The organism is Chloroflexota bacterium, from assembly GCA_014360805.1.
GTDB lineage: Bacteria > Chloroflexota > Anaerolineae > DTLA01 > DTLA01 > DTLA01.
In genome coordinates this window covers 1-57671 of the sequence record JACIWU010000011.1, presented here as the reverse complement: position 1 = coordinate 57671, position 57671 = coordinate 1, and the positions used below count along the sequence as shown (strand labels likewise).

Genomic DNA, 57671 nt, shown 5'->3' with positions numbered 1-57671 from the left:
CGGCGATGTGGTTGTCTTTGATGAGGACCATGTCGTACAGGCCGGTGCGGTGATTCTGCGCGCCGCCTAGCCGCACGGCCCATTTGTCCAGCAGGCGCAGGCCCGGACAGGTCTTGCGGGTATCCAGGATAACGGCACGGGTGCCGCTGACGGCATCCACGAATCGGCGGGTGTCGGTGGCAATGCCCGACATGCGCTGCAGGAAGTTGAGGGCGGTGCGCTCGGCGGTGAGGATGCTGCGGGCCGGGCCGGAAACCCGGGCGACGACCGTGCCCCGCGTTACGCGGTCGCCGTCGTTGGACAGGGGCGTGAACTGGATGGCGGGGTCAACAGTGGCGAAGACCAGCGAGGCGACCTCCAGGCCGGCGATGACGCCAACTTGTTTGACGAGGAGGTCACCCTGCAGATGCAGGTCCGCGGGAATAGTCCACTCGCTGGTGATGTCGCCGGAGCCGATGTCTTCGGCCAAGGCACGCGAGACGATTTCCAACACCTGAAGTCGCGTTGCAGTGTCCATAGGACTCCTTGTACGGTATGCCTCCGCTATTATATCACAGGGCGCGCCAGGCGGCGAAAGGGCCGCGTTGCGGGATTAGGTTCCGTCCTGTATTGGCGACCGAGGTGCGTCGCACCTGTGCCCCTGGCGCGACCAACAAACTTTGGGACCGAGACCATCGCGGGGCGCGACGCGCCTAGTCGGTTGCCGCGTGTGCCCGCGCGGGGGTACCCCTCACATCCCTGCGGGGATACCCCTCACATCCCTGGCATTGGACGAGCAAAGCCCCTTCGGGGCTGACGCGCAGGCCACAGGGCTTCGCCTTTCAGCCGATGCTTCAGGGTCGCGCGGTTACTTGCGGTACGCCTGCGGCACGTACTCGGGCAGGCGCTTGGGCGCCATGACGCGGCGGATTCGGGCGAACCGCTGGATGCCGCCGACCAGCGGAACCGTCGGCCAGTCCTCGCCGATGAGCGGGCGGGCGTAGCGCACGAAGTCGTCGGTAACGTCCACCTTGCTGGGCGCAAGCCAGGCCGCGGGGAACTTGCGCTCCGAATTGGCGACCAGGTCCAGCGGCACCTTGTCGTAGTACACGCTGTACACAGGGCCAGGCCTGCGCAGGATAGTGGCCATGTATCCCGTGCCCTCTTGGGCCGCCACGAGCACGGCATGGCGCCCCACGCCGTAGGCTTCGTCCAGGTCCACTACCGACGCATAGACCATGTTGTGGCGCTGGTCTGTGCCGGGGACGTTGCCGCGGGCCGCGCCGCGCGCCCGCAGGCCGACCTTGTTCAGGTAGTTGACCACGATCTGCTCCACCGACATCTCAGACGATGAGAAACTGATGTGGCCGAACGAATCTTTCACGGCTCCGATGTCGCCCACGTCCAAACCCTCGCTGACGACCACCAGCGCCCGCCCACGCTCGCGCAGGAGGTCATTGACGCGGTCCGCCAATTCCTCCAGGGTCAGCCCTGCCTCGGGCATGTAGATTTGGAGCGGCATTTCCCTATCGGGGTCGGCGAGGCGGGCGGCGGCAGAGATAAACCCGATCTTGCGCCCCATGGCCTGGAGCACGAGGACCGGGTCGGATGGAGACGAGCCCTCGTTCTCTTCGTTGGCGCACTGCACCATGAGCGCCCAGTAACGCGCCACGCTGCCGTAGCCCGGCGTGTGGTCTATGAGTTTGAACTCGCTGTCGCCAACGTCGTTGTCAATGGTCTTGGGGACGCCCGTCGCCACGAGTTCCAGGCCACGCTGGGCGGCGAGTTGCGAGACCTTGTGGGCGGTGTCCATGGAGTCGTTGCCGCCGATGTAGAAGAAGTAGCCCACGTCATGTGCGCGGAACACGTCTATGATGCGCGCGTAGTCTTCGGTCTGCGAGGCTTTGAGTTTGTAGCGGCACGTGCCGATGGCGCCGGCAGCAGGGGTCGTGCGGAGCAGGGCGATTTCCTCGCGGGGCTGGGCGGTGAGGTCTATGAGTTCTTCCTTCAGGACGCCCTCAATGCCGTGCAGCGCCGCGTACACGGTGCCAAAGGTATCCGGCATCTCCATGCAGGTTTCCACAATGCCGCGCAGGGAATTGTTGATAACGGGCGATGGCCCGCCCGACTGGGCAACGACGACATTTCGCGGTTTGCGCATAGGACGCCCCCTCCGTGTCGTTACGGCTCCAGCCACTCGGTGTGGAAGATGCCAGGCTTGTCAATCCGCTTGTACGTGTGGGCGCCGAAGTAGTCGCGCTGCGCCTGTAGGAGGTTCGCCGGCAGGCGCTCGCTGCGGTAGGCGTCAAAGTAGGCCAGCGAGACGCTCATGGCGGCGCAGGGGATGCCCATCTCCACCGCCGTCTGGATCACGCGGCGCCATGACTCCTGGCGGCTTTCCACCGCGTCCTTGAACTCGGCGTCCAGCAGAAGGTTGGGCAGGTCGGGGTCGCGGGTGAAGGCCTCGCGGATGCGCCCCAGCAGTTTGGCGCGGATGATGCAGCCGCCACGCCAAATGCGCGCCAGTTCTGCCAGGCGCAGATTGTACCCGTATTCCCGCGATGCCGCGCGGAGCAAGGCCATGCCCTGAGCATAGGCGCATATCTTAGAGGCGTACAGGGCGCGGCGCACGTCCTGGACAAACGCGGCCCGGTCGCCGCGGAACGCAGGCCGTGGGCCCGACAGTACCCTAGAAGCGACGACGCGCTCGCTCTTGTAGGCGGACAGCAAACGGCCCTCCACCGCGCTGTTGATGGTGGGGGTAGGGACACCCAAATCCAGGGCGTTCTGGGATGTCCATTTGCCGGTGCCCTTCTGCTCGGCCTCGTCCAGGATGACTTCTACCAGCGGCTTGCCGGTTTCCGGGTCCACCTTGCCGAAGATGTTAGCGGTGATTTCAATCAAGTAGGATGAGAGTTCCTCCTTGTTCCACTCGGCGAAGATGTCGCGGAGTTCGGCCGCCGAAAGGCCCAGGCCGCGATGGAGAATGTCGTAGGCTTCGCTGATGAGTTGCATGTCGGCGTATTCAATGCCGTTGTGCACCATTTTGACGTAGTGGCCGGCGCCGCGCGGGCCGATGTAGGAGACGCATGGGTCGCCGTCCACCTTGGCGGCGATGGACTGGAACATTGCCTCTACCAGGGCGTAGGCTTCGGGCTGGCCGCCGGGCATGATGCTGGGGCCTTTCAGCGCGCCTTCTTCGCCGCCGGAGATGCCCGTGCCGATGTACAGCAGGCCCGCCTCCGCCATCTGGGCAGAGCGGCGCTCGGTGTCCTGGAAGAACGAGTTGCCGCCGTCTATCAGCAGGTCGCCCTTATTCAGAAGCGGAGCGACTTGCTGGATGATTTCGTCCACAGGCTTGCCGGCCTTGACCATGAGCAGGATTCGCCGCGGGCGCTCCAGGGCCTGCACGAATTCCTTCAGGGTGTACGTGGGCACGATGCGCTTGCCGGCGGCGCGGGCCTCGGCGAATTCGCGCGTGCGCTCGGCCGTGCGGTTGTACACCGCAACGGAGTAGCCGTGGCTTTCCATGTTCAGCGCGAGGTTCTGGCCCATGACGGCCAGTCCGATTACTCCAAATTGACACTTGGATTCCGACATCGTTCCCTCCTCACTTGCGCTTGGTCTCGTGTTTCAGGCGGTACAGGGTCTCGCCTGCCTTGTGCACGACGAGGATGCCTTCGTCTTCCCGCCCTTCCCATTCGGGTATGTGGATGCTGGCGGGGTCCATGTAGCCGAGGTTGACTTTGCGGCACCGTTCTTCGGGGATGCCAGTGGCCAGCGTTACCTGGATTCGCGGGCGCTCCACGCCGTTCTCGTAGGTGCCAATGCCTCGGAGGTGGGTGGAATGGGCCAGGACGCCCCATGGATAGCCCTTGAACCGATCCCACTGCTTGGTGAAGTAGTCCCGCACGTGGTAGCCGATTTCGTCCAGGATTCTGCCGTGGGTGTAGGAGATTTCGCGGATGTGGGGTGCGTAGATGATGACCTCGCCGTCGTCGGCGATGATGGGCTCGGTCTTGTACATCCCCTTGGCCGCGGTCCAGAGGTCGTCGTACATGGGCGGGATGATGGAGAGGACGCGCCTGTAGGGCCGGTCCGCGTAGGTTATGTGCAGTTGGGCGGAGAGTTCGGCGGCGGCCCGCTGGGACTCTTCGGGCGCACCGAAAGACACGCCTGCGACATCGCTGCCATGTACCACGATGCTGAAGCAGAACTTGGGGATGGGGATCATAGACGCGGCACGGTCAATGACCCTGCGCACGGGGGTATCTTCCCGCCCGATGATCTCCATGCTGGTAATCAGCGCGCCAAGCCAGTGGGAGAAATTGATGACGCTGGGGCCGCCGATGCCTGGGAAGAAGTACTTGTTCCCGCCGGAGAAGCCGACGACCTCGTGCGGGAAGACCGGCCCGCAGATGATAAGGACGTCGTAGTTGAAGATTATCTTATTCAGCGCGACGTCCACATCCTGTACCAACATGCCTTCGGTGATGGCGGCGATTTCCGATGCCGGTATCACCCCTAGCGTGGCGAAGGTGCCCGGCAGATCCCAACGGTGGTTGTAAATGTTCACGTTCGGGAACTGCCGGACGCGCTCTTTGGTGGACACGCCGACGAGTTGGGCGATGCCGGCGTCGGAGAGCGGCTGGTGGGTGCCCAGGGCGACGAGGTAGTCCAGTTGCCGCACGCGGCTTCCGATGGCGTCGTAGATGAGGCGGAAAAACAGCGGGATGGGCGCGGTGCGGGTGGTATCGGGGATGATGACCAGGACGCGCCGGCCATCTACTGGGTTTTGCGCGAACGCCTCGGCGATGAGGTCTCGTATCTCCGCGTCGGTCAGCGGGCGATCCAGGGAGTGCCTTGCAATCATACGGGCCTCCGTTTACGGCACATGATGACGCACACGTTTGCATTATGCACCGCATTGGCGCGGTTGTCAAGAAGAGGGTGTGGGATTTGGAGCACGAAATGCGCGAAAGGGGTCGGAGCACGAAATGCGCGAAAGGGCACGAAAGGCGCGAAGGGGCGGCGACACGCGCGCCCGCCCGACGCTGAAGCATCGGCCTGAAGGGGCGAAGCCCTGCGGGCTGGGGTACCCTCGCGCGGGCGGCCTCCCTCACCCTAGCCCTCTCCCGGCGGGAGAGGGAGTGACGCGCGGCGAGGGCCAGCCTACGTGTCGGGGTTGGTGTACGAGCGACGGATGAGGTCCTGCACGTCCTGGATCGTGCGATCAAAGGCACCTTCTTTTTCCAATTTCAGGCTCGTTACGGCGGCGGCCCAGATGAGGGCGTCGCGCGGCGAGGCCGAGAGGCGGCGGCTCAGGTAGGCCCCGGTGCAGGTGTCGCCGCGCCCGCTCCGGCCCCGCACGGTCGCAGTAACGAAGGGCGCTTCGTGGAGTTCGCCCTCTGCGAACAGAACGATGCCGCCGCCGTGGGTGATGGTGACCTCGCGCGGCCCCCAAGAGGCCAGGATGAGCGCGGCCTGCCGTGGGTCTGCCTCCCCGGTCAGCCTTTCGGCCTCAACGGAATCGGCTTTCAGAAAATCCACCAGGGGCAGGATTCCCTCCTTGCCGGGCCAGTTGTCGTAAACGAGTACGCCGTTCTGGTTCACGCGCACGTAGCCTTGCGCGTCCAGTGAAATCTTGCTGCCCTTGCGTTGGAGGGCCTGGATGACCTCCACGGGGACTTCGCCGCGCATGGATGCCCCGACGTGGAAGATGCGTGCGTCCACGCTCGCTGTATCTTCAGGAGCGAAGGGACCGGCGGAACTCGTGGTGTAGATTGTGCGAGTGTCCAGGTCGCCGGTCGGGTAAACCAGGCTCAGGCAGGTGGACCGGGGCGTGAAGATGGGAATGACGGTTACGCCCAGGCGCGTCAGGGGCGCGTAGGAATCGCTGTCGTGCTCCGCCAGGCGGGTGATGACCGCGACCCGCAGGCCCATCCTCGCGGCCACGCTTGCGCCGAAGAAGTACGCGCCGCCGTGTTGGGTATGCTGCCGGTCCGGGTACACGATGGTGTCTTTGGTGTAGTGGCCGATAAAGGCGATGTCAAAGGTGTTGCCGGACATGACCGCGTTTCCTTACGTGCGCTCGCGGTCTGCGTTGAGGGCGGCCAGGGCGGATTGCCGCAAGGTTCGGCTGGCTTGGGCCAGGTCGCCGCTCATGTGAATGTGGATGACGTGCCTGCACGCATTGCGAAGGGCCTCCCTGTCCCCCAGCGCCTGGGCGTTCTTGAGCACAGCGAAGGAGTAGGGTTCGCCGGGCACGGAGATATCCTCCGCGTCGTCGGCGGTGAGGATGACATAGTGCCCGGTTGGCGGCCCGCCCTTGTGCAGTTGCCCTGTGGAGTGCAGGTAGCGTGGCCCGTAGCCCCAGGTAACGGCGACGCGCAACTTCAAGGCGAGTTGCTCCTGGAGTTCCGCGAAGAAGGCGTCCCACGCGTCGGTGGGCGGGAGGTAGGCCAGGAAGGCGCAGTAGTGGCGCAGCCCAACGTGGGCGAAGAACTGCCGCAGGGCGGCGGCAAGCGCAGGCCCATCGGCTTCCCCCTTGAGGGCGAACGTGTCGCCCGATGCACGGCCCAGGCCAGGCACCTCCAGCGTCCCCTGGCGCTCGTACAGGGCCAACATGTCGGCGGTGTTGCGTTTGGCCTCGGCGACGTTGGGCTGGTCAAAGGGGTTGACCCGCAGGATGTGTCCGGCGACCGCCGCGGCCATCTCCCAGCAGAAGAACTCCGCGCCAAGGTCGTAGGGCTCTGCGATTTCGCGCGCGAGGGTATGGTCGCGCAGGGTCATGGCCTGAGCGGGCGCGCCCGAGTCGGCACGCGCTGCGATGGTGATGAGCACATGGTCGGGAAGGCGCTGCGCTTCGGCGGCCAATCTGCCCGATGGCGGAACCAAGACCGGCAGGATGCCCGCGCCCTGTTTGCCGGTGCTCTCGGCGAGCAGTTGCTCAATCCAGAGTCCCAGGTCGGCCATCTGCGGCGCGATTTGGAGCGCGACCTTATCCCTGCCTTGGCGCGCCATCGCGCCGAGGAACGCGCCCAGGACTGCGCCCGGGTTGTCGCATGCGGGCATGGCCGGGCTGCACTGCGCGGCCATGCGCCCCGCGGATTGGAGCAGGCGGTTGACATCCACCCCGGCGAGCGCCGCAGGCACCAGGCCGAAAAGCGACAGCGCGGAGTAGCGGCCGCCGATGTCGGTGGGGTTGAGAAAGACGGCACGGAACGCGTGCTCGCGCGCGATGCGCTCAAGGCCGGAGCCCGGGTCGGTAATCGCCACAAACGCGCTGCCCGGTGCAGGGGTCAGCGACTTGACGCGATCCCAGAAGTACTTGAACAGGGAGAGCATTTCTACCGTGCTCCCCGATTTGCTGGCCACGATGAACAGGGTATGGGCGAGGTCTATGGCCCGCTCGCATTGAAGGACGGCGGCGGGTACGGTGCTGTCCAGCATGTGGAATCGGGGGTAGTCCCCTTGCGGGCCGAGAGTCTCCGCCAAGACGTGGGGCGCGAGGCTGCTGCCGCCCATGCCCAAGAGGACAACGTCGGTGAAACCGGCTTGCCATACTTCCTGCGCGAACGCCTGGATTTCGTCCAGGCGGGGTGCCATGGTGTCCACGACGGTGAGCCAGCCCAGGCGGTCCACGATCTCACGTCCGTCGTGGCCTGCCCACACCGACGGATCCCGCTCCCAAATGCGAGGGATGACGCGATCTTGTTCCAACTGCGCGATGGTTTCGTCCACCGGGTGGGGTTGCACGTGGCGACCTCCTTTCCATAAGTTGCGTATGTGGCGACGGAGTGCCTCGCCGCTGCCGTGTGCGGCGTGCTTGCCGCCGAGGATGTAGTTTACCACGGGGCATGGAACGCGGCAAGCGGCGGGTGGGGCCCCACGTTACGGGCCCTTTATCTCCCCGACGGACGGAATACGCTGCCGGGGGGCGGGGGCGCCTGACGCTGAAGCATCGGGCTGAAGGGTAGGGGTACCCTCGCGCGGGCGGCGTCCCTCACCCTAGCCCTCTCCTGGTGGGAGAGGGGGCGGCGCGCGTGCCTCGGTCGTCTTCCCGCGAACGGGGCTGGGCTAGGGGATTACATTCGCTGTCGGGCGGCGTAGAGTTGTGGTATAATCACGCGGCACAACGTTGCGAGCATGGGTCAGAGGTGAAGCCATTGGGCGAAGAGTTCTTTCCCGCGGAGCCGCGCTCTCTGGAAGAGACAGGGCTAGGGCTGCTGGCACTTGCCGACCTGGCGTTGAAAATCCTCTACGTTACCGGGCAGATGTCGGGGTTTGAGTTGGCGCAGGCGATGGGGCTGCCGTTTCAGGCTGTCGTCAGTCGCGTGCTAGATTTCATGAAGCGCGAGCGCTACTGTGAGACGCGCGGGGCGGCTGGTTTGGGCGAAGGGGCCTACCAGTATTCCGTAACCGAGAAGGGCGGCGTCAAGGCGCGCGAGGTCCTTTGGCGGAACCAGTACACGGGCCCGGCGCCCGTTCCGCTGGCCGACTACCACAGGGCGGTGCGCGCGCAAGGGCTACCGCAGGCTCCAACACACCGTGCGGCGCTGGAAGCCGCGCTGGGCGATCTGGTGCTCAACGGCAACGTGGTGGAACAGTTGGGGCCGGCGGTGGTGGGCAGGCACTCGCTGCTGTTGCAGGGGGCTTCGGGCAACGGCAAGACCGCGGTCGCCCGCGCTGTCGCGAACTTGCTGGCCGAGGGCGAGGTGTACGTGCCGCACGCCATTGACGCCCAGGGGGAGATCGTTGTGGTGTACGACAGCGCGCTGCATGGCGCTCCGTTGCCGGCGGATGCGACGCCCGCAAATCACGCGCGTGGGCGGGCGGACGGGCGATGGGTGAGGGTGCGGCGGCCCGCGGTGTTTTTGGGGGCCGAATTGCGCCTGGACGCGTTGGAGCCGATGCTGGATGAGACGGCACGGTGCTACAGCGCGCCGCCACAGGTCAAGGCCAACAATGGGGTGCTGGTGTTGGATGACCTGGGCAGGCAGACATCGCCTGCCGTGGGGTTTCTGGCCCGACTGATCCATCTGCTGGAGACCCGTTCTGACCGATTGGCCTTCAGAAGCGGCCAGCACGTGGATGTGCCCTTTGAGGGCGTGGTTATCGTGGCAACGCATCTGGATCTCTCGCAACTGGCGGACGCCGCGCTGCTCCGGCGGATTCGCCATAGGGTCAATCTTTCGGCGCCAACATTTGACGAGTACCGCGAGATATTCCGCAGGGCTTGTGCCAAGCGCGGATTGGCCTACGAGGAGAACGCGTTGGCCTACCTTCTCCAAAGATACTACGTGCAGCCGAAGTTGCCTCTCCGCGCGGCCGACCCGGACGAGATTCTAGACCGCCTGCTGGACGTGGCGGCGTTCCGGCAGGTGCGGCCATCACTGTCTGTGGAACTCCTGGACTCGGCCTGCCGCGCCTATTTTGGCGGCAGAGTGGGCGAGAGCAGCCGCGCATCTTGATGGACTTGGTGCAGGCGGTACGACCCGGTACGCGGGCCTTCTGCGCGCGGGGCGAGAAGATGAGGAACGAGCGGGGCGGCGGTCGTTTGCGCTTGGGGCCGGCCTGTGTTATGATTATCCGCAATCGGCAACCCGCGAGGAGCGGAAAAGACCATGGTGGAGTCTCGGCAGGTTCCATCCACGCCCGGAAGGCAGGCGCCGCTCCGGGACTTGGATTCGGACGGGTACACGCTGCTGCGTGAGACCAGCCGCTTGATCAGTTCTGTCCCCGATATCTCCGTGCTGCTGGAACTGCTCTACGAGGAGATACGAAAACTCATTGCGGCTGATACGTATTACGTTACCCTTTATGACCCACGCACAGACGAGGTCAGCATTGAGATTTTGATAGACGAAGGGCAGCGATTCCCACGAGCGCGACAGAGGGTCACGACGGGGCTTACGCGATGGATCATAGACCATCGCAAGCCGCTGCTGGTGCGCGACATGGAGCAAGACACACTCCCATGCGCGCCGATCTTCATGGGCAAGCCGCGGATGTCGCGCTCGTGGCTGGGAGTGCCGATGCTCCTGGGCGACCGCGTGGTGGGCGTGCTGGTAACCGCCAGTTATGAGCCGGGGGCTTACGGCGAAGGGGATCAAGAAGTCTTGGTGCACGTGGCCAGCCAGGCGGCAGTGGCCGTTGAAAACGCGCGACTGTACCAGGAATCGCAGCGCCGAGTCCGTGAGTTGGACGCGCTCCAGAGGGTTAGCCTGGAACTGGTCTCCTCACTGGATCTGTCGGCGGTGCTCAAGTTGGTGGTGCAGACGGCGCTAGAACTCACGGATGCCAACGACGCGCATGTGTTCCTGTACGACGAAAGCACGGGGCGGCTGTCATTTGGCGCGGCGCTGTGGGCGACGGGAGAGAGCGACCTGCGGCCAGAGACCACGCCGCGACCAGACGGCATTACCATGACCTGCGTCCGTTCGGGCGAGCCTGTCGTGATCCCCGACTGCTGTTCGCATCCTCTGTTCGCCGACCCCGCGCACAGGGCCGGCGGGTTGGAGTCCATCGCCAGCCTGCCGCTCCGGCGCGCCCAACACGTGCTCGGCGCGCTGAACATCGCGTTTGTGCGGCCCCACGTGTTCGGCGAGGACGAGTTGCGCCTGCTGGGGCTACTGGCCGACCAGGCTGCGATTGCCATTGACAACGCGCGATTGTTTCAGGCCGCGCAGAATCGGGCCGAGCGCCTGGCCGCCGTCGGCGAGATCGCCAAGGCCATCACGGCGACGTTTGATCTCAAGGAGATCGTGGCCGCCGTCTCGCGGTCGCTGATGCCGCTGCTCCCCCACTCGCACATGTGCTTGTGGCAGCGTAACGCCCTTGACGGCGCTTGGTCAGCCATCAGTGCGACTGAGGGGGACGTGTCGGCTCTGCGCGCGTTAGTGGAATCCGTCGGCCGCTCGGATATGCCGGAAATCCTGATCGCGCAAACGGCGAGCGACTTCGCGGAGCGTGGGGACGTAGGGCAGGCGCTGGCTTCTGTGGGGCTGGTGGCGCTGGTCGTGGTGCCGGTGATGGGGGACGGGAAGTGCCTTGGGCAGTGGACGGTTGGCGCTGGGGACGATGGTGCTTTCTCTTCCGATGACGTGGATTTGCTGCGGCAGGTGTCGGGGCATCTGGCCATTGCTATCCAGAACGCGCGGTTGTATTCGGAGATGGAGGATGCCCTGGAACGACTGCGTGAGAGTCAGACCCATCTGGTGCGTTCGGAGCGCATGAGGGCGCTGGCCGAACTGTCGGCGGGCGTGGCGCACGACTTCAACAACGTCCTGACGAGCATCCTGGGGCGCGTGCAGTTGATGCTGACCCACGTGCAAGATCCCGCGACGCGCGAGTCGTTGCAGGTGATTGAGCGGGCGGCGCGCAATGGCGCGCAGACGGTGCGCCGCATTATGGGATTCGCACGCCACCGCGAGGGCGAGGACTTCGCGCCGCTGGACGTGAATCGCCTGGTGGAGGACGCGATTCTGTTGACCGAGCCACGCTGGCGCGATCCGGTGTCGGATCGCCCGCCGATAGAGGTGAAGTTCCGAAGGGGCAAGCCGATGTCGGTTGTGGGCTCGGCTGCCGAACTGAGCGAAGTCCTCACAAATCTGATTTTCAACGCGGTGGACGCGATGCCCGAAGGCGGGCGGCTTGTGTTGGAAACGCGGCGCGAGGGAAATCAGGCGGTCATCAAAGTGCAGGATACGGGTGTGGGGATTCCGCCCGAAATCATGGCGCGGCTGTTCACGCCTTTTCTCACGACGAAGGGTAGCGGCAATGCCGGAATGGGGCTTTGCGTGGCCCGCGAGATCGTTGCCCGTCATGGGGGTACCATCCGGGTGGAGAGCGAGGTGGGCAAGGGCAGCACATTTGCCGTGCTCCTGCCGTTGGTGCACCATGTCCGGCCACACGAATCCAAGGAAGAGTTGTCTATGACACAGTCAACGCAAGACCAGAAGAGCCTCAATATTTTGGTGGTTGAAGATGAGGAGAGCATCCGCAGGCTGCTGGCGAGCATCCTGGGGCTGGAGGGGCACGAGGTGCGCACCTTCCGCACGGCGTCGGAGGGAATCGCCTCGTTTGCCGAGAGGCGGGCCGACCTGGTGATCACCGATTTGGGCCTTCCGGATCAATCGGGCTGGGAGGTGGCGCGCCAGGTCAAGGCGGCCTCTCCGAAGACGCCGGTCATCCTCATCACGGGTTGGGGCGTGAGCGCGGAAGTTACGGAGGCGAGGCGTAGGGGAGTGGACTATATCCTGCCCAAGCCTTTTGAGTTTGAAGAGTTGAGCGAGTTGATCGCCAAGGCCCTGGCGGACCTGGGCCAGCAATAGGAGGATTGTTCATGGGCGCTGACCTTGAGAAGGAGATTCGCGAGAACCTTCGGGATGGGAAACTCCCCTGCGCTGTGGCGTGGAGGATCGCCGAGCGTGCCGGCGTGGAGTGTCGAGCGGTGGGCGAAATGGCCGACCGACTGGACATCCGCATCAGCCATTGCCAGTTGGGCCTGTTCGGGTATGGCGAGAAGCGGCTGGGAGAGCACAAGATCGTCAAGCAGCCAGCGAGCCTGGATTCGGCGTTGACGGATGCGATTCGGGCGGCCGCACGGGACGGAAGGGTAACGTGCGCGCAGTTGTTTGAGATCGCGGGGAGACTTGGCCGCCCGCCGATGGATGCGAGCGCCCATGCCGAGGCGCTGGGCGTCAAGGTCGCACAGTGCCAGTTGGGGTGTTTTTGATGGGCCAGGGCAAGACGCTGTCGCACCTGGACAGTTCGGGCAAGGCGCGGATGGTGGACGTGGGCGCGAAGAGCGATTCGGAGCGCGTGGCTGTTGCCCGCGGGGTCGTTCGCATGAGCGCCGAGACGCTGAACCTGATTCGGCAGGGGGACATCGCCAAAGGCGACGTGCGCGCGGCGGCGGAACTGGCGGGCGTGATGGGTGCCAAGCGGACATCGGAGCTGATTCCGCTGTGCCATCCCCTAGCGCTGACGCAGGTGGTCGTGTCGGTGGACATTGACGGGGCGACAGCGAACGCGGACGGTACCGCCGAAGTCGTCATCACGGCGACGGCTAAGACCGTGGGGAAGACGGGCGTGGAGATGGAGGCGCTGACGGGGGTATGCGTAGCCGCTCTCACGATGTACGACATGTGCAAGGCAGTGGATCGGGGCATGCGCATTGCCGATGTGCGGCTGATTCGCAAGAGCGGCGGACGCAGTGGTACGTGGGAGGCTCGCGACATCTAGTGAGGGCATTCGCGCCCTGGGCAGAGTCGCCACTTTGATTGTGAGCCACGCGAGGTGGATATGCAAGGACGTATCGTCGCAGTCTGCACCAGTACGAAAAAAGGCGTCGCGAAGAAGAACGTGGGCCAGGCCGAGGCCCGCGTGAACTGGGGCCTGGTGGGCGACGCCCATGCCGCGGATTGGCATCGGCAGGTGAGCCTGTTGGCCATTGAGAGTATTGACAAGATGCGCGCCCTCGGACTCAAGGTGCGGCCAGGGAGTTTCGCCGAGAACCTGACGACGCAGGGGATTGACCTGCTGGCGTTGCCCATCGGCAGCCGCGTGCGCGTCGGCGATGGGGTGGTGCTGGAAATCACGCAGCACGGGAAAATCTGCCACGAGAAGTGTGCCATCTATCGTGCGGCGGGCGATTGCGTGATGCCGCGCGAGGGGATTTTCGCGCGGGTGATTGTCGGGGGGATGATTCGCGAGGGCGACGCCATTGTAACCATCGGCGAAGAAGGATAGCGGCCATGGCCTGCCTGGACTCCTTCAACCGCTCCATCAGTTACCTGCGCGTGTCGGTAACGGACCGCTGCAACCTGCGGTGCGTGTATTGCATGCCGCCCGAGGGGGTGCCGTGGGTTCCTCATGAGAACATTCTTCGGTACGAGGAGATCGTGCGGGTGGTGCGCATCGGGACGGAGATGGGCATCACGAAGGTGCGCCTGACGGGCGGGGAGCCGCTGGTGCGGGCGGGGATCGTGTCGCTGGTGGCGATGATTGCGGCCATTCCGGGCGTGGACGATTTGGCGATGACGACGAACGGGGTGCTGCTGGCCCACTATGCGGAAGACCTGGCGAAGGCAGGCCTGGACCGCGTGAACGTGAGCCTGGACACCTTGCGCCCCGAACGTTTCCGCGCCATTACGCGGTTGGGGGACCTGGCCGATGTGGAGCGCGGGCTTGCGGCGGCTCGGGCCGCGGGGTTGGAACCCGTCAAGGTGAACACGGTCTTGCTGCGCGGTGTGAACGACGACGAGATCGTGGATTTTGCGCGGAGGACGCTGCGCGAGCCTTTCCACGTGCGTTTCATTGAGGCGATGCCGGTGGGCCCGGCGGCCCAGGCGCGGTTTCTGCCGGTGGTCGAGGCGCGAGAGCGGATAGAGGCCGCGTTCGGCCCGTTGGAGGTGGCGCACCAGCGCGCGGGCAACGGCCCCGCGTCGTACTACCGCATCCCAGGCGCGTGCGGCACCGTCGGGTTCATCAGCGCCATCAGCGAGCATTTCTGCCATCAGTGCAATCGGCTCCGCTTGACGGCGGACGGCAGGCTAAGGCCGTGCCTTCTGTCGGACGCGGAGGTACCCCTGCGCGAGGCATTGCGGAGCGGGGTCAGCGACGCAGAACTGAAACAGATTCTGCTGACGGCGGTAGCGGCGAAACCCGAAGGGCATCACCTGAACGAGGGGGTTGCCGTTTCGGGGCGCGGGATGTCGCAGATCGGCGGATGATGGCATCGCGACCCTTGCCGCCGAGCGTGAGGTTGTCGTGCGGGAGATGTGGTCTTCGGGAGCAGAGCAGCCATAGCGACGGACTATGACACACGCGGCGATTGCAGGCAGAAGTTTGACGCTACGGCGAAAACTGATTCGGGGGTTCACCCGCCCTCTCATGAGTCTGCTGTTCAGGGCGCAGGTGTACGGCAAGGAGCATTTCCCCAGCGGCGGGCCTTTGCTGGTGGTGTGCAACCATTTCCACTGGGCGGAGCCGCCCTTATTGGCGTTGTCCAGCCCGTGGGACATAGAGTTCCTTGGGGCGCGGGCGGCGATGATGCACAAGTGGGTGGGGTGGTTCATCCGCCTTTACCGCGCGATACCCGTGGAGAAGATGGGAATCAACGTGGATGCTATCCGTGAAGCCGTGGAGATGCTACGCGCCGGCAAGGTGGTGGGGATATTCCCCGAAGGGCGCACCCACCTGAACCATTTGAGCAGCGCGTGGCCAGGAGCCGCGTTTATCGCGCTCAAAGCGAGGGTGCCGGTGTTGCCGGTGGGGATTGCCGGCACGTTTGAGGCCCCGCAATGTTGGCGCTCGTTACAGCGCGCGCCTGTGGAAATTCGCATCGGTGAGGTCTTCGGGCCACTGGACCCGCCGCGCTCCGTGGATCGGAAGGCGGCCCTGGAATGGGCCAGCCGTGAGATTATGCGTCGCATTGCATCGCTGCTGCCCGAGCGGATGCGCGGCTCCTATGCTGCGTCGCCCGAACAGGGCGATGGTCGCCCGTAGCCCGGTGGACACCGAGTATGGGGTGCGGGGAGGTTAGGTTGCGGATGCGGATTCGCCCCGCGGCGGTCGCGGGACTGGTGGTATTGTGGGTGGCAGCCCTGGCGCTATGGGCGCAGGCGGCGCTGGCGCAGGCGCCAGCCGAAACCTGTCGGGCGTGCCACTCGCGGGAGTACGACACGTGGGCGATGTCGGCACACGCACGCGCCGCCGAATCTGCTGCGTTTCGGGCGCTCGCGGGCACGGCGACGCAGGGGTGGGGCGCCGACGGGTGCACTCGTTGCCATGCGCCCCGAACGTCAGACGATGCCTCCACTGCCGACGGGGTGTCGTGCCAGGCCTGCCACCTGATACAGCGGGTGGATGGCGTGGGCAACGGGGCGTTTCGCCTGGCCGTGGACGGCGTCATGCGGAGCGCGAGGGCAGGCCAGGCTCCTCACCCTACGTCGGCGAGTCCCCTTTTCTCCGATTCGTTGTTTTGCGCGGCGTGCCATGAGCAGTACCATCCCACCACTGGCGTGGCGCTCCAGAGCACGTACACGGAATGGCTCAACAGCGCGGATGCTCACGGCGGGAAAACGTGCCAGGTGTGCCACATGGCGGGCACATTGTCGGATCATGCCTTCGGCGCGGGCGCGGTGGACGCCGCCGCCAAGGGCGATGCCCTTGGCCGTGCGATTGACCTTCAAGTCCGATGGCCAAAGGCGGCGCGGGCGGGCAGTCCTCTCATTATTGACGTGCGACTGGAGAACACGGGCGCGGGCCATGCGCTTCCGACGGGCAAACCCGAAGGATACGAAATGTGGCTGGAAATGACCGCGACGGCCGGCGGCGAGGCGCTGTTCACGGAGGCGCTGCCCTATGGCGTCGTGTATGCGGACAGCAAGGGCAACAACCAACCGCGCGTGTCCTCGTTGGACGCGGCGAGCCTCTTCGTGGATCATCGCCTGTTCCCCGACCGCCCGGTGCAGGAGCGGTTCGTGTTCGTCGTGCCGACAGATGTGCGCGGGCGCGTGGAGATTGAGGTGAGGCTGATGTACCGGCGCACCCCGCTGTGGCTTTCGGAGCAGGCGGGCCTTCCCACGGCAGAGGCGGTCGTGGTGCGACGCGCGTCCGCGTCGCTGGGTGTGCTGGAACCCCTTCCGACGCCGACCTATGTGGCGCCCACTCCACCCGCGACTTTGAGGCCAACACCCACGCCTGCAGTGGGGACAGTCGGGGTGCTGGAAGAACGCGGATGGCTGGGTCCGTTCCTCCTGGTGGGCGGGCTGGTGCTCATTGGGGTTGCGGCCTGGGCGCTGAAGGCGCGCGCGGTCTAGCCCACGGCTGTTGCCCATTCGCTTGACGAGGTATCACGCGGGGCTGAACCCCAATCCGTAGGTCAAGTTCCCATACCTGCCTGGCTCCCCTGGCGGCTAGGGGTAGCCGCGCTGCTGAATCCCTACATACCCCGGGTGGCGGTCAGGGTCGCGGCCTGGCGACTGAGGAGTTCGCCGTACAGGGCCACGATTTGGTCGGCGATGTTGGGCCATGCGAAGCGTTGCGCCCACTGGCGCGCGTTTTCTCCCATTTTGTCGCGCAGTTCGGGCTCGTCTAGCAGCATGCAGAGTTTCTCGGCGAGAGCGGCTGGCGAGTTGGACGGGAACAGGAGTCCGGTGAGGCCGTCCTGGATGGTGTACATGAGGCCGCCGGCTTTGGACGCGATCACCGGCACGCCGCACGCCATGGCTTCCACTGCCACCATGCCAAAGGACTCGTAGTAAGAAGGCACGACGACAACGTAGGCGGCCGAATAGTAGTAGGGCAACGCATCCTGGTCCTTTGACCCAAGGAAGGTAACCAGGTCCCGCAGTTCCAGTTGCTCGCGCAACTCGCGGAGGCGTTCCTCTTCCGCCGAGCGGGTGGCCTCGGTGCCTTCGCCCTCGCCGCCGATGATGGAGACGCAGATGTTCTCGCAGAAGCAGGGCGTTTCCTTCGCCAGGATGGCAATCGCGCGGAACAGGGTTTCTATGCCCTTGAGCGGCTCAATGCGCCCCACGAACAGGATGAGTTTCCGCTCTTGCGGGATACCGATGTGGGCCTTGGCGACTTCCACGGGAATCGGGTGGAATCGTTCGGTGTCCACGCCCGCAGGGATGACGCGAATCTTGGCGGGGGCTGCGCCGTAGAGCCAGGCCATTTGCGCCTTCTCCAGCGGGCTGGCGGCCACCAGACAGTCGGCCCAGTGCATGATCTGGCCCTCCGTCTGGATGCGCAGGTCGGTTTCCATCTCCTCGGGTGCGGCCGCGACGGCGTTCTTCATGTGCCCCAGCGTGTGGAACATGTGGACGAGGGGAATGGGCCACTGCCGCCGAAGTTCATGCGCCACCCATCCCGAAAGCCAGTAGTGGCTGTGTAGGAGACTGTAGGAGATTCGTTCTTGTTCCGCAAAGCGGGCCAGGGCCTGGGTGAACTCGGGCAGGTGCTGGAAGAGTTTGTGCTTGTCGTAAGGGGCCGGGGGGCCGGCGGGGAGGTGGATGACGCGAGCGTTGGGCGCGAACTCGCGCACCCTGGAGACGTCCGGCGATTGCTGGCGGGTGAACACGTCCACGGCCATCCCGCGCAGGGCGAGTTCGCGCGACAGGTCGCGCACGTACACGTTCATGCCCCCAGCTTCCTTCCCGCCGAGGGTGGCCAGCGGGGAGGTGTGGACGCTGATCATGGCGACGCGGAGGGACATGGCGGGCGACTCCTCGCTACGGCTCCAGGGGTTCTGGGCTGATGAGCACGTTATGGATGGTGGTGCGTATGGCCCCGAAGCGGAACTTGTACTCTTCGTCGCCGCGGAGGAAGTCAAACTGCTCTTTGTGGGTCTCAATGGCGTGGCGGATGCAGTAGGCGAGCAGGACGATGCCTGGGCTGAACGCCGCATATTGTTCGGGGTCGTAGCCAGAGTTGTACACCAAGATTCGGTTGTCGTAGTCAAAGTTCAACATGCTGGCAGCGCGATTGCCGTTGACCGAGATGAACGCCAGGCTGAGCCAACCGCAACGGAAAAAGACGCGGCACACGTCTCGGAAGAATGCCACCATTGACTGGTCCATGAAGGCATCTTTCTCGGGGTTGCTCTTGCGATGGAGGCGGATGAATTCGTCAACGTCGTCGTCCAGCGTGGCCGGGTCATCGGCAATGTGCCAGCGGGTCTCGGCGGCGGATTCAATGCGGCGGATTTTGCGGCGAATCTCGTGGCGCTGCTTTTTGTCAAGGGTGTTCAGGTAGTCTTCCCAAGTGGCGGGCAAGGGAATCACCGGACAGATTTCCTGCACGCTGGTGCGGGCGTAGAGGCCGCGTTCCCGGGCCAGGCGGGCGATGGATTCGTAGGTGGGAGATGCCTCTCGGATGTTGCAGAGGTCTACATAATGCCAGGCCGGGGCGCCGGTTCCGGTCAGGTAGTCCAGGATAGCGGCGTATAGGGCTGTCTCGTGTCCGGGCGCGACGATCACGTCCAGGTAGTCGGAGACGTCCACGCAACCCACCCACCGAAAGGTGTGCCGTCCGGTTTGGCTGGTTACCCGACAGAGGGGCGCGATGCCGACCAGGGCGCCGTCGTCTGTTCGCAGGGTGAGGAGGTGAAGTTCGCCTTCTCCCAGGTGCTTCCACCACGTAGCCTGCCATTCCCAGGTGAGAAACGCCGTGCGCAGAGGACTGCGCTGTAGGAGAGCGTTCCACTCCGGCTGCAGTTGCTCAAAACTGTTGGCCTCATGCAAGACTTGTACGTTCATCGCGGCAGCACGTCCGTCATTTTTGCGAGGATTAGGAATCTCCCACCGAAACTCTCAAGCGGTGAGGACTTTCACAAGGGGATTATACACGACGAGAGGGCAGACAACAAACCGCGCGAGCAGCCCGAAGGCTAGGCGGTTTGCAGCACAGGGCGGCCTTGGAATGTGCGGACGGCGGGCGATGTGCGCGCAGGCGGCCTCCGAGGAACCGCGCCGCGCCGTCAGGCGGAGGCCTGTCGCCGCTGCGAGTCGGGCACGGGGCAGAGCAGTTCGCATTGGGAAACGATCTGCGCGGCCTCTTCGGGCGCGAACAGTTCGCTCACCGTGAGACCCTCGTCGCAGCAGGTGATTTCGCGCGCCAGTTGGCACACCAGGGCGTCGGGCTTGCCCCTTTCGTGCAGGAGTTTGCGGATGCGATTGCGGGCCAGCATCAAGCCGTCGGTTCCCTTCGTGATCATGGCTAGACCTCCCGATGGTTGCACTGAGCGGTGCAGTGTAGGATGTGTACGTTAGTCGTCCGTGATTATATCACAATATTATTGAAATGTCAAGATGTGATAAAGATAACTTATAATTGTGGCGCCTTTCACAGGGTCGTGGGAAAATGCACAGGATTCTGTTCCGTAGGCCTGGGGTGAATTTGCTTTTCGGGGCGGTTGGTGGTAACATGGACTCCCATGAGCGAGGCGAAAAACGTTCATGGGCAGTGTGGCCCGCAGCCTTTGGTTGGCGGGTTTTTGTTTGTCCCGAAGGCTGTTCGCCCAATCCCAAAAAGGAGGTGGGGAGATGACGGACACTGGGAAACCCAGGATGAATCAGCCTACACGCGAGGAGGTGCTCCAGCAAGCAGAAGAGGCCCACGTGCGGTTCGTGCATCTGCAATTCACCGATGTGGTGGGCATCGTCAAAGGCGTTACGATACCCGTGGATCAGTTAGAGGGGGCGATGGCCCATGGGATCTGGTTTGATGGGTCATCCATTGCCGGTTTCGCCCGCATCGCCGAGAGCGACATGTACCTGGTGCCTGACCCTTCCACCTTCGCCCTGGTGCCGTGGGAAAGTGGCGATGAGGTGCGGACGGCGCGGCTGCTGTGCGATGTGTTCACGCCCCACGGCGAGCCGTTTGCCGGCGATCCCCGCCAGGTGCTTCGCCGCATGATGAACGAGGCCGCTCGGATGGGGTTTGTGTACAACACGGGGCCAGAACTGGAGTTCTTCCTGTTCCACAAGGATCAGAACGGATACGGGACGCCATCGCTGCACGATCAGGGCGGCTACTTTGACCAGTCCACGGACAGGGCTGTGGAAGTGCGCAAATATATGGTGAACGCGCTGAACGCCTTCGGAATCCGCGTGGAGACGAGCCATCACGAGTGCGCGCCTGGCCAGCACGAGATTGACTTTGAATACACCGACGCGCTCCATGCTGCCGACAACGCGGTAACGTTCAAGTACGCGCTCAAAGCGGTCGCGGGGGCTTTTGGCCTGCACGCCACGTTCATGCCCAAGCCCATCGCCGGCATCAACGGTTCGGGGATGCACGTGCACCAGAGCCTGGCCTACCTGGATTCCGGCAGGAATGCGTTTGCCGACCCGAGCGACCGCTACGGGCTGTCGGCTATTGCGCGGCACTTCATCGCGGGGCAGATGGCGCACGCCCGGGGCATGAGCGCGGTGCTTTCGCCGCTGGTCAATTCGTACAAGCGGCTTGTTCCCGGGTACGAAGCCCCCGTCTATATCAGTTGGGCGCGCATCAACCGCTCGGCGCTTCTGCGCGTGCCGCAGGTGAGCCCGGCCAAGGTAGAACAGACGCGAGTGGAACTGCGCTGCCCCGACCCGTCCTGCAATCCCTATCTGGCGTTTGCGGTGATGCTGGCGGCGGGGCTGGATGGCATTCGGCGCAAGTTGGAACCGCCCGATCCGGCAGAGGAAGACCTGTACCATTTGCCCGCCGAGAAGCGACAGAAGCACAAGACCCTGCCCGGCTCATTGTGGGAGGCTCTGCAGGAACTCCAGCGCGATGAGATTGTCCGGAGCGCGCTGGGCACGCATGTGTATGAGAAGTTCGTGGAGGCCAAGACGCAAGAATGGGATGAGTACCGCACGTGCGTTCATCCGTGGGAATTGGAGCGGTACCTGAATATCTACTAGGGCTTTACGACGTCGGTATGGGCTTTCTCGGCGCTTGCCCGATCGCCGCACACCTCTGCCCTGAGCGAGGTTCAGGTTTGACAAGCGTGGGTGTTGCTGCTACGCTACCGCCGGAGTTGCGGAAAGGCCGTGTAGTGTATTGTGAACAAGGAGGTACAACGGTGCAAGACAGGGGTTTCGCGCTAATTCTCAAGGCCATTGACGTTTCTCTGGACGTGCGAAAACTGGGGGTCGCAGTTGTGGGGCTGGCGGCGACGCTGGGGGTGGCTGCATTTCTGTCCTTCCTGGGGAGCCGCACTGGGGATGCAGGGCTGGTGCTCTTTACCCTATTGGCGGCCCTTGTGATGTGGGTCGGGATATCCCTGGTGTACGGCGCGGTTACCCGCTTGAGTTACCTTCACCTCACGCAAGGTAACCCCGGGTCGTGGCGGGATGCGCTCGGTTACGCGCTGGGCCATCTGGTGAGCCTGATGTTCACAGGCCTGGTGCTCGCCTTCGCGGTGCTGGGGGTTTTCCTCGTGGAGGTCATTGTACTGCTGTTGGGGCGTATTCCGTACCTGGGGGAACTCATCGCCTCGGCGGCATTCCTACCCCTGACCGTTCTCAATGCGTTTGTCCTGCTGGTGATCACCGTCGGGTCGTGGCTCATCTATCCCACCATCGCGGCCGAGGGAACCGGCGTTGTCGGCACAATCCAGCGGGTGGTGGGCCTGGTTAGGCGGTCGCCTGGGCAGGTGGCGGCGTACATTGCGATTGCGATTATCGCCGTCGGGTTTGCGTCGTGGATCATCTTCGGGCTGGGCTATGGCGGGGCGGCCCTCACGGCAGTGGCCACGATGATCGGGGCGGGCTCGCGAATCGGACGGCTCTTTGGCATCTGGCCAAGAATGGGCGGCTACATGTCGCCCTACGGCATGGGCTGGACGCCGTACCGTGCCGCCAGCCTGCCCTTCACCATGTACCTTGCCCAACTCATTTACGCGATTGGTATCGCGGGGCTGGTGGCGATTGTGGCAGCGTTCCCGGTGGTATTCCTCATGTCTGCGGCGACGGCCACGTATCTGAATGTCGCAGAGCCCAAGCCGCCTGTAGCCACTCAGGGCAATGAGGCCGAAGTGCGGTGCCCACAGTGCGGGAGTCCGGCTCAGAAAGGGCAGAAGTTCTGCTCCAATTGCGGCGCAGCGCTGTAGCGGGAGCCGCGCCGCTAGCCTGATGGGCGGCAGACTCGGTTGCATGGGATCGGGCAACCGAGGCCGTTCGGCGGGTCAATTTGACAGAAAGGGGCCTTCCCCATAGAATGGCCATGTGTGGCGCATTCGTCTAGTGGCCTAGGACACCTCCCTCTCAAGGAGGAGATCGGGGGTTCGAATCCCCCATGCGCTACCAGAAAGCCCCGCACAGTCGGGGCTTTTGCTTATGTCCACGCCCGATGAATGTGGGGGACGGATGATGCGACCCAAGTTGCGTCCTATCCAACCGCAGTGGGCGCAGCAGGACGGGCGGCCGGTGCTTGTGCTGCGCGACCCGCTCGCGCTGAGCGGCAAGGTGCTGGCGGTCCCGCAGCCTCTCGCGCCGCTGTTGGCGCTGTGCGACGGCACGAGGGACGAAAGCGCGTTGCGCGCGGCGCTGGAGATTCGCGCGGGGGTGCGCTTGTCGCCCGAGGTCCTAGCGGGCATCTTGCGGCAACTGGATGAGGCCCTGCTCCTGGAGAACGAACGCTCGGCGGAGGCGCTGGCGGCCGCCGTGCGCGAGTTCCGCTCGGCGCCGTTCCGGGCGCTGGCGTCAGCGGGGAGCGGGTACCCGGGCGATCCGGGGCTGCTCGCGAAGACCCTGCAGGGCTATCTGGACGGCGCGGGCGATGTGCCTCGGTTTCCGAGCGCCCGTGGGCTTGTGTCGCCGCACATAGACTACATGCGCGGGGGCGGAGTGTACGGCAGGGTTTGGGCTGCAGCGGCAGAGGCCGTGCGCCAGGCCGACGTGGCCGTGATCTTCGGCACCGACCACATGGGGGATTTCTCGCCACTTACGTTGACAAGACAGAACTACGCGACGCCGTTTGGCATCCTGCCAACCGACAAAGACGTCGTAGAGGCGGTGGCTGCTGCCATCGGGGAGGATGCGGCTTTTCGGGATGAGATTCACCACCGCAATGAGCACTCGGTGGAACTGGCTGCGATTTGGTTGCATTATGTCCGAGGTGGGACGCCGTGCGCTCTCGTGCCTGTTCTGAGTGGCTCCTTTGAGCGGTTTGTAACCGGGCATGAGATGGCGCGGGACGATGAAATCATTGCGAAGGGAATAGCGGCGCTCCGCAGCGCCCTTGTGGGTCGGCGAAGCGTGGTCATTGCGGCTGCTGATTTGGCCCATACAGGGCCGGCCTTCGGAGATACGCTGCCCGCGGGCTTTGTGGACCGGGCGATGGGCAAGAAAGCCGACCGGTTGTTGATGGAGCGAGTGTGCGCGGGCGATGCCGATGGTTTTCTGTCGCTGATCCGCGAGGAAGGGGATCGGCGGCACATCTGCGGTCTGCCGCCCATTTACTTGGCGACACGCCTACTGGAGCCTGTTACCGGTTATGCCGTCGCCTACGACCAGGCGCCCGCGGATCCGCAGGGCGCATCGTTCGTCTCGTTCTGCGGCATTGTGTGGGAGTAGGGCGTGGGTCGCATGAGCCTGTGGCCGACGCCTGAAGAACTGCGCCGCGCGTTGCGAGGGCCGTTGCCGGGTCGCCCCGCGCAATTGTGGATGGCACCCCAGCCGCGCCCGATGGATGCCGATCATCGCCCGCAACTCGCTGCGGTGTTGTTGCTGCTGTACCCGTGCGAGTCGGGGTGGTGCTTCCCGCTGACGTTGCGCACCAACGCGGTCGCGACGCACCAGGGGCAGGTGTCGCTGCCGGGCGGGGCACGGCATGGCCGGGAGAGCCTGGCGTGCACCGCGCTGCGGGAGACTGCCGAAGAACTGGGCATTATCGCCGATGAGGTGCGCATGTTGGGCCGGCTTACGCCCGTCTATGTGGCGGTGAGCGATTTTCAGGTGTTCCCCTTTGTGGGATACCTGCCCGCGCGGCCCGAATTCCACCCAAGCCCGGAGGAAGTTGCCGAAGTCGTGGAGACGCCGCTGAAAACTCTATTGGATGAGCAGGCGCGCTTTGAGGAGGACTGGGATCTGCCGGACGGTCGGCATCTTCACGTACCCTACTTTCGGATCCACGGGCACAAGGTCTGGGGCGCCACGGCGGTGATCCTGGGCGAGTTCGTGTGGCTGCTGCGAGGAATGGCGGCTGCAAGAAAATGACCCGGCGCTGATGCCGGGCCCGGTGGTACTCCGAGATCGTCGTGTTGTAGGGTTATTTGCCGCCCTTGATGGGCTTGCCGAACAAGGGGGCCAGCAGGCACAGGTTCAGCGCCCCAACCACGATGAACAGGATGCCCAGCAGCAGGAGGATGACCTCCAGCGCCGTGCTCCAGTTGGGGCCGAAGAGCGCCAACACGACAAGAATTGCGCCCACTACGATCCGCAATGCGCGTCCTGCAGTGCTGCTCATGAAGCCTACGAAGTCCATTGCCATTCCTCCCCATCTGATTTGGATTTCTATTTTTTCACAACACGGGTCATTCTCCGAAGTTGCGCGCCTTGCAAAAAGAAAAGCCGAGGACGGTAATCCTCGGCTTCGTGGTTTGGGATGTGCCGTTATGCTTCGGAAATGGCCTCCTGCGGGCACTCATCCACGCACGTGCCGCAGTCTGCGCACTTCTCGGGGTCAATCACGTAGGATTCGTCGCCTTCGGTGATGGCCTCTTCGGGGCAAACCGCGGCGCATGCGCCACAAGAGATACACAGTTCGGGGTCAATTTTGTGAGCCATGTGAACACTCCTTGTTTTTGTTGGATTTCGGCCTTCCGCAATCGTGCAATTCGGCACTACTATATGCGATTCGTGAAATTCGTCAAAAACTCGTTGGAAGTTGATAAGCCGCTTCCATGACCCAGGTCATAGCGCGAGATGCTCGGCTGTGCTAGGATATGTCCAGATCCGTTTGTGAGGAGGGAGATTCTATGGAGGAACGCTACGGAGTTGTGAAGGCTGGAGGGCAGCCGCTGACGTTGGTCGGCTCGCCAGTGGTGGTGGGCCAGAAGGCTCCTGACTTCCGACTGCTGGACAACGATGGGCATCCGGTTACCCTGGCGGATACGGCGGGCAAGGTGCGGCTTATCAGCGTGGTGCCGTCGCTGGACACGCGGGTGTGCGACTTGCAGACCCGCCGATTCAACGCCGAGGCCGACAAACTCGGCGACAAGGTGCGGATTCTGACGGTGAGCGTGGACTTGCCGTTCGCGCAGAAGCGGTGGTGCGGGGCGGCCGGCGTGGACAGGCTGCAGACGCTTTCCGATCACTACGATACCAACTTCGGCTTGGCGTATGGCGTGCTCATCAAGGAGAAGAGGCTCCTCGCGCGGAGCATCTTCATCGTGGACGAGCAGGATATCGTGCGATACGTGCAGATTATGCCGGACTTGGGGCAGGAACCCGACTACGAGGCGGCGCTGGACGCGCTGAAGAGAATCCTGTAGAATAGCGGTAGTCTGTTCTCCGCAGGGATGCACATGCCTTTGCGAATCAGCCCGGAAACCTTTGATGAACTGGTGGTGCAGGCGCTGGAGTCGCTGCCCGACGAAATCCGCGATAAATTGGACAACGTGGCCGTGATGGTGGAAGACTATCCGACGCGGGCGCAACTTCGCGCGGGTGGAGTTAGGCGCGGCATGCTTCTTTTCGGACTTTACGAGGGCGTTCCACTGACGGGCAGGACTTCGGGGTACAATATGGTCATGCCCGACCGCATCACGCTGTTCCGGGAACCCATCCTTATGGCATGCCGCACTACGGAGGAAGTCCGCAAAACCATAGCGCATACCGTTCTGCACGAGATTGCCCATCATTTCGGCATCTCGGACGAGCGGCTGCGGGAGATTGGGGCGTACTGAATCAGCGCACCGTCAGGATGATGTTGCCCACGAAGATGTGCTCGCCGCCCTGCGCCGCCCAGACGCGCACATGGTACAGCCCCGGCTTGTCCGTCTCGGCGATGCGGATGGTCGCCGAGAAGCGGTCTCCCTGAACGCGGGGCGCCATCGCTTGGAACACCTCGGCACGGGACGTGTAGGTGGAAGTCTGGTTTAGGTCCGCGACGCTCATCGGCGTGGGAAATGGCTCGTAGGCGAGATTGATAAGCGGGGACGAGACGCCGGGGAGTATTCTGCCCGAAACTTGTACGCTCTCGCCGCGGTTTACGGACTCGGGCGCCGGGTCCAGAACCACGTAGCGGTCCACGAATTCCTGGACAATTCTTATCTCCCCTTGCGCGGGGTTGTACCCAATGCCGATTCCGACATGGGTGTGCGAGGATTGCAGGATGTTGTCGCGGTGGCCTGGGCTCTCCATCAGCGCCTGCTCGGCTTGCTCCACGATGGCCTTCCAGTCCTGGATGGGGATTCCTGCACCGGTGGAGTATCGCTGATAGTAACTGTACACGTTTTCGCGGACGGCGTCTCGCCCGCCCGCGAAGGAATAGCGGTGCTCGGGGCCGTGTCCTGCCAGATTCCAATGGCTCAGGTACCCATAGGTGGCCATTTCTTCGGCGTGGGCTTGGGCGGCGCGTGCGGCGGTTTCGTCCCATTGGACGGACGAAAGGCCCGCGGCCTGGCGGTCTCGGTTGACCAGTTCCATCATGTAGCGGGCCGCGGCCGACAAGTCGGGTTTCGGCGTGGGCGTGCGCGTGGGTTGCGGCGTCAACGTGGGCACGAGCATGTTTGTAGGCCGCGGAGTGCGGGATGCCGGCGCAGTGCTGGTTCGGGCGGCTCGCGTGATTGAGGGGCCGGGGGCGGCCATTGTAGGCGCGGCTGGCCGTGGAGTGCGCGGGGCGCAGGCCGACAGCAGGATGAGCATTGCCGCACCGGCTATGAGGACTGCGCGTGCGGTATGGAATCTCATGAAGGTACTCCTCGCTTGAGCGCGATGGTTTCGCGGTAAGCCTCGGCAGTTTGCCACGCTACGGCGGTCCAGTCCATGCTCTGCTCTACGGCGCGGCGAGCCGCAGCGCCCAGCCGTTGTCGCAGCGCCTCGTCGCTGATGAGGAGCGCCAGATGTCTCTCCAGGTCTTCGGTGGAGTCTGCGACAAGCGCCGTCTCGCCGGGGCGCACAATGTCCTGCGTGCCTGTCCGGTCCGTGGTTACCGCAGGCAAGCCACAAGCCATGGCTTCCAGCAACGCCATGCCAAACCCCTCGCTTTGGCTTGGGAAGGCGAAGATGTCCATGGCGTTGAGGTAGGCGGGAGTCTGCGCCCAGGCCTGGAAGCCAACGAAATGGAAGCGGTCTGCCAGGCCGTTTTTCAAGACTTCCTGCTCGGCACGTTCCTTCAGAGGGCCGCCGCCGACGAGGAGGAAGCGAAGAAGGGGATCTTGTTCCGCCAGATGCTCGCCGACTCGCACGAGTTCCAAGATGCCCTTGCTCGGCACAAATCGCGACAGAAACCCGATGACGATGTGCTGGTCGCTGAAGCCGAGGGATGCGCGCGCCGTTGCCCGAAGGGCCGCGTCAGGCCGGAACAGATTCATGTCAATGGCATTGTGGATGACGAAGGCCTTGCTCTTGCTCTTCCTCAACTCCTGTGCCGCAGGCTCGCTGACCGCGATGTAGGCTGTGAACTGGTTGACGATGGCGGTCATCCAGGCTCGCATAATGCCCCCGACAAGGGGTGGTCGCTTGGGCCTCTCCACCATGGAGTGCTTGGTGATGATGGTAGGGAAGCCCATGCGGGCCGCCTTGCGCATCAGCGCGAGAACGAAGGGGCTTTCCACCGTGTGGCCGTGAACGATGTCAAACTCGCGCTCGGCCAGAAGGCGTCCCAACTGGGCAATCATGGAAGGGTCCAGGGCGGGGTCGGAGCCGTCCGGGAGGCGCAGCGTCAGCCCGCGAAGGCGGATGACTTCCACGTCCGTTGGGATGACAACTGGCGCCGCACGGCCCTTGCGGGGATAGACCTCCCTGTGCGTAACCACGGTTACCCGATGGCCTAGCCGGGCCAGTTCACGCGACAGGGCGTACACGTGATTCTCAATGCCGCCGATGCTGGGCGGGTAGCAGTCGGTGATCATGCAGATGCGCAGAGGGGCATCGGGTGTTTTCGGCATAGCGTCTATCTTCGTGCTCCTTGCCATTGGGTGCGGTCCACGGCGACGTAGGGGGCGGCCATGCCATCCGTGAGGAAGGCGCGGGCCATGCGTTTGGTGTTGTAGTCAAAGCCGACGCGGCCCAGGTGATCCAGGATGATCAGTCCGGCGGAGCCGCCTACGCGAGTGGCCAGCATTTGGATGGCGCGCTCGGCGGCTTGTTGGGGCGCCAGGCCCGCTTGGAGCAGATGGATAGCCCGCTGGGCCAGTGCCATGCGGGCGATGGCCTCGCCCAAGCCGGTGCAGGCTACGCCGCCGACGGCGTTGTCGGCGTAGAAACCGCAGCCTATTTGCGGGACATCGCCCACGCGGCCGGGCAGTTTGTTGGGCGTGCCGCCGGTGGAGAGTCCGGCGGCGATGTTCCCTGAAGCATCCAGTGCCACCGCGCCGACCGTGTCGTGGCGCGCTTCAAAGACATCGCCCAGGCGCGTGTGCCCTTGTCGCCGGAATTCCTCCCAGATGGCCCGCTCGCGGTCCACGATGAGATCTTCGGTTGCACACAGCGCCATGCCGTGTTGTTCGGCGAAGCGTTCGGCGCCCTCGCCGACGAGCAGCACGTGGGGGCTTCCCATGACCAGGCGCGCCAGGTGAATCGGTTGGGCGATGTGCTTCACACAGGCTACCGCGCCGACGTTCAGCGTCTCGCCGTCCATGAGGCTGGCGTCCAGTTCCACCTCGCCGTCCTGTGTCAGGCACGAGCCTTTGCCGGCGTCAAAGATGGGATCATCTTCCATGATGCGAATGGCGGCCTCTACGGCGTCCAGCGCCGAGCCGCCCTCGCGTAAAATGGCCCAGCCGGTGCGCAGGGCGGCCAGGCAGCCACGCGCATGGGCGTCCACCTGATCGTCGGGGATGGCCCACGCTCCGCCGTGTACGATTATCGCCAGGGTCATGTCGCGCTTCTCCCGATGCGGAATCTTGCGGGGCTATTCTACCCTCATCGTGGGTGAAAGGCAAGGTCAGTCGGATGGCAATCTTCACTCGCATTTCTGCCCGTGCGCGCGAGGCGAGAGGGGCGAAACGAGAAGAAAGGGGGCGGCGACCTATCCGAGGCTCGCCCCCATGCCAACGGCGAGGCGGGAGTGGATGGGAGTCGAACCCACCTGGGACACCTCTGCAGCGCCCCACAGACGGTTTTGAAGACCGCGGAGCCCACCGGGACTCAACCACCCCCACGGGTAAGTCTATATGAAGATGGCTGCGCCGTCAACTTTGAGCGGAGATGCGATTTGACCTGCGTCTCGGTTCCAAAGTTTGCTGGCCGCGCCATGGGCATAGGTGCGGCGCATCTTGGTCGCCAACACAAGGCGGAACAATTTGACGACTTACGGGGGGCTTGACATGCGCCGAAATATACGCTATGCTGTGCATGACATAACGGTTGCAGCCGAGCCCTGGTCGCGTTTGTGAGCATTGCGGGAGGTTACCATGGTGCGCACTCGTTGGGTCTGGTTGGGACTTTTGGCTTTGGCGCTTGTACTCGCACCGCTGCTCTACCGGGCACCCGCGAGTGCAGATCCCTCGCTGAGCGTCTGCGCGTGGGCGCGAGACGAATCGGGCACGGGCATCCCCGGCGCGCTGATGACGCTCTGGGGCAAGAGCGGGACCACGTGGTACACTCTGGTCAGCGGCTACACCGATTCCACGGGGAACCGCCTCCTGATCTACACCGGCCCCGACTATGAGCGGTATGCGGTTACCGAGAACAATCCTCCAGGCTACGTGTCGGTCTCGGCTTCGGGTTTGGGCTGGACGACGATCAACGCAGACCGCGTAGAGGCTACGTCGCCGCCGCCCAGTTGCGCCACGTTTGTGGACCGCCTCGTGCAGGCCACATCCACGCCGACACCTACGCGCACTCGGACGAATACGCCTGGCCCCACGAACACGCCGACCAGAACGCCGTCGGTCGTTACGCTGTACCGTATCCAAGGGCGTGTGGAAGATACGGTCGGCACGGGTTTGGCGGGCTGGACGGTGCGGGCAGACCTGTGGACGGGCTCGTCCTGGCAGATTTCTGCGGATATCACCAGCACCGAGTGGGACGGGAGTTTCACACTGGAAGTGAACACGCAGGGGCTGTCCGGCTACTTCCGCATTGTCCAATGGCAGATGCGAGACGGTTACACCGCGGTGAGCGCATCTAGCACCCTGCCGGGTTCTGTCATCGTGGATGCCACGACCATCTTGGCGACGTTGCCTTCCCCGGGCACGTGGGGCACGGCGGTTTTCGTGCGCCGGGCGCCCACCCCGACCCCGACCGCGACGGCGGTGGATAGCCGTATCGTGGGATATGTGCTGCAGGACCTGTTGGAGCCTATCGCCATCCCAGGGGTTACCGTAACGCTTTATCAAAAACTACCGGATGACTCACTGGTGCTGCTCGCGGAGGACGTAACGAACGAATTCGGGTTCTTTGAGTTCGTGGGCAAGTGGCCGTACATCACGCTGCTGGTGGTGGAAACGGATCCGGTGGGGTTCTACTCCACGCGGGCGGTGGGCAACAGCATGTGGCATCCGATTACCCCGAACGAGATTCTCGGTGATCCGGCGCCCACGCACTCGGATTGTCTGTACTTCTTTGACCTGCCGTTGCCTACGGAAACGCCCACGCCGACGACGACGCTCACCCCATCGCCCACCCCTACGGACACGAATACGCCGACGCACACGCCAACATTCACGCCAAGCGCGACCGTCACCGAGACGCCGACCGCTTCCGCGACGCCGACGGCCTCGCCCACGCCCAGCGCAACGCAAACGCCTACGGCGACCGCCACACCTACAGCGACGCGGACGGGAACGCCGACGTTTACCGCCACGCCGTCGCATACTCCTACGCCTACGCCCACACCGACGGCGACCGCGACCTCCACGCCCACGAACACGCCGACGTCAACGCCCACGTTTACGCCTACGCCGACACCGACGGCCACGCCAACGCCCACAAGCACGCCCACGGCGACGCCGACGTTCACGCCCACGCCGACACCGACGGCTACGCCTACCTTTACGCCAACGGCGACGTATACGCCTACGCATACGTTCACGGCGACGTTCACGTACACATCTTCGCCGACGGCGACGCCGACATTCACGCCGACGCAGACGCCCACGGCAACGGCGACCTACACCAGTACCAATACGCGGACCCCGACGGCGACGCGGACGGCCACGGCGACCCGCACGGCGACGCGCACGCGAACCCCAACGGCGACGCCCACGTTCACCCCCACGAACACGGCGACGCCCACGCCGACCCGCACGCCGACGCGCACGCGGATACCGCCGCCGGTTTGTGAGGAAAATGTGTGCGCCTGGAAATACTTTGCCATCGCGGAGGACGTGGACGACAACGGCTTGCCATCGCCCGGCGATGTCATTGAGTACACCATCATCATTCACACGAACCTGCCAATTCCGGCGGTGATGACGTTCACGGACCAGGTGCCGCCGGGCACTGCCCTTGTCCCCGGCAGTTTGTCCATTACCCCGGTCGGGCACGTGGTGAGCGAGATTCCCATCATCTGCACGGCGCCAGTGGAGCCGGGCCAGTCGTTCGTCGTAACATTCCGGGTTGTGGTGTTGGCCGGGGTGACTCGCATCTGCAATCAGGGACTTGTGTCCACGCGCTGCGAGGTGGAGCAGTGCGTCTGCGACGAACTGACCGATGACCCGGACACGCCCTACGATGACGACCCCACCTGCTTTGACGTGATTACGCCGACGGCGACGCCGACCACCACGGCCACCGCCACGGCGACCGCAACGCCTACACGCGAACCGCCACCCGGCTGCACGGATGATGTGTGCGCATGGAAGACGGATTCGCTCGTGATAGATGCGGATGGAAGCGGCGTGCCGTCTCCGGGCGACACGATTGAGTACGAGATTGTGGTGCAGAACAACCTGTCGCTGCCGTCGGTGATGACGTTCACCGATCAAGTTCCCGATGGCACGCTGCTGGTGCCCGGAAGCCTGTCCATTGAGCCAGTGGGGGAAGTGGTGAGCGAGATACCGCTCATTTGCCGCGCCGACTTGGCGCCGTACCAGGGGGTAACGATTCGGTTCCGCGTGGTTATCCTGGAAGGCGTGGACCGGATTTGCAATAGGGGACTGGTTGCGATTCGCTGCCAGGAGGAGCAGTGCGTCTGCGATGAACTGACCGATGACCCCGACACGCCTTTGGATGATCCGACGTGCACGGATGTCTATCCGACGCCGCCGCCCTCGCCGACGCCGACAGCCACCCGGACACACACGCCCACGCCGACCCTTACGCCGACACCCACTTTTACGCCCACGCCTGGCGTTGGGTGGCAGGGGCTGTTCTGGAAGCAGGCCGCGCTGGTGAATGACGCGGATTCCAACGGCATGGCCTCGCCGGGGGACACGCTGCGATATACGCTGACGATTGTCAACAACCTGCCGACGACAGCCTATGGCCTGCTGATCGTGGACAACCTCCCGGCCCAGGTGGAGTATGTGGCTGGGAGCCTTTCGCCGTCGCACGGGATTGTGCTGACCTACAGCCCGCTGCAGGTGTACATAGACACACTGAACTCGGGAGAGACGGCCACCATCGTGTTGGATGTGCGCGTGCGGCCGGTGGGGCAGGGGAATGCGGTGAATCAGGCGATCCTGTACGTCGGGACGCTGGTGAGTTACAGCGACGACCCCGATACCCCTGCGCCAGGGGACGCAACCGTTACGGTCATCTACTGGCCTGGGCCGACACCGACGCCGACACTCACGCGAACATCAACGCCTGTCCCGACGGTTACGGGGTTGCCGACGAGCACCCCGACGGCGACGCGAACGGCCACGCGCACGAACACGCCAACGGCCACTCTGGCCGCCACCGCGACTCCCACGCGAACGCCTTCGGCTACGGCGACGCGGACGCCAACCTCCACGCCGCGGCCCCTGGTGCGCAGGGCATTCCTGCCGTTCGTGTCCAGAGGGCTATGGTGGGACGCAGCGGCCGGCGATCGCGCCATCCCGCCGCGAGGCTGGTAGGCCGGCGGCATAGCGCGGACGAGGGCCTAAGCCCCCGCGACCTCCTGCGGGGCTTGCCATTTTGCGCTCTATTTGGTGCGGCCTCGCAGCGTGAGAAGACCCTCTGCCTGGGTAAACTCTGTGATCACGAAGTCGCCCGGGCCGACGGTGCTCGGGCGCGCCGGGTCCACGTACCACAGGGCGTTGTTGACCATGCCCTCGGCCATTGCGTACCAGTTGGCGCCCCCGCCGATCTGAGCCAGCGCGCTGGGGTCAAGGAGATCGCGCGGGGATTCGCCTGCCGTCGTGGGTGCCGGCGTGATGCGAAGCCGCGGCTCTCCGTTCACGACCTCAAAGCAGAAATAGCAGAGAATCCACGTTTTCATGTCGCTCAATTGGAAGCGGGGAATACCGGCCTTGAGGACGATGTTGCCGTGGATCTCTGCGTCAATGACCAGCGCTCGACCGGTGGCGACCAGGCGCGCGCTCACGACAATCTCGTCCGGGTGGATATGGGCCTCGGGCCAGTAGATTTCGGGATCCACGGAATCCTTTGTCGCGAGGGCAATGAGTTGACTCAAGTCCTCATCGGTCAGCGCGAGACTGAATTCCTGGTTCTTGCCGGTCGGCAGCCGCTCCACAAGGGAAAGCACCGGCGTGCTTGTGGCCGTAGGAGCCGGCGTGAACGTTGGGGTGGGGGGCGGCGGCGTTGGGCAGGGCGCAGGCGTGTGCGTGGGGGCTGGTGTTGGCGGGGGGCGGGTGGTCGCCGCGGGGGGCGGGGCGGCGGCCGTGGGCGCAACTGTCGGGGCAGGGGCATGGCCGCAAGCGCCCAGCGCAAGGCCCAAGGCCAGGAGCAAAAGCGCCGCGGCTAGAAGGCGCGGTCTGGTGTCCATCTCTTTTCTCCCTACGTTCGGTTCGCTTTATGGGGTAGGCTTGGTTCAGGGTGCGTCGTGAATATGCGCACAATGTTGACAAATTGGAAAAACCATGGTAAAATACGACTAGAGAAGTCGGATTTTGACAACTTCTCACCTAGCCCTCCTCAGGCAGAAGCGGCGGCCTGGTTCCCCCGACCAGGTCGCCGCTTCACTTTTGGGGCTACTGCTTGGCTTTGGCCATTTTAGCGCGCTCTTCCTCCACGAGGACGCGGCGCAGGATTTTGCCCACCATGGTCTTGGGGAGGTCCTTGCGGAACTCCACAACGCGAGGGACTTTGTACTTGGCGAGGCTTTGGCGGCAAAACTCAATGATTTCCTGCTCGGTAGCGGTTTCCCCCTCTTTGAGCACGACATACGCCTTGACGACTTCTCCCAGGTACTCGTCGGGGACGCCTGCGACCACCGCCTCTTTGATTTTGGGATGTTGGTAGAGGATTTCCTCCACATCGCGGGGGTAGATGTTGAATCCACCTGCGATGATCATGTCCTTCTTGCGGTCCACGATTTGGAAGTAGCCATCGGCATCGCGGCGGGCGATGTCGCCGGTGTAGAGCCAACCCTCTCGCAAGACGAGGGCTGTCTCGTCAGGGCGGTTCCAGTATCCCTTCATGACCTGCGGGCCTCTGATGATCAGTTCGCCGGTCTCGCCAGGGGGCAACTCCCGTGCGCCGGTTTCCAGGTCAACGATCTTGGCGTCTGTGTCGGGGAAGGGCACGCCGATGGTGCCGATTCGGCAATCGCCGAAGACCGGGTTGCCGTGCGTAACGGGCGATGCCTCGCTCAACCCGTAGCCTTCCACCAGGCGGCCGCCGGTCAGTTCCTGGAACTTCTGCTGTACCTCCACCGGCAGGCCCGCGGCGCCGCTGATGCATGCGCGGATGGAGCGCAGATTGTAGTCCTTGATATCGGGGTAATTGTTGATGGCCACGTACATCGTGGGCACGCCCGGGAAGATAGTAGGCTGGTGTTTGTTGATGGCTTCCAGTACATCCTTGAGTTTGAACTGCGGAAGGAGAATGACGGGAGATGCCAGGTAGATGCCCGCGTTCATGCAGGTGGTCATTCCGTAACTGTGGAAGAGGGGCAGGGCGGCGAGAAAACGTTCCTGTCCCCTTTTGCCGGAGCACCAGACACAGCACTGAATAGCGTTGGCGACGAGATTCCGGTGGCTCAGTTCCGCGGCCTTGGGGACACCTGTGGTTCCGCCGGTGTAGAGCAGGCATGCGGTGTCCTGGGGTTGCACGGGCACAGGCTGGGGTTTTGGCGGCGCCGTGCGGAGGAAATCCTGAAACCAGATGGTGTTCGGCGCGTTGGAGATGTCCACCACGTGCCCTTCCTTCTTCTCCTTGAGGAGTGTGAACAGCAGGCGTAAGATGGGTGGGAAGTATTCCTTGATGCTGGTTACGATGACCCGTTTGAGGTGCGTGCGGTCTTGGATGGCCCTGACAACCGGGTACAACTTACTGAGCGCCACGATGGTCTCGGAGCCGGAGTCGTTGAGTTGATGTTCCAACTCGCGCGCCACGTAGAGGGGGTTGCACGGGACCGTGATGGCGCCGGCCCGCAGAGCGCCGTAGTAGGCGATGATGAACTGCGGGCAGTTGGGCATGTAGATGGCGACGCGGTCGCCCTTTTTGACGCCCGCCTGTTGAAGCCCTGCGGCAAAGCGATCGGCCAAAGCGTCCAGTTGCTGGTAGGTGAGCGTTGCGTCAAAGAAGATCGTCGCGGGGCTGTGTGGGTAATCTCTGGCGGCGTCGGCGAGATTCTGATGTAGGGGGATGTCCGGGTAAGGGATGCTTGCAGGTACGCCGGGTTCGTAGAACTTCAGCCAGGGTCGTTCCATTCGGTCTCCTCCTCAAATCTTGGGTGGCCGATTGTCGGCGCACGGCGGATAGGGACTGGTCTGCCGCGATCCGGCGGCAGAGGTGCCGATTCCTACAACGAGACCTGGGGCATGTTTCTACGACGAGGGCTGCTGCTATGGATAGTATAGCGTGCAAACTGGTGAAATGTCAAGGGACAGAAAGTTTGATTTGGTTCTGTCTCGTGTTGGCGACCACGGTGCGACGCGCTTCCGAGAGTGCGTCGCGTCCGTGTCTATGGCGCGACGAACAAACTTTCCACCTGTGCAGTTGGCTTCCAACTTCACAGCAGAGGCAGGATTTCCGGGTCGGTTCCTGATGGGGCTGTGATAACGGGCGCAGTCGCGGTCCGAGGCACTGTGTTACGGATGCTCGGCCTGTAAGCGTTGGAGGGCGGCGGCGGCGGCTTGCTGGGCAGCGGCCTGTTTGCTTGCTCCGGTACCGATGCCCAGGACGCGGTTGTTCACCAGCACCTGAACAGTGAAGGTCTTGGCGTGGTCGGGGCCTTCCTCGGAGATCGTTTCGTAGGCTGGGGTAACGTGATAGCGTCCCTGCACCCATTCCTGGAGGAGGCTCTTGGGATCGCGCGCGGACTCATCGTGCAGTGCCTGGTCCAGTTCGGTCTGGAGGAGGGGCTTGAATACCATGCGGACGACATCCAGGCCCGCGTCCAGGTACACGGCGCCGACAAGGGCCTCAAACGCCGCGCAGAGGTTGTGCGGGCGGGCGCGCCCTCCGCTTTCGGCCTCGCCTTTGCCGAGCAAAAGGTGTTCGCCCAGGTGGATGCGTTGAGCAACCCGGGCCAGGGTATCTTCGCGTACCAGGCGGGCACGCAGGTTCGTCATCTGGCCTTCTGTGAGGTCGGGATACTGCTTGAACAGCCATTCCGCCACCATGAAGTCCAGCACTGCATCGCCCAGATATTCCAGGCGTTCGTTGTCGGCGAGGACTGAATCACGATTCTCGTTGACATAAGATGAATGCGTGAGCGCCTGTTGAAGCAGCGCGGGGTCGCGGAATGCATGGCGCAGCACCTGTTCAATGGGGTGGGTGAAGACAACTCCCATGGCACAACCTCTAGCGTAGGCTTGTATCGGAATCTGCCTCGGAGTATAGCACGGCGGTGAATGAGGGGCAAGAATTGGCCTCGTATGTGCTCGGCGGCCGCTTTGCCAGCGACGGGTTCCTGGGATATACTAGCACCGTCTGAGTGTCTGTCGTCCAAACCTGAAAGGGAGGGAGACTTCATGAGCACTTCAGAGGCTTGCACGGTGGTATCTCCTGCGCAGATTTGGTCCGCTGCCGACACGCTGTCCCCCCGCATCAGGCGCCTCCGAGATGAGTACTGGTCATTCTACACCCGCGATTTCACCAATGAGGTGCGGGCTTACACAACAGGAACGCCGTGGGACACGGTGTACTCCATTTGGAACTGGACGAATGTCCCCGAGGTCGCCATGTTTCAGCGCGGTTACCGCAGTTACCTCTTGGCGGCGGCTACACCCGTGAGACTCCCCGCCGGATTCTGGGACGAGCCTTTGGTCGTGCGGCGCGCTCTGTTCTTCCGCGAGGTGCTACGGGGCTATCTGCCCACGCAGATACGGGAAGGAGAACTGATCGTAGGGTCTCACTTCAACGCGGCTCTGTCGCGATGCCTGACGCGAGAGGAGGCGACGCGGCGCGACCGCGAAGAGGAAGCGTTCTTCAAAGAATGGGACAAACTGAACAGCGTAGGCGTGGGCAACTGCGGGGCGGTGCCCGGGCATCTGATCCCGAACTATCCGAAAGTCCTGCGTGTGGGTTGGAAGGGCATTCGCGACGAGGCGCTGGCTATCGCCGACGACTCGAACAGCACGCGCGAGCAGCGGGACTTGGCGCGTGCTGTGGTGATCTGTGCGGAGGCAGTGCCAGAGTTCATGGCGAGGTACGCGGCAGAGGCCGAGCGACAAGCCAGCGAAGCGACCGACCCCGCACGTCGCGCTGAACTGCTGGAAATCTCCCGCATCTGCCGCAAGGTGCCGTGGTTGCCGCCCGAGACGTTCCCCGAGGCCCTTCAGGCGCTCTGGACGACGCACATGCTGCTCATGGCCGCCGAGAGTTATCCGGGCCCCGGAGTGTCGCCCGGGAGGGTGGATCAGTACTTGTATCCGTACTACGAGGCGGATCTCCAATCCGGGCGGTTGACCCGCGAGCAGGCAAAGGAGTGGTTGGAATGCTGGTGGATCAAGCACAATTACGCGTACGACTACCAGGGCGTGCCCACGATGTACGTGGCCATCAACAATTACCCCGATATCAAGGACAATTACGCGTACGACTACCAGGGCTGGGTGGGGACGAACCAGGGCATCAACTCGTCGTTCGGGCAGTTGATCACCCTCGCAGGGATGAAGGCCGATGGAAGCGATGCTTCCAATGAGTTGACGTACCTGATGCTGGACGTCATAGAGGAGATCAACCTGCTGGAGCCGAAGCCCAACGTTCGCATCCACGCGCGTACGCCCGACAGGCTCCTGGAGCGCCTTGTGAGCATGTTGTCCAAGACGCAGGGGTCGGCATTCCTCATCAACTTTGACGAGAACTCTATGGCTGGGCTGCGCTGGCAAGGGTTGCCTGAGGATCGCCTGTGGGACTACGCGCCTGTGGGGTGCTTGGAAAACACCTTGCAGGGGTGCGACCGCTCGGGGACGGTGGATGTGAATCTGAACCTGGCGAAGGCCGTGGAGTTAGCCCTGAACGATGGCCGCGACATGGCCACGGGCAAGCAGATTGGCCCGAAGACGGGAGACCCGCGCGGTTTTCAATCCTTTGACCAGTTCTTTGCAGCGTTCAAGGCGCAGTTGAAGCACCTGCTGGAGTGGATTATCCGCGTGAACGACATGGCCGACGTAGGGCGGGCGCGCTGGGAGCCGGTGCCGTATATGAGCGCATTGGTGGATGGCTGCTTGCAGAGTGGCAAGGACAGCAACGCCGGTGGCGCGGAATTCAACTTCCTCACGGTGGAGGGAATCGCCCTGGCGACGGCGGCGGACAGCCTGGCCGCGGTGAAGAAACTGGTGTTTGATGACAAGCAGATTGCGATGGATGACCTGCTGACAGCCATCAAAGCGAACTTTGAGGGGCACGAGCCCCTGCGGCAGACGCTCATCAACAAGGCGCCGAAGTACGGCAACGACGACCCCTACGTGGACGATATCGCCAGGGAAGCGAGCCGCTTCTGGACGGAAGAAGCGTTCCGTCATGTGTCTCCAACGGGAAAACGGTACCGAGGCGGCTACCTGTCGTGGAACTACTGGATTGCGTATGCGCCGACCACAGCGGCCACGCCGGATGGCCGCAAGCGGGGGCAGTACCTGTCCAATGCTGTCTGCCCGGTGAACGGGGCGGACCGCAAGGGGCCGACGGCGGTGATCAAGAGCGTGGGGCGTTTGGGGTTGGAGACCGCCCCCAATGGCGCGAGCCATACGATGAGTTTCAGCCCTACGCTGCTGCGGAGCGCCGAGCAGCGGCAGAAACTCGCTGCGCTCCTGCGCGCATACGGCAGGGTAGGGGGCACGTGCTTACAGATCAACGTGATCAGTCCCGAAACCCTGCGCGAGGCCCAGAAGCATCCGGACGAATACCGCAATCTCCTGGTGCGGGTTACCGGGTACAATGCGTACTTCGTGGGGTTGGGCAAGGAGATTCAGGATGAGATCATCACCCGCGAAAGCCACGCACTGTGAGCGGGCGGAGATAGAATCGGCTTTGGGGGAGTTGCTTGGCGACTACAGGCGTTACATTCAACGTTCAGCAGTTCAGCACTGAAGATGGCCCGGGCATCCGCACCACGGTGTTCATGAAGGGTTGCCCGCTGCGGTGCGCTTGGTGCCATAACCCGGAGGGGCTGCGGAGCCAGCCGGACCTGGTCTGGCATGACACGCGGTGCATCGCGGCCCGCGATTGTCTTCGCGTCTGCCCCGAGGGCGCTCTGCAATTGACGCCCAGCGGCATGAGGATTGACAGGGAACAGTGCACGGTGTGCGGGCTATGTGTGCAGGCGTGCCCGGCAGCGGCGCTTGAGGCCATCGGGCGTCGGTGGACGGTTGAGGAACTGGTTGCCGAGATTCTCAAGGACCGGGTGTTCTACGAGACCTCGGGGGGCGGCGTAACGTTTAGCGGCGGGGAGCCAATGTTGCAGGTTGACTTCCTCGCGGAGATAACGAAACGCTGCAAAGATGAGGGGATTCACGTCGCTCTGGATACAAGCGGCGTGCTGCCCTGGGAGGCGTATGAGCGCGTGCTGCTCTATGTAGACTTGGTGTTGCTTGACCTGAAGATTCTGGATCCAATGCGCCACAAGGCCGCAACAGGCATGGACAATGCCAACGTTCTCGTCAATGCGCAGCGCCTTGCTGCGCTGGGGAAGCCCGCATGGATCCGAACGCCAGTCATCCCGGGGTACACCGACGATCTGGAGAACATCAAGGCTATCGGGCGGTTCATACGCGAGTGCCTGCCGAATGTGGAGCGGTGGGACCTGCTGGCGTACACCAACTTGGGGAAGCCGAAGTATCACAGGCTGGATCTGAACTACGCGCTGGACGCTGTGCCTCTTCTCACTCGCCAGGAGATGGAGACGGTCTGGCGTACCGCAGTGGAGTGCGTGCAGGTCGCCCAATGGTCGGGCGCAACCCGTGATTGAAGGAGAGAGAAATGTCCATCCTAGACAGCGAGCCGGGACTGCTAGACGCTTTACGGGGCGAGATGACGCCGAAGTTCCTCGCGACGCGGAACGCCGCTGGTGTTCCCAATGTGGTGCCGGTTGTATCCATTCTGCCCTCGGATAACGAACCGGACACACTGTTTTTCGGCAACTTTCTTTTGCGCAAAAGCATCCAGAATCTACAGGAAGATGCGCGACTCTGCGTGCTGGTCATCACGCCGCAACTGGAGGGCTGGGTGCTGCTGGGCGACTTCGTGGAGTTCCAGCGGACCGGCCCCTATGTGGAACGGCAGATGAACAGTTCTTTGTTGCGCTACAATGCTTATACGGGGGTGCGAAACGCGGGCATTCTGCGCGTGAACTCGCTGCTGGGCGCCTTCAAGATAGGGCGACTCAACGTGGCGCTGGATTACCTGCGGACGAAAATGGCCGCCGCAGGAATCCGTAACGCTCAAGGTAGCGGGGTTCATGTACCCCAACCGGTGCGCGCTGAATTCGCCAAGATGGCGGCTGTGAAGGTTCTGGCGTGGCTCGGCGCGGATGGTTATCCCCGTATTGTGCCGGTTCTGTCGTTGCAGCCGGCTGGTGTGGATACGATGGTGCATCGGGTGGGGCGCGATGCGTTCGGGTGGCCCTCCGACGGGGACTTGGTTGCGTGTAACATCCTAACGTTTGAGGCGGTGTCGTATCAACTCAAAGGGCGTTGGGCAAGGTGTGGGAAGAGCGGCGCCGTTACCGTGCATGAAGTGTACGCGGGCGGGCCGCCGCTTCCTGGCGGGCGCATTGCTTGATGCTGTTTCCTGGAGGATGGGAATGACGGTTCGCATTCTTGTGTTGAGCGGGGTGAATCTGAACCTGTTGGGCACGCGGCAGCCAGAAATCTACGGGCGCGACACGCTGGAGGAAATGCAGAGGCGCCTTGAGCAGCATTTTGCGGGTAGGGACGTGGAGTTGCGGTTTCACCAGTCCAACCATGAGGGCGAGATCGTGGAACAAATCCACAAGGCGCGTGAATGGGCCAATGGGATTGTCCTCAACCCCGGCGCCTATTCCCACTACAGCCTTGCCATCCGCGATGCGATCTCCAGCGTGAACCTGCCGGTGGTGGAAGTCCATCTCTCTAACATTCACGCCCGCGAGAGTTTTCGCCATAATCTGGTGATTGCGCCGGTCTGTGTGGGGAGTGTCGTGGGCTTCGGGTGGCGCAGTTACCTTTGGGGCGTGGAGGCGCTGCTGGCTCATCTTTCGCGCTGATGCAGGTTGAGGCGGGAGCAGAGGGGATATGGCCGAGATTCCTGAAGGCGATGTGCCGATGCTTGTCCTGCTGGGCTCACCAGGAGCACGATACTTGTTGACTGCACCGCGGGCGCGCATTGGCCGAGATCCGGGGAATGACATCGTGATCCCGGACAGGCGGGTGTCCAGATACCATGCCGAGATCGTCCGGGAAGGCTCTGAATTCATGCTGCGCGATTGTGGAAGCAAGAATGGCACCTTTGTCAACGGTGAGCGCATCGTACAAGAGAGGCGTTTGCAGGATGGGGATGAGATTCAAGTCGCTTTGTGTTGCGAACTCGTGTTTGTAGGGCCTGGGGCGACGGCTCCGCTGGTAGTAGGCGAGACGGCGCGAGAGCCACGGAAGCCGGGTCTCTCTCTGGATTTGGCGGCGCGACGGGCGTGGGTTGGGAGTGTGGAGGTAGATCCACCCCTGTCACCGGCGCAGTTCCGACTGCTGTACTTGCTGTGGGATGCTCGTGGGCGCGTGGTGAGTCGGGAGGAGATTGTGGCGGCAGTGTGGCCCGAAGAAAGCGCCGAGGGAATTAGCGAGCAGGCGATTGATGCCTTGGTGCGGCGGCTGAAGGAGAGGCTGGCCCCTCTCGGAGCGGACGACTATATCGTTACGGTTCGTGGGCATGGGTTCCGGCTACAGGAGCGGGCGGACGCATGAATGATGAGGGGGCTTGGGTTGGGCTTGACATCGGCTCGCTCACGGTGAAGATCGTTGCCCTGAACCGCGAAGGGCGCCGCATTTTCGCCAAGGTTGTGCCGTCGGGGCGATCGGGGGTACAGGTGGCGAAGGCGCTGCTTGGGGAGGTTCCCACGCAGGCGCGGTTTGTGGTGGTAACGGGTTACGGGCGGGTTTGTATGGAGGACGCTGACCTGGAAGTCTCGGAGATCACCTGCCACGCACGCGGCGCTAAGCATCTGTTTGACGATGTGGGCACCGTCATAGACGTTGGCGGCCAGGACAGCAAGGTTCTTCGCATAGGCACAGGGGGCCGGGTGGTCCAGTTCGCGATGAACGATCGCTGCGCAGCCGGCACAGGGCGATTTCTTGAGGTCATGGCGCGCGCTCTGGATGTAAGCGTTGGCGATTTGGACGACTTGGCGGCGAGGGCCTCTTCGCCGGTAGCCATCAGTAGCACTTGTACAGTATTCGCCGAGTCGGAAGTTGTGGGGCACCTGGCGTCGGGGCGGCGCGTAGAGGACATTGTTGCCGGCCTGCTGGATGGAATTGCGGCGCGGGTTGCCGGGCTGGCGCGGCAGGTTGGGGTGCAGCCTCGTGTCGTCATGACCGGCGGGGTGGCGCTGAACAAGGGGATCGTGAGCCGGCTAGAGGCGTTGTTGGGGATGCCGGTAGTAGCACCGGCAGAATGCCAGATTGTGGGGGCCCTGGGCGCCGCGCTGATCGGCCTGGAGAAGGGGCGCTGACTCCGGGCGGCCGAGTCGGGCGTCGTTTGGGTGATGTTCGGCGCGGCGTTTCACTTCGCATAGTCAAAGCAGCCGAGAATTCAACATGGCAAAATTGTCTGAAAAGGAGACCATGCTATGCGAAGTCTAGTGACATGCGATAGCCAGCGGTTTGCACTCTGGTGGGAGACAAAAGCAGAGAAAGGTGTTACGTCTGGCGGCCGAGAAGAGACTCGGCTAGTGTCCGCAACGCCTCTCGGGATTGAGGCGTAAGCCCCGGGGCAGAGAGCGCAGCCAGGGCTTGTTGTGTATATTCGGCGCTGAGTTGCGCGCAATACTCCTTCGCGCCGACTTCTTCTAGAGCAGCAATCGCGTGGTGCAAATCCTCATCGGATGTGACACCTCGCTGGTATGCCTGTTGAATAATCTCGGCGGCATGCCGCATGTGGGGCGGAGCGCCCAGCTGCAGACCGCTTTCCAGTACATACACTACGGGTAGGCTCTTCTTCCGATTCAGAAGATCATCGCCCGCGGGTTTGCCTGTTACCTCCGGGCGCCCCCAAATGCCCAGAATATCGTCATCTATCTGAAAAGCCATGCCGAGGTTGTAGCCAAAATCGTGGAGGGCCTTGATGATACCAGTGTCATCCGTGGCAACCATCGCACCCATCTCGCAGGCACACGCGATAAGTGAGGCGGTCTTGCCACGAATCATCCAGAAGTAGTCATCCAGGGAGACAGACTCAGCCGTCTCAAACCGCATATCCAGGAATTGGCCTTCCGTGAGGGCGATGCAGGCGGCATCCAGCACATGGAATATGCTTGCAACCCTCATGGCCGGCACGCCCACGTCCAGCAGTCGTCCGAGTTCTAGCCGCGCAAGGGCGAAGAGGCCATCGCCTACATTGATGGCGTGCGCTTCGCCCCACACGCGCCACACCGATTCGCGATGCCGCCTGAACTCGCTGCGGTCTTCTATGTCGTCATGAACCAGGGAGAAGTTGTGTACCAGTTCCACGGCGACGGCGGCTGGCAGGGCCTGGCGCACATCGCCCCCGGCGGCCTCGCACGAAAGCAGTGTAAGAAGCGGACGCAGCCGCTTGCCACCCTTGTACGAAGGCACTTCGGCCAGATTCTGATCCAGCCAGCCGAGGTGATATTGCATCATCCCGTAGAAGGGCTGCAAGAGTGGGTGGGGCACCGCGAGCGCCCTACGGAGCGCGGATTCCACCATGTCTAGCAATCGCGTGTAGGTCGTGTTATCGCCCAACTCCATGTTCCTCGGGTGGAACGCTTTGAAGCCGATCTGTCGCGCGAAGAGCCGAGATGCTTTCTGCACCGATGCAGAACATAGCCAAGCGGAGACCGCGCAGCACCCTTGTTACCTCGTCGCGCAGGGCAGCCTCCGAAACGGCTGCGGCCCGCAGGAAGGGAAGCGCGATTCCCCCAATGTCGGCGCCGAGCGCGATGGCTTTCGCCAGGTCAATCCCTGTGCGAAGTCCACCGCTGGCGATGAGGGGGATATCCGGACACTCTTCTCTCGCCTGGCGAATCGCTTCGGCTGTGGGGATGCCCCACTCGCGGAAATCCTCGGCCGCTTTGCGCAATGGATCATCCGGTCCCATGCGCAGGCTTTCTATTTCGCTCCACGACGTGCCGCCTGCGCCAGCAACATCAACGGCCGATACCCCACAATCCACCAAACGGCGCGCCACATCACCGGAGATACCCCATCCAACCTCCTTGACAACCACTGGTACGGGCAAATCTCGCACAAGACGCTCTATCTTTCGGAGAAGGCCAGCGAATCGCGTGTTCCCACTGGGCTGGAACGCTTCCTGAAGCGGGTTGAGGTGAAGCACTAACGCGTCAGCCTCGGTTATCTCCACGGCGCGCATGCATTCATCCCGCCCGTATCCGTAGTTCAACTGCACCGCGCCAAGATTGCACAACAAAAATACGTCCGGAGCCCAGCGGCGAACCCGGAAGGTGGGGACGAGGCTCTCGTTCTCCACGGCAGCACGGACGGACCCCAGCGCGAGCGCAATGCCAAACTCCTGGGCTACTCGCGCCAGGCGTTCGTTGAGTTCGCCGGCAGCGGGGGTGCCTCCAGTCATGCTGGAGATGAGCAGGGGGCAGGCAAGTTTGTGGCCGAGAAACTCGCAAGCCGTGGAGATGCTCTCCAGGTCAATTTCAGGCAAGGCCAGGTGCAAGAAGCGGTACCGCTCAAGGCCCGTCTTGACATAACTTGAGACCCCGGTCTCCTCAAGCGCTATGCGCAAATGCTCAGTTTTTCTCTGCTCGTGAATATCCCTGCTCAGCGCAACTTACTCCCGTACCAAGTGTTTCTGCTGACGGGTATATTAGTCGCGAAATCCTTGCTTGTCAACGCGGTGATAACTGTGGTAAAATGCGCCGCAACCGTTCCAGGCGTGCCATTCTCTACAATGAAGGAGGCGGGGAAATGACTATTTTTGAGCGAGTCAAGAAGATCATCGTGGAGCAACTGGGAGTCCCGGAGGAGAAGGTCGTACCGGAGGCCCGTTTCCGAGAAGACCTTGGCGCTGATTCGTTGGACCTCGTGGAACTGATCATGGCCTTTGAGGACGAGTTTGGCGGGCGAATCTCCGACGAGGATGCCCGCAAAATCCAGACGGTGGGCGACGCGGTGGCGTTCCTGGAGCAACACGGCGCCCAGTAGCGGCTCCGCGCGACACACAATGCAGTAACCCCACGCAAAGGGTCAGGCAGCCTGACCCTTTTTGTGTTGGTGAGCCGGGGCTAACTTGCAACGGTGTGCTTGGATATGGTATGATGGGTCCATCCCAAATAGACGTTGAGGGAGGTAAACCTATCGCGAACGTTCGGTTGCGCGAAGTTGAGGAGCCAACAGAACAGGGCTTCCTGGTTGGCGCACAACTCAAGGCCCAGCGAAACGACTGGGACATCAGCGATTGCCTGGATGAACTGGAACTTCTGGCGAACACCGCCGGGATAGAAGTTGTCGGGCGCACGTACCAGTATCTGGATGCGATCAATCCGGCCACGTTTATTGGCCCAGGCAAGGTGGCTGAGATACGCTCCCTGCGCGAGAGCCTGGGCTACAACGTAGTCATCTTTGACGATGAACTATCACCCCGGCAACTGCGCGAGTTGGAAGAAGCCTTGGACGTGAAAATCCTGGACCGCACGTCGCTCATCCTGGACATTTTCGCGGCGCGCGCCCGCACACACGAGGGGCGCCTACAGGTGGCCCTGGCGCAGTACGAGTATCGGCTTCCCAGGTTGACACGCGCTTGGACGCACCTCGCACGCCAGGTGGGCGGCTCGGCGGGGCGAGGTGGCATAGGGGGAGTCGGCCTCCGCGGGCCAGGCGAGACGCAATTGGAAGTAGACCGCCGAGAAATCCTGCGGCGCATCGCACAACTGAAAGACGAACTGGAGTCGGTCAGGAAACATCGTGAGCAGTATCGCCGACGGCGAGAACAGGCCAATCTGCCTGTAGTGGCTATCGTGGGATACACAAACGCGGGCAAATCCACGTTGCTCAACACCCTCGCGGGCACGGATTTGCTCGCAGAAGACAAGTTGTTTGCAACCCTGGATCCTACGACCAGACGTATCACGCTGCCAGGCGGACAGGCGGTTCTGTTCACCGATACCGTGGGCTTCATCCGGAAACTCCCCACGACGCTCATCGCTGCCTTCCGCGCAACACTGGAGGAGATTGCAGAGGCAGACCTGCTCCTGCACGTGGTGGACATCTCGCACAAGAACGTTCAGGAACACCTGCGGGAGGTAGAAACCACCCTACGGGAGATAGGAGCGCACCGGATCCCGATTCTCACGGCCCTGAACAAGATAGACCGCCTGGATAATGCCAGTGTGGCAGGTCGTTTGCGCCGCGAATACCCCAACGCCATCCCCGTCTCCGCGAGGACAGGGCAGGGCATTGACGATCTGCTCCAGGCAGTGGCGCGGATGCTGGCCGAGGAGTGGATCACCGTAGAGGCCAATATCCCGTACACGGAGGGTGAGATCGTCGCGCTCTTCCACGAACGTGGGGTTGTGGAACACGAGGATCACGAAACGACTGGCACGCACATCGTCGGGCGAATACCCCGATGGCTGCTGTCGGCGCTGCGACCCTATCTGTGATAATAGCAGTGCGGAGAAATACACGATGAAGATTATGCTGAAGTTTTTTGACTGGCTCGCGAATCACAAGGGTGTCCCTGTGCTCCTGGCGATTGGGTTGATCGTGCTCAACTTCCTACTGGTAGTAGCAAATCCAGAAGGGTGGGGGGCGCGTACCAACGTATGCCTGCACGCGGGCCTGGTCGTAGGGCTGTTCGGCGAGTTGCTCGCCGACGTGCTGTAGCGCACGATAGACTTGCGCGCCCACAGGCTTGCGTCGCAGCCACAGAGGTGAGGGAACAGCACAAGGAGCATCGGTAGGGGCGCATATTCATCTTCCGACTAGATATATTATGTCTATAAGTCGTCTCCCCAGGTGAGTAACTTGACATAATATAGGGTTGCAAACCGGCCCCACAACTCGTACACATGCCGTGGTAGCGCCAGCCATCGTTATCTTACGCGCTCGTACGCCCACGTTTCCAACGCAGGTTCAGGAAGTTTCCGGAGGATTGCCGCCATATACGCACAGCCTCTTACTCAGGCCTGATTGCACACCTTGTTCGCAACTCTTTGCGAATAACGTCAACAATAACCCTCGGACCGAATCTCTGCAGGTCTGTGTTTTGTAATCCCCCGCCTATGTGTTAGAATAGCCTGGGTTCACGAGAGCGCCGCCCTTGGCTTCTTGTTATGTAAAGTTACCACCCGACAATCCGTGGCGGAAAGCCAGGCGTATGGACGAAATCAAGACAGTCGCCACCAACCGGAAGGCCTATCACGACTTCTTCATTGAAGAAACCTTTGAGGCCGGCATCGCACTCACAGGTACGGAAATCAAATCCGTGCGTGCGGGCCGCGTCAACCTGCGAGATAGTTTCGCCCAGATCAAGGGTGGCGAACTGTGGCTGCAGAACGCGCACATCAGCCCCTACGAGCACGGCAACCGTGCCAACCATGACCCCAAACGCCCCCGCAAACTTCTGATGCACAAGCGGGAAATTCTCCGGCTCCAGGGCAAGGTACAGGAACGCGGGTACACGCTTGTGCCGCTGCGCATGTACATCAAGGCAAGGCGCGCCAAGGTAGAGATCGCCCTGGCCAAGGGCAAGAAGTTGTACGACAAGCGCGAGGCCATCGCCAAGCGGGACGCCGACCTTGCGATGCGCCGCACCCTAAAGGGTCGCGACGACGACTTCTAGCGAGTGCCTGCCTAGCGGCCGTAGAGGTATCCTAGCAAAACCATCCCCACTACTTCCAGGCTTTGCGGGGCGACTTTGTCTGCCGTGTCGGCTGTGGTATGCCAGTATGGATAGTCAAAATCAATGATGTCCACGGACGGCACACCACGCTGCGCAAAGGGAATATGATCATCTATCAGGGTGTACCGCACCTCGGGGACAAAATGGCTGCCCCATCCAAGTTTCCGCGCCACAGCCCAGATTTCGGCCGCGAGTTCCAAGTCCGAATTGCCTTCGTAGTAAATCCGAAGGTCATTGTCGCCAACCATGTCCACCAGGATCATCTTGGAAAGCCCGGCTCCCAGTCGCTGCGCGACAATCTCCGCCCCCACCGAGAACGGCCAGTCGTCTATGCCCCCCTTGTCCTCGCCGTCGAAGAATGCAAGCACGACGTTATAGCCGCTCCGTGCCGGATCGTACACACGGGCCAGTTCCAATAGCACCGACACCCCGCTTGCGCCATCGTTCGCACCCAGGATGGGTTCGCCGCGCCGCGATAGAACGGGGTCGCGATCTGCCGCGGGGCGCGTGTCGTAGTGCGCGCCGATGAGAATTGTGCCCGCGCGCTTCCCCTCGTCGCCGCTCCGCTCCGCCACGATGTTACGAATCTCAACTCCGCGGAACTCTCCCGTTACCCGCGTCGGCATCCACCCTACAGCACGCAGCGAGGACTCTATGTAGTCAGCAGTGCGGACGAGGGCTTCGCTACCTACAGGCCGTGGGCCAAACGCCACCTGCGCAATGACATGGTTGTAGGCCCTCTGTCCGTCAAACTCCGCCGCCTCCCCACCCTGGCAAGCCAGCAGGAGCAGCACGGCCGCCAAAACAAACCAGAGGTACTTCGCATAGCATAACACCCTTTTCATGCAAATTCCTCTACCGCGCAACTTCCTCGCCGCTTTGACTACGCGAAGCCACACCGCGTGTGCCCCTCAGTCTCACTTGGCAGTGGGCATACCTCCTCGCCATTCGCCGCCAGATACGCCCGCAACGAGTCCAGCGCCCTTGCCGCATACTCCCGATACCGCACACGCTTCCCCACAGGAGTCTCCAGCGGAGGCAGCAAACCAAAATTCGCCTTCATCGGCTGGAACGCCTGCGACGAAGGCGTGGACACGTACCATAAAAGCGCCCCCACCATGGTGTCCCGCGGAAAGACCAGCAGCGGCTCTCCACGCACATACCGCACCGCGTTGATTCCCGCCACAAGCCCAGACGCCGTTGATCCAACGTACCCCTCGGTTCCGGTGATTTGCCCCGCGAAAAACAGGTCCACCCTCACCCTGCTCTGCAAAGTCGGCAAGAGCACCGCAGGCGAGTTGAGGAACGTGTTCCGATGCATCTGACCATACCGGACAAAGCGTGCTCTCTCAAGCCCGGGAATCATGCGAAACACGCGGTCCTGCTCAGGCCATCGCAGGTTCGTCTGAAACCCCACCATATTGTACAGCGTGCCAGCGAGGTCATCCTGGCGCAACTGGACCACCGCATACGGGCGGCGGCCCGTCCGCGGGTCCTTCAGCCCCACGGGCCTAAGCGGGCCAAACGCCAGCGCATCGTGCCCGCGTCGGGCGATCTCCTCTACCGGCAAGCACGCCTCAAAGAAACGCCTGTCGGCAGCCTCAAAATCCCGCAATGGGATCGTCTCGGCCGAGACCAGCGCCTCCACGAACCGGTCGTATTCCTCTTTTGTCATGGGGCAATTGATGTAATCATCATCGCCACGTCCATAGCGAGAGGCCGCGAATGCAACCGTCATATCTAAGGAATCCGCCGCGACGATGGGAGCCATCGCGTCAAAGAAACTCAGGTGCTCCGTGCCCACGGCTTCCACGATTCGGCTCGCGAGCGCCTCGCTGGTCAGCGGCCCTGTCGCGAGCACGGTTACCCCGGGCGGAATCTCCCGCACCTCCTGCCGCACGACTTCAACGAAAGGATGAGATGCCAGGCTTTCGGTTACCCTCCGGGAGAACTCCTCGCGGCCCACAGCCAGCGCCCCTCCCGCAGGCACGGCCGTCTCCCGTGCACACCGTATGATCAGCGACCCCAACATTTCCAGTTCGCGTTTCAGCAGGCCCAACGCCCGATCCGGCAAATCTGACCCCAGCGAATTGCTGCACACCAACTCGGCAAACTTATCCGTGCGATGCGCGGGCGTCATGACGAGGGGGCGCATCTCGTACAGGCGCACCTTCACACCCCGCCGCGCAATTTGCCACGCCGCCTCGGAACCCGCCAGCCCGGCCCCGATCACTGTAATGAACTCTTCTCCGCTCACGTTCGGAACCTCCCACAGAGAGTATACCACCGCGAGACAGCGCCGACAAAGTCTTGACACCCGACGCTCTCCATGCTACACTGCGGCAAAGGCTTCGCCTTACCCCCATCACGGAGGATGCAAAATGGCGCAACAGTATGTCATCATCGGCAACGGAATCGCCGGAGTAACCGCGGCAGCAACGTTGGCAGAAGGCGATCCCACCGCCCAGATTACCATCTACACCGACGAGAAGTACCCCTACTATCGCCGTCCATGGCTGCCAGACTTTCTGGCCGGCCGCTACCGGCGAGAAGAACTGTACCCGTACACCGAATCGTGGTATTCCAAGCGCCGCATTCAGGTGCATCTGGATACGCCGGTTTCGCAGATACTCCCGAAGGAACGCACAATCGTGCTGGCGTCGGGCGAGAAAGTTCCCTACGATGCCTTGATGCTGGCATGTGGTGGGTACTCGTTCGTCCCGCCCATAGCCAACGCCGCGCTCAAGGGCTGCTTCACCCTACGCACCCTGGACGACGCGCAGACGATCCATGACTACGCGCAGGACAAGAGGGCCGCTGTCGTCATCGGCGGCGGGCTGCTCGGCCTGGAAAGCGCTCGCGGGCTGAGTGCCCTGGGGCTGAACGTTACGGTCATTGAGGTCTTCCCGCGCCTCCTGCCACGTCAACTAGACGCAGAGGGTGCGGCGATCCTGACGCAACTCATTGAGCAAATGGGTATCTCGGTCATCACGGGCACAACCGTTGAAGCGATCGTCGGCACCGAAACCGCTGTAGGCGTGCAACTCAAAGAAGGGAAAACCATTCCCTGCGACATGGTTCTGTTCTCTGCCGGCATTCGGCCCAAACTCCAGTTGGCAAAGGAGGCGGGTCTGACGGTGAACCGCGGCGTCTTGGCAACCGAACACATGCAGACCAGCGACCCGAACATCTACGTCGCAGGCGATGTGGCCGAGTTCCGCGAGCGCATCTACGGGATTATCCCAGCCGCCATAGAACAGGCACGTGTCGCCGCCGCCAACATGATTCGCCCGCAAAGCGAAACCTATGCAGGCACAACCCCTATCAACACGCTGAAAGTCATGGGCATAGACCTCACGTCCATCGGCATCGTGAACCCCGAGGAGCCGGGCTACACTTCCTACAGGCGAAGCGACCCGGCCAAAGGACTGTACAAGAAACTCGTCTTCAAGGACGGGGCACTGGTCGGTACGATTCTTCTAGGAGACCGCAAGAGCGTTACCCTTATGACGCGGCTTGTCAACCGCAAAGCGCCCGTAGAGGCGGCAGCGAGCCAGATGTTGCTGGACGACTTTGACCTCAAGACCCTGCTCTAGGTGCACTGGCGGTATGGAGAACCCCACACTGCCCGAACTGGCGGCGAGCACCTTCGTGCACTGCCTGGAGGTACTCCCGCCCAGGGGCCCCGACCCCACCCGCATCCTCAACTGCTTGCGCGCCCTGCCGGCAGGGTGCATCCACTTCGTCAACGTGGCCGACTCGCCCATGGCGCGGCCGCGCATGAGCGCAACCCTCTTGGGCTCCATCATGCGCGCGCAGACTCCATGGGACACCATCGTGCACCTGACCGTCCGCGATCGCAACCGGGTGGCCTTGGAAGCAGAGATTCTCGGCGCCCGAGCCGCGGGCATTCGCCACCAACTGGCCGTGTCCGGCGACCCGATAACCTTCTCCGACAGAAAGCCCGCCAAAGCCGTCCACGACCTCACCGTACTTGACCTCATTCGGCTTTGCGCCGACCTGGGGCAAGTTGTGGGGGTCGTCTTTGATCCGTCCCCAAATGTGCGCAAGGCCGAGTTGGCCAAACTTGCGCGCAAGGTGCAAGCGGGGGCCGCCTTTGTCATCACCCAGCCCATCTACGACGAGGAAACCATACCGCACATTCAGGAACAGACAAGCGGCTACGGCGTGCCGGTCATCATGGGCATCCTGCCCCTGTACTCAGCAGCCCACGCGGAGTACCTGAACCAGCATGTGCCCGGAATCCAAATCCCCGACGCGCTGCGCAGGCGGATGGCCCAGAGCCAGGATGCGGTGCGAGAAGGCATTGCCATCGCTCGTGTGCTGCGACAAGCGGCGAGAGAGGCTGGTTTCAACGGCATCTGCCTCATGCCGCCCTTCGGCCACTACGAACTGGCCGTGCCCATTCTGGCGGAGGTTTGGCAAGCACAGCCCTGACCGGAGACGAGCGGCCGTATCTCTGCCGACCTATCCCGCGTTCTGCGACCATAGCAGGGTACTATTTTCCTATTGAACTGCCACACTCCCACACGTATACTGGGAGTGAGTCTGGCAGAGCGCAGGTCTTGATCGCCTGCGTGATATCACGGAGTGAGGAGTCCCCTATGGCAGACCAGAAGAAACGCAAACTTGGAGCCGTTCTGGCGCTCTTCCTGCTATTCTCCCTCGTCGTGCCTGCTGTCGCGGACGAGCCGCCGCGCCTCCCGTCCGCGTTCTATGGCACGGTCACGGCGAACGGTGCCAACGTCCCCAACGGCACGTCCGTCTCCGCATGGATCAATGGAGTAAAATACGCCGAGACGACCACGTTTCTGACCACCGTGAACGGGCAGCAGACCTCGGTCTACACCATCACCGTCCCCGGAGACGACCCGACAACACCTGGTGTAGTGGAAGGCGGGAATGAGGGCGACACCGTAGTGTTCAAAGTAGGTGGCAACCTCACCGACCAGACCGGCACATGGCACGAGGGCACCGACGTAGAACTCAACCTCACGGTGAACTACGCGCCGACGGCAGTCTCCGTAAGCCCCTCCGGCTACAATTCCATGCCTGACTATTGGCGTTCTTTCCAGGCCATCTATGAAGACGGCAATGGTTCGGGCGACCTGCGCGATGTCTACCTCATGTGGAACACCACCGCCACCGACAACACCCAGCAGTTCCGATATGACGTCGTCGCGCGGAAACTGTACATCCGCAACGACGCCAACACAGACTGGGTTGGCGGGTTTGAGCCCGGCGCGAACGTGCAACTGACCAATAGCAATGTTACCCTGGACGTATCCCAAACAACGGTGGTTACCACAACCTCGCAGGTCCGCGTAACCTGGACCATTATGCCCAAACAACCCGCCACTTCGGTCAACTGGAAAGTGTACCTGAAGGCGGTGGACTCCAAATCCCAGTCCACGGGCTGGGTGAACCTGGGAACCTGGCGCGTGAACATGTTCCCTAATGTGGGCGGCCTCTCGCCCGCGTCGGGCACCGTGGCTGTGGGAACGCCGCAGACCTTCACCGTTACCTACTCGGACGAAGACGGCGCCAGTACTCTGAAGACCGCCTTTATCCGCGTTACCATGCAGCCTTCGCCCTACACGGAGCAGTTCCGAGCCTACTACAGGCTGTCGGATGGGAAGATGTTCGTCTACAACGGCAGTTCTTGGATTGGTGGACTTGTCATAGGCACGCCCGGAACGATTGAAACCGCGTATGCGATCCTTGATGTCGGCGCTTCCTCTGCCTCTCAGAGCGCGAAGGTCCTGACCGTCAACTGGAACATCACGTTCAAGGCCGGCACAGAAGGCTCAAAAGATGTCTGGGGCTACATCTACGACAACCAGAACTTCCAGGATGGCTGGGTCCTCATCGGTCAGTGGGTAGTTGGCTCGGGCAGTGCAGCGTCCGTCGTGCGCGAGGGCACGCCACCCGAAGGCGACGCTCCCATCCCGCTGGACGCAGGCCCTGACTTCAAGCCCGTTTTCCGCTCCCCTGACGTGTACCCTGGGCTGCCATCGCCCGGCTTCCTGAACCCGGATCGGACGACTACGAGCACCGGCAAGATCACCCCGCCGGACAAACCGACGCCTGCAATTGAAGCCGTGCCTTCTGCACAGTCCTTGGCGCAGCGAGCGCCCTCCCCCAGCGGGATGCCGGTTGTTGGTATATTCGCGCCAGCACAGTCCAACGTTGCGCCGGGCTGGGGGTGGAACTTCCGCGCCCAGGTCAGCGACCCGTCGGGCTACGCCCACCTCGCCCAGGTCTACGTGCTGTTCAGCCTGGATGGCTCCACGCGAAACGCTATCTACGTGCGCTACGACCAGAACACCAACCGCGTCTACCTGCGCGACTCCGACGACACCGTCTGGCTGGGCGGATATATACCTGGTACCAATGTCAAGATTTCCAGCAACAACGGGACGCTAGATGTGTCCAAAACGACCATAAAGACGTATTCGGGCAACTACCTGGACGTCTATCCGGAGATTCTCTTCAAGGCAACCGGAGCGTCGCAGCACTACCGCATCTTCGTGGCAGCGACGGATGACAGCAATAATGAAACCGGCTGGGTGGAAAAAGGATGGCGCAGGGTGAATATGTGGCCTGGCGACGGTGGGGTAACGCCTTCCAGCAATGTCCAGCCGGTGGGCACCACCTACTCGTACACCACGACCTACACAGACCCCGAACAGTGGTCTGACCTAAAGTATGTCTTCCTTAATATCGCTTCCACACCCGGCGGTACAACTCAATCCCTGTACGCATACTATCAGGTCGCCACAAACCAGATTAGGATGAAAGCGGACTCGGGCAGCTGGATTGGTCCCATCACGCCCGGAAGCGCGCAGAATCTGGAAAACTCGTGGGTGATCATCCATGGGGCGGGATGCTCGGTAACTAAGAGCGGAGACATGCTGAGCATGACGTGGAGCATAGAATTCAAGGCGCCCATGGCCGGCACCACGAAGAACATCTACCTCTACGCCCAGGACCGCTACAACTGGATTGACGCCTGGAAGTACGCCGGCTCCATCCAGATCACTCCGTAGCCCCGGACAACTAGCCGCACACTGCAACAGCCAGGCGGTCGTGCGGCCGCCTGGCTGTGTTGTACCTCCCCGCAGCCAGGGGGCCTTCCCACAGAGTTTTGACATCCAGCACCCTCAGCGTATACTAGGCAAGCTTCGGTAATCCATGGCCAGGAAGAAGAACTGTGAGACTATGGCTTGCTTCAATAAAGAGAATCATTCCCGCTCCCCTGAAACGTGCACTGGTCTGGTGCTACAGAGTTGTTCGGCGCTCGCGTATATACCGTGCCCTCCGGCACCGCCCCCTTAGCCACGACAAGATCCTACAGTATTGGGAATCGCCATGGGATGGGCGCAACGCACCTGAGGAGTACCTCAGCGGAGCAGAAAAGAGCGAACTGCTGCTGCGCCTCGTGCGTCAAGTCGTGCGCACCGACGCATCGCTGCTGGAGATCGGCTGCAATGTGGGCAGGAACCTTAACTACCTGTTCTCAGCCGGGTTCGCGGACCTTACAGGCATTGAAATCAGCAAGCAAGCCGTTCACCTGTTGAAAGCAACTTTTCCGGAGATGGCGCAACAGATCCAAATCTATAATGCCCCGGCCGAAAGCGTGCTTCCAACCCTAGATACGGCCTCCTTTGACCTCGTCTTCACGATGGCTGTACTGGAACATATACACCAGGATAGCGAATGGCTATTTCACGAAATCGCGCGGGTGGTCAAGCAATACCTGATTACCATAGAGGACGAGGAGCACATCTCGTGGAGACATTTCCCCCGCAATTACCGGAAGATATTTGAACGGCTTGGCTTACAGCAAATCCACCACGAAGACTGCTCTAGCATCCCAGGGCTAGGCCCAGGCTTCGTCGCCCGAGTCTTCCGAAAGCCCGCGCCGCGCACCTGACGCTACCACCAAGTCGCTCACCCTGTCGGCAAACAGCACCCGCACCCCGAGAGTCTGCTCCAGCCACTCGGGCGAGCGGTCGTCCAACGTCATCCGTCCTTCGTGATCCAGCATGGCCCTGGGCAGCACAACCCACTCGCCCAACTCCCGCCCGCTGAGCGCCGCCGCCACATCCTCCGCCGTCAACAGCCCGGCGACCGTAACGGTCTCACCGAAGAACCGATTGACCACCGCCACCACATCCACGCGGATGCCCCGCTCGCGCCCCAGCCACGCGGCCACATCTTGGAGCACCGGTGCGAACAACACACCCGTTACCCACGTCATACGCTGCTGCATGGGTGCCTCGCCCACGGCCAGTTTGCGCCGCACCCGCGCCCAGTCGTCCAGGAAGAGCCTCACCAACCCCACGCCGTTCTCCACCTGCGGGAAGCCATCGTACGCCGAGGCGCGCGGCGCGCTCGCCCCAGACAGCAAGTAGAACTCAT

51 protein-coding genes and 2 tRNA genes (1 of these 53 running past the window's edge) are annotated in these 57671 nt (G+C 62.7%); 30 read left to right on the top strand and 23 right to left on the bottom strand.

Going from position 1 to position 57671, the window contains the following annotated elements; all coding sequences use genetic code 11:
• From nadC to H5T65_03350, 6 genes are all read right to left on the bottom strand, one after another.
• Nucleotides 1-517: part of a carboxylating nicotinate-nucleotide diphosphorylase coding region (gene nadC, locus H5T65_03375; GenBank protein ID MBC7258265.1), annotated on the bottom strand (this coding region is incomplete at its 3' end). Its footprint begins 50 nt before the window's first position; the window shows 517 of its 567 annotated nt.
• Nucleotides 518-847: 330 nt separating this feature from the next.
• Nucleotides 848-2140 carry a diphosphate--fructose-6-phosphate 1-phosphotransferase gene (locus H5T65_03370; protein MBC7258264.1) on the bottom strand — a complete coding sequence of 431 codons (1293 nt, stop codon included), beginning with the start codon at nucleotides 2138-2140 and terminating at the stop codon, nucleotides 848-850.
• 20 nt (nucleotides 2141-2160) lie between these two features.
• Nucleotides 2161-3579: an NADP-dependent phosphogluconate dehydrogenase gene (gndA, locus tag H5T65_03365; protein MBC7258263.1), complete on the bottom strand. Its 1419-nt coding sequence runs from the start codon at nucleotides 3577-3579 to the stop codon at nucleotides 2161-2163.
• Between the two features lie 10 nt (nucleotides 3580-3589).
• Nucleotides 3590-4852, bottom strand: a complete 1263-nt coding sequence (locus tag H5T65_03360) for a DUF2088 domain-containing protein (GenBank protein ID MBC7258262.1) — start codon at nucleotides 4850-4852, stop codon at nucleotides 3590-3592.
• 299 nt (nucleotides 4853-5151) lie between these two features.
• Complete coding sequence (locus H5T65_03355; GenBank protein MBC7258261.1) at nucleotides 5152-6048, bottom strand: hypothetical protein; 897 nt, start codon at nucleotides 6046-6048, stop codon at nucleotides 5152-5154.
• 12 nt (nucleotides 6049-6060) lie between these two features.
• Nucleotides 6061-7737 (bottom strand): glucose-6-phosphate isomerase, encoded by a 1677-nt coding sequence (locus tag H5T65_03350; GenBank protein MBC7258260.1) that lies wholly within the window; start codon nucleotides 7735-7737, stop codon nucleotides 6061-6063.
• Between the two features lie 410 nt (nucleotides 7738-8147).
• Here H5T65_03350 and H5T65_03345 point away from each other — a divergent pair, with 410 nt between their 5' ends.
• From H5T65_03345 to H5T65_03310, 8 genes are all read left to right on the top strand, one after another.
• Nucleotides 8148-9452 carry an ATP-binding protein gene (locus H5T65_03345; protein ID MBC7258259.1) on the top strand — a complete coding sequence of 435 codons (1305 nt, stop codon included), beginning with the start codon at nucleotides 8148-8150 and terminating at the stop codon, nucleotides 9450-9452.
• Between the two features lie 153 nt (nucleotides 9453-9605).
• Nucleotides 9606-12314, top strand: coding sequence for a GAF domain-containing protein (locus H5T65_03340; protein MBC7258258.1), 2709 nt, complete (start codon nucleotides 9606-9608; stop codon nucleotides 12312-12314).
• An 11-nt stretch (nucleotides 12315-12325) separates the two neighbouring features.
• Nucleotides 12326-12718, top strand: a complete 393-nt coding sequence (locus H5T65_03335; protein MBC7258257.1) for a hypothetical protein — start codon at nucleotides 12326-12328, stop codon at nucleotides 12716-12718.
• Nucleotides 12718-13227, top strand: coding sequence for a cyclic pyranopterin monophosphate synthase MoaC (gene moaC / locus H5T65_03330; protein MBC7258256.1), 510 nt, complete (start codon nucleotides 12718-12720; stop codon nucleotides 13225-13227). Before H5T65_03335 ends, moaC begins: the two co-directional genes overlap by 1 nt.
• Before the next feature lie 60 nt (nucleotides 13228-13287).
• Nucleotides 13288-13734 (top strand): MOSC domain-containing protein, encoded by a 447-nt coding sequence (locus H5T65_03325; protein ID MBC7258255.1) that lies wholly within the window; start codon nucleotides 13288-13290, stop codon nucleotides 13732-13734.
• A 5-nt stretch (nucleotides 13735-13739) separates the two neighbouring features.
• The gene (gene moaA / locus H5T65_03320) at nucleotides 13740-14717 is read left to right on the top strand and encodes a GTP 3',8-cyclase MoaA (protein ID MBC7258254.1); all 978 of its coding nucleotides are present in this window, start codon (nucleotides 13740-13742) and stop codon (nucleotides 14715-14717) included.
• Between the two features lie 115 nt (nucleotides 14718-14832).
• Nucleotides 14833-15492, top strand: coding sequence for a 1-acyl-sn-glycerol-3-phosphate acyltransferase (locus H5T65_03315; protein MBC7258253.1), 660 nt, complete (start codon nucleotides 14833-14835; stop codon nucleotides 15490-15492).
• Nucleotides 15493-15536: 44 nt separating this feature from the next.
• A complete protein-coding gene (locus H5T65_03310) occupies nucleotides 15537-16808 on the top strand; it encodes a hypothetical protein (protein MBC7258252.1) in 1272 nt (423 codons plus the stop codon).
• A 122-nt stretch (nucleotides 16809-16930) separates the two neighbouring features.
• Here H5T65_03310 and H5T65_03305 read toward each other — a convergent pair whose 3' ends face one another.
• The 3 genes from H5T65_03305 to H5T65_03295 form a co-directional block, all read right to left on the bottom strand.
• Nucleotides 16931-18208, bottom strand: coding sequence for a glycosyltransferase (locus H5T65_03305; GenBank protein ID MBC7258251.1), 1278 nt, complete (start codon nucleotides 18206-18208; stop codon nucleotides 16931-16933).
• Nucleotides 18209-18224: 16 nt separating this feature from the next.
• Complete coding sequence (locus H5T65_03300; protein ID MBC7258250.1) at nucleotides 18225-19250, bottom strand: GNAT family N-acetyltransferase; 1026 nt, start codon at nucleotides 19248-19250, stop codon at nucleotides 18225-18227.
• A gap of 221 nt (nucleotides 19251-19471) precedes the next feature.
• Nucleotides 19472-19708 carry a hypothetical protein gene (locus tag H5T65_03295; GenBank protein ID MBC7258249.1) on the bottom strand — a complete coding sequence of 79 codons (237 nt, stop codon included), beginning with the start codon at nucleotides 19706-19708 and terminating at the stop codon, nucleotides 19472-19474.
• Nucleotides 19709-20060: 352 nt separating this feature from the next.
• Here H5T65_03295 and H5T65_03290 point away from each other — a divergent pair, with 352 nt between their 5' ends.
• From H5T65_03290 to H5T65_03270, 5 genes are all read left to right on the top strand, one after another.
• On the top strand, nucleotides 20061-21401 hold the full coding sequence (locus tag H5T65_03290; GenBank protein MBC7258248.1) for a glutamine synthetase: 1341 nt from the start codon (nucleotides 20061-20063) through the stop codon (nucleotides 21399-21401).
• A gap of 161 nt (nucleotides 21402-21562) precedes the next feature.
• The gene (locus H5T65_03285; protein MBC7258247.1) at nucleotides 21563-22591 is read left to right on the top strand and encodes a zinc ribbon domain-containing protein; all 1029 of its coding nucleotides are present in this window, start codon (nucleotides 21563-21565) and stop codon (nucleotides 22589-22591) included.
• A 119-nt stretch (nucleotides 22592-22710) separates the two neighbouring features.
• Nucleotides 22711-22787, top strand: a tRNA-Glu gene (locus H5T65_03280).
• A 60-nt stretch (nucleotides 22788-22847) separates the two neighbouring features.
• Nucleotides 22848-24056, top strand: a complete 1209-nt coding sequence (amrB, locus tag H5T65_03275; GenBank protein MBC7258246.1) for an AmmeMemoRadiSam system protein B — start codon at nucleotides 22848-22850, stop codon at nucleotides 24054-24056.
• A 12-nt stretch (nucleotides 24057-24068) separates the two neighbouring features.
• Nucleotides 24069-24698 carry a CoA pyrophosphatase gene (locus H5T65_03270; GenBank protein ID MBC7258245.1) on the top strand — a complete coding sequence of 210 codons (630 nt, stop codon included), beginning with the start codon at nucleotides 24069-24071 and terminating at the stop codon, nucleotides 24696-24698.
• Between the two features lie 52 nt (nucleotides 24699-24750).
• On the opposite strand, the gene H5T65_03265 is transcribed toward H5T65_03270, so the two are convergent.
• On the bottom strand, nucleotides 24751-24948 hold the full coding sequence (locus H5T65_03265; protein MBC7258244.1) for a DUF2892 domain-containing protein: 198 nt from the start codon (nucleotides 24946-24948) through the stop codon (nucleotides 24751-24753).
• Between the two features lie 146 nt (nucleotides 24949-25094).
• Complete coding sequence (locus tag H5T65_03260; GenBank protein ID MBC7258243.1) at nucleotides 25095-25268, bottom strand: 4Fe-4S binding protein; 174 nt, start codon at nucleotides 25266-25268, stop codon at nucleotides 25095-25097.
• 191 nt (nucleotides 25269-25459) lie between these two features.
• Here H5T65_03260 and tpx point away from each other — a divergent pair, with 191 nt between their 5' ends.
• Both tpx and H5T65_03250 read left to right on the top strand, forming a co-directional pair.
• A complete protein-coding gene (gene tpx / locus H5T65_03255; protein ID MBC7258242.1) occupies nucleotides 25460-25975 on the top strand; it encodes a thiol peroxidase in 516 nt (171 codons plus the stop codon).
• A 33-nt stretch (nucleotides 25976-26008) separates the two neighbouring features.
• Entirely contained in the window at nucleotides 26009-26389 is a 381-nt protein-coding gene (locus H5T65_03250; GenBank protein ID MBC7258241.1) for a metallopeptidase family protein, read from the top strand.
• A 1-nt stretch (nucleotide 26390) separates the two neighbouring features.
• Here H5T65_03250 and H5T65_03245 read toward each other — a convergent pair whose 3' ends face one another.
• The 4 genes from H5T65_03245 to H5T65_03230 form a co-directional block, all read right to left on the bottom strand.
• Nucleotides 26391-27197, bottom strand: a complete 807-nt coding sequence (locus H5T65_03245; protein MBC7258240.1) for a CAP domain-containing protein — start codon at nucleotides 27195-27197, stop codon at nucleotides 26391-26393.
• 194 nt (nucleotides 27198-27391) lie between these two features.
• Complete coding sequence (locus H5T65_03240; protein MBC7258239.1) at nucleotides 27392-28594, bottom strand: glycosyltransferase family 4 protein; 1203 nt, start codon at nucleotides 28592-28594, stop codon at nucleotides 27392-27394.
• Between the two features lie 5 nt (nucleotides 28595-28599).
• Entirely contained in the window at nucleotides 28600-29526 is a 927-nt protein-coding gene (locus tag H5T65_03235) for an isoaspartyl peptidase/L-asparaginase (protein MBC7258238.1), read from the bottom strand.
• Nucleotides 29527-29710: 184 nt separating this feature from the next.
• A tRNA-Sec gene (locus H5T65_03230) sits at nucleotides 29711-29807 on the bottom strand.
• A gap of 254 nt (nucleotides 29808-30061) precedes the next feature.
• On the opposite strand from H5T65_03230, the gene H5T65_03225 reads away from it, so the two are divergent.
• Nucleotides 30062-33652, top strand: coding sequence for a DUF11 domain-containing protein (locus H5T65_03225; GenBank protein MBC7258237.1), 3591 nt, complete (start codon nucleotides 30062-30064; stop codon nucleotides 33650-33652).
• 68 nt (nucleotides 33653-33720) lie between these two features.
• On the opposite strand, the gene H5T65_03220 is transcribed toward H5T65_03225, so the two are convergent.
• From H5T65_03220 to rnc, 3 genes are all read right to left on the bottom strand, one after another.
• The gene (locus tag H5T65_03220) at nucleotides 33721-34524 is read right to left on the bottom strand and encodes a hypothetical protein (protein MBC7258236.1); all 804 of its coding nucleotides are present in this window, start codon (nucleotides 34522-34524) and stop codon (nucleotides 33721-33723) included.
• A gap of 205 nt (nucleotides 34525-34729) precedes the next feature.
• Nucleotides 34730-36412, bottom strand: a complete 1683-nt coding sequence (locus H5T65_03215; GenBank protein MBC7258235.1) for a long-chain fatty acid--CoA ligase — start codon at nucleotides 36410-36412, stop codon at nucleotides 34730-34732.
• Between the two features lie 381 nt (nucleotides 36413-36793).
• Entirely contained in the window at nucleotides 36794-37498 is a 705-nt protein-coding gene (rnc, locus tag H5T65_03210; GenBank protein ID MBC7258234.1) for a ribonuclease III, read from the bottom strand.
• A gap of 180 nt (nucleotides 37499-37678) precedes the next feature.
• Between rnc and H5T65_03205 the strand changes: the two genes are divergently transcribed.
• Genes H5T65_03205 through H5T65_03180 form a run of 6 tightly spaced genes read left to right on the top strand, consistent with a single transcriptional unit; the run spans nucleotide 37679 to nucleotide 43848 of the window.
• Nucleotides 37679-40156, top strand: a complete 2478-nt coding sequence (locus H5T65_03205) for a hypothetical protein (protein MBC7258233.1) — start codon at nucleotides 37679-37681, stop codon at nucleotides 40154-40156.
• 35 nt (nucleotides 40157-40191) lie between these two features.
• The gene (locus H5T65_03200) at nucleotides 40192-41115 is read left to right on the top strand and encodes a glycyl-radical enzyme activating protein (GenBank protein MBC7258232.1); all 924 of its coding nucleotides are present in this window, start codon (nucleotides 40192-40194) and stop codon (nucleotides 41113-41115) included.
• Nucleotides 41116-41126: 11 nt separating this feature from the next.
• Nucleotides 41127-41927, top strand: coding sequence for a pyridoxamine 5'-phosphate oxidase family protein (locus H5T65_03195; GenBank protein ID MBC7258231.1), 801 nt, complete (start codon nucleotides 41127-41129; stop codon nucleotides 41925-41927).
• A gap of 22 nt (nucleotides 41928-41949) precedes the next feature.
• Nucleotides 41950-42390, top strand: a complete 441-nt coding sequence (gene aroQ, locus H5T65_03190; GenBank protein MBC7258230.1) for a type II 3-dehydroquinate dehydratase — start codon at nucleotides 41950-41952, stop codon at nucleotides 42388-42390.
• 28 nt (nucleotides 42391-42418) lie between these two features.
• Nucleotides 42419-43084 (top strand): FHA domain-containing protein, encoded by a 666-nt coding sequence (locus H5T65_03185; protein ID MBC7258229.1) that lies wholly within the window; start codon nucleotides 42419-42421, stop codon nucleotides 43082-43084.
• A complete protein-coding gene (locus H5T65_03180) occupies nucleotides 43081-43848 on the top strand; it encodes a 2-hydroxyglutaryl-CoA dehydratase (GenBank protein ID MBC7258228.1) in 768 nt (255 codons plus the stop codon). The genes H5T65_03185 and H5T65_03180 overlap by 4 nt, the downstream gene beginning before the upstream one ends.
• A gap of 187 nt (nucleotides 43849-44035) precedes the next feature.
• Here H5T65_03180 and H5T65_03175 read toward each other — a convergent pair whose 3' ends face one another.
• Together H5T65_03175 and H5T65_03170 are read right to left on the bottom strand one after the other, a co-directional pair.
• Nucleotides 44036-44995 carry a polyprenyl synthetase family protein gene (locus tag H5T65_03175; protein ID MBC7258227.1) on the bottom strand — a complete coding sequence of 320 codons (960 nt, stop codon included), beginning with the start codon at nucleotides 44993-44995 and terminating at the stop codon, nucleotides 44036-44038.
• 91 nt (nucleotides 44996-45086) lie between these two features.
• Nucleotides 45087-46148, bottom strand: a complete 1062-nt coding sequence (locus H5T65_03170; protein MBC7258226.1) for a type 2 isopentenyl-diphosphate Delta-isomerase — start codon at nucleotides 46146-46148, stop codon at nucleotides 45087-45089.
• Nucleotides 46149-46291: 143 nt separating this feature from the next.
• On the opposite strand from H5T65_03170, the gene H5T65_03165 reads away from it, so the two are divergent.
• The 4 genes from H5T65_03165 to smpB all read left to right on the top strand — a co-directional run bounded on the left by H5T65_03165 (nucleotide 46292) and on the right by smpB (nucleotide 49166).
• Entirely contained in the window at nucleotides 46292-46528 is a 237-nt protein-coding gene (locus H5T65_03165; GenBank protein MBC7258225.1) for an acyl carrier protein, read from the top strand.
• 113 nt (nucleotides 46529-46641) lie between these two features.
• The gene (gene hflX, locus H5T65_03160) at nucleotides 46642-47985 is read left to right on the top strand and encodes a GTPase HflX (protein ID MBC7258224.1); all 1344 of its coding nucleotides are present in this window, start codon (nucleotides 46642-46644) and stop codon (nucleotides 47983-47985) included.
• 25 nt (nucleotides 47986-48010) lie between these two features.
• On the top strand, nucleotides 48011-48208 hold the full coding sequence (locus tag H5T65_03155; protein ID MBC7258223.1) for a hypothetical protein: 198 nt from the start codon (nucleotides 48011-48013) through the stop codon (nucleotides 48206-48208).
• A gap of 493 nt (nucleotides 48209-48701) precedes the next feature.
• The gene (gene smpB, locus H5T65_03150) at nucleotides 48702-49166 is read left to right on the top strand and encodes an SsrA-binding protein SmpB (GenBank protein ID MBC7258222.1); all 465 of its coding nucleotides are present in this window, start codon (nucleotides 48702-48704) and stop codon (nucleotides 49164-49166) included.
• An 11-nt stretch (nucleotides 49167-49177) separates the two neighbouring features.
• Here smpB and H5T65_03145 read toward each other — a convergent pair whose 3' ends face one another.
• The gene (locus H5T65_03145; GenBank protein MBC7258221.1) at nucleotides 49178-50071 is read right to left on the bottom strand and encodes a M28 family peptidase; all 894 of its coding nucleotides are present in this window, start codon (nucleotides 50069-50071) and stop codon (nucleotides 49178-49180) included.
• Between the two features lie 38 nt (nucleotides 50072-50109).
• On the bottom strand, nucleotides 50110-51483 hold the full coding sequence (gene trmFO / locus H5T65_03140) for a methylenetetrahydrofolate--tRNA-(uracil(54)-C(5))-methyltransferase (FADH(2)-oxidizing) TrmFO (protein ID MBC7258220.1): 1374 nt from the start codon (nucleotides 51481-51483) through the stop codon (nucleotides 50110-50112).
• Nucleotides 51484-51607: 124 nt separating this feature from the next.
• On the opposite strand from trmFO, the gene H5T65_03135 reads away from it, so the two are divergent.
• From H5T65_03135 to H5T65_03120, 4 genes are all read left to right on the top strand, one after another.
• On the top strand, nucleotides 51608-52822 hold the full coding sequence (locus tag H5T65_03135) for an NAD(P)/FAD-dependent oxidoreductase (protein ID MBC7258219.1): 1215 nt from the start codon (nucleotides 51608-51610) through the stop codon (nucleotides 52820-52822).
• A gap of 13 nt (nucleotides 52823-52835) precedes the next feature.
• Entirely contained in the window at nucleotides 52836-53684 is an 849-nt protein-coding gene (locus tag H5T65_03130; GenBank protein MBC7258218.1) for a methylenetetrahydrofolate reductase, read from the top strand.
• A gap of 167 nt (nucleotides 53685-53851) precedes the next feature.
• Nucleotides 53852-56296, top strand: a complete 2445-nt coding sequence (locus H5T65_03125) for a hypothetical protein (GenBank protein ID MBC7258217.1) — start codon at nucleotides 53852-53854, stop codon at nucleotides 56294-56296.
• Nucleotides 56297-56460: 164 nt separating this feature from the next.
• The gene (locus H5T65_03120; GenBank protein ID MBC7258216.1) at nucleotides 56461-57183 is read left to right on the top strand and encodes a class I SAM-dependent methyltransferase; all 723 of its coding nucleotides are present in this window, start codon (nucleotides 56461-56463) and stop codon (nucleotides 57181-57183) included.
• Here the strand turns inward: H5T65_03120 and H5T65_03115 are convergent.
• The coding region (locus H5T65_03115; GenBank protein ID MBC7258215.1) for a DUF512 domain-containing protein at nucleotides 57130-57671 on the bottom strand (542 nt) is incomplete at its 5' end. The two genes, H5T65_03120 and H5T65_03115, sit on opposite strands and share 54 nt — an antisense overlap.

Coding starts and splice junctions, on each gene's coding strand:
- tpx (MBC7258242.1), top strand. CDS start 25,460: ATGGAGGAACGCTACGGAGTTGTGAAGGCTGGAGGGCAGCCGCTGACG.
- H5T65_03325 (MBC7258255.1), top strand. CDS start 13,288: ATGCAAGGACGTATCGTCGCAGTCTGCACCAGTACGAAAAAAGGCGTC.
- rnc (MBC7258234.1), bottom strand. CDS start 37,498: ATGGGAGTTGTCTTCACCCACCCCATTGAACAGGTGCTGCGCCATGCA.
- H5T65_03180 (MBC7258228.1), top strand. CDS start 43,081: ATGAATGATGAGGGGGCTTGGGTTGGGCTTGACATCGGCTCGCTCACG.
- H5T65_03165 (MBC7258225.1), top strand. CDS start 46,292: ATGACTATTTTTGAGCGAGTCAAGAAGATCATCGTGGAGCAACTGGGA.
- H5T65_03265 (MBC7258244.1), bottom strand. CDS start 24,948: ATGAGCAGCACTGCAGGACGCGCATTGCGGATCGTAGTGGGCGCAATT.
- H5T65_03225 (MBC7258237.1), top strand. CDS start 30,062: ATGGTGCGCACTCGTTGGGTCTGGTTGGGACTTTTGGCTTTGGCGCTT.
- H5T65_03310 (MBC7258252.1), top strand. CDS start 15,537: ATGCGGATTCGCCCCGCGGCGGTCGCGGGACTGGTGGTATTGTGGGTG.
- H5T65_03195 (MBC7258231.1), top strand. CDS start 41,127: ATGTCCATCCTAGACAGCGAGCCGGGACTGCTAGACGCTTTACGGGGC.
- H5T65_03300 (MBC7258250.1), bottom strand. CDS start 19,250: ATGAACGTACAAGTCTTGCATGAGGCCAACAGTTTTGAGCAACTGCAG.
- smpB (MBC7258222.1), top strand. CDS start 48,702: ATGGACGAAATCAAGACAGTCGCCACCAACCGGAAGGCCTATCACGAC.
- H5T65_03145 (MBC7258221.1), bottom strand. CDS start 50,071: ATGAAAAGGGTGTTATGCTATGCGAAGTACCTCTGGTTTGTTTTGGCG.
- H5T65_03340 (MBC7258258.1), top strand. CDS start 9,606: ATGGTGGAGTCTCGGCAGGTTCCATCCACGCCCGGAAGGCAGGCGCCG.
- H5T65_03305 (MBC7258251.1), bottom strand. CDS start 18,208: ATGTCCCTCCGCGTCGCCATGATCAGCGTCCACACCTCCCCGCTGGCC.
- H5T65_03335 (MBC7258257.1), top strand. CDS start 12,326: ATGGGCGCTGACCTTGAGAAGGAGATTCGCGAGAACCTTCGGGATGGG.
- amrB (MBC7258246.1), top strand. CDS start 22,848: ATGATGCGACCCAAGTTGCGTCCTATCCAACCGCAGTGGGCGCAGCAG.
- H5T65_03125 (MBC7258217.1), top strand. CDS start 53,852: ATGGCAGACCAGAAGAAACGCAAACTTGGAGCCGTTCTGGCGCTCTTC.
- H5T65_03205 (MBC7258233.1), top strand. CDS start 37,679: ATGAGCACTTCAGAGGCTTGCACGGTGGTATCTCCTGCGCAGATTTGG.
- H5T65_03360 (MBC7258262.1), bottom strand. CDS start 4,852: ATGATTGCAAGGCACTCCCTGGATCGCCCGCTGACCGACGCGGAGATA.
- moaC (MBC7258256.1), top strand. CDS start 12,718: ATGGGCCAGGGCAAGACGCTGTCGCACCTGGACAGTTCGGGCAAGGCG.
- moaA (MBC7258254.1), top strand. CDS start 13,740: ATGGCCTGCCTGGACTCCTTCAACCGCTCCATCAGTTACCTGCGCGTG.
- H5T65_03295 (MBC7258249.1), bottom strand. CDS start 19,708: ATGATCACGAAGGGAACCGACGGCTTGATGCTGGCCCGCAATCGCATC.
- H5T65_03130 (MBC7258218.1), top strand. CDS start 52,836: ATGGAGAACCCCACACTGCCCGAACTGGCGGCGAGCACCTTCGTGCAC.
- hflX (MBC7258224.1), top strand. CDS start 46,642: ATGGGTCCATCCCAAATAGACGTTGAGGGAGGTAAACCTATCGCGAAC.
- H5T65_03155 (MBC7258223.1), top strand. CDS start 48,011: ATGAAGATTATGCTGAAGTTTTTTGACTGGCTCGCGAATCACAAGGGT.
- H5T65_03135 (MBC7258219.1), top strand. CDS start 51,608: ATGGCGCAACAGTATGTCATCATCGGCAACGGAATCGCCGGAGTAACC.
- H5T65_03215 (MBC7258235.1), bottom strand. CDS start 36,412: ATGGAACGACCCTGGCTGAAGTTCTACGAACCCGGCGTACCTGCAAGC.
- H5T65_03220 (MBC7258236.1), bottom strand. CDS start 34,524: ATGGACACCAGACCGCGCCTTCTAGCCGCGGCGCTTTTGCTCCTGGCC.
- H5T65_03270 (MBC7258245.1), top strand. CDS start 24,069: ATGAGCCTGTGGCCGACGCCTGAAGAACTGCGCCGCGCGTTGCGAGGG.
- H5T65_03290 (MBC7258248.1), top strand. CDS start 20,061: ATGAATCAGCCTACACGCGAGGAGGTGCTCCAGCAAGCAGAAGAGGCC.
- H5T65_03355 (MBC7258261.1), bottom strand. CDS start 6,048: ATGTCCGGCAACACCTTTGACATCGCCTTTATCGGCCACTACACCAAA.
- gndA (MBC7258263.1), bottom strand. CDS start 3,579: ATGTCGGAATCCAAGTGTCAATTTGGAGTAATCGGACTGGCCGTCATG.
- H5T65_03175 (MBC7258227.1), bottom strand. CDS start 44,995: ATGATGCAATATCACCTCGGCTGGCTGGATCAGAATCTGGCCGAAGTG.
- H5T65_03260 (MBC7258243.1), bottom strand. CDS start 25,268: ATGGCTCACAAAATTGACCCCGAACTGTGTATCTCTTGTGGCGCATGC.
- H5T65_03250 (MBC7258241.1), top strand. CDS start 26,009: ATGCCTTTGCGAATCAGCCCGGAAACCTTTGATGAACTGGTGGTGCAG.
- aroQ (MBC7258230.1), top strand. CDS start 41,950: ATGACGGTTCGCATTCTTGTGTTGAGCGGGGTGAATCTGAACCTGTTG.
- H5T65_03185 (MBC7258229.1), top strand. CDS start 42,419: ATGGCCGAGATTCCTGAAGGCGATGTGCCGATGCTTGTCCTGCTGGGC.
- H5T65_03235 (MBC7258238.1), bottom strand. CDS start 29,526: ATGACCCTGGCGATAATCGTACACGGCGGAGCGTGGGCCATCCCCGAC.
- H5T65_03240 (MBC7258239.1), bottom strand. CDS start 28,594: ATGCCGAAAACACCCGATGCCCCTCTGCGCATCTGCATGATCACCGAC.
- H5T65_03370 (MBC7258264.1), bottom strand. CDS start 2,140: ATGCGCAAACCGCGAAATGTCGTCGTTGCCCAGTCGGGCGGGCCATCG.